The sequence below is a fragment of the Wenzhouxiangella sp. XN24 genome (assembly GCF_011064545.1).
Taxonomy (GTDB): Bacteria; Pseudomonadota; Gammaproteobacteria; order Steroidobacterales; family XN24; genus XN24.
The window spans coordinates 57672-115342 of record NZ_JAAMFG010000026.1; the positions used below are offsets into that span (position 1 = coordinate 57672).

Consider the following 57671-nt stretch of genomic DNA (forward strand, 5'->3'; position numbering starts at 1 on the left):
CTCTAGCCGTCGCCCGCACGATGCGTCAGGAACGGTCGGGGGGTCCGTCGGCGTCGTCCTCATCGTTATCGGCCTCTTCTTGAGCCGGGCCGGAACCGCTTGCGCCTTCACGCCGTGTCTCGATGATCTGCTCGACGGTTTCGTCAGGCACGGGTTCGATATCGGAAGCCGCGTCTTCTTCCTGGCGGGCGGCACGCTGGCGGCCGGCCCGTTCCGCAGCGGCTTCATCGATCTTATCGGTATCCTCCCAATCCTGGTCACGCGTGGGCAAACCGCTGATCCAGGACTCCTGCGGCTTCGCCTCCCCGGCGTCCTCGGCTTCCTCGGCCAGCGCTTCGGGATCTTCGGCAGCCTGTTCCCGCTTCTGGAGTTCTTCCCGCTGCTCCGGGGAAACGGCCTCATGCTGACCGGCCGTTGCGCCCGTCCCGGACATCATGGCGGTCACCCCGATGGCCAGCACCAGCCAGCGTGGAAACGTAGTCGATTGTCTTGGCGTGTTCATATCGTGCTCCGATGTGGCTTGCCGCCGTCACCATGGACGACGCGCGCTGCAGACAGCGCTTAACCGATCGTTGCACGAAGCATGCCAGCAGCCGGCCGCGCAGCACTAGGCTTCGAGGCCTCCCCGGCGTACGCCTCGCGAGCGTACGGAGTGGAAGTTTCTTCTTCTGCCATGGCAAGAATTACTTCAAGCCGGGCGGGACATTCCCATGTCAAAGGCGGTCGTTATCGCGAATGAACTTGGCCAGGTCCGCGCGATATTGTTCCAGGGAGGGCTCCTGCAGGTACATCATGTGGCCGGCCGATGATCTCAATCCGGTTCGAAAATGCTGCCGTTGGCCATTTCTTTAACGGTCCGCAGCGCAAGCAAGCCGATCACCACCGTGGCCAGCAGCAGCGACCCGTAGGCGACCCACAGGAAAAACAGGTTTTCCGTAAGCTGGAAATAGACCTGGCTGGCGATCGAAAAGGCGGCCAGCGGGAAGGAATAGGCCCACCACGACAGGTAGAACCTGGCGCTGAGGAAACGCCGGAACTGGGTCAGGAGCAGGATCACGAGGAAAGCGGCGTTGAAGTACAAAATCCGCGCAACACCGTCGAGCGCGCCGGCGAGTTGAATATATGAGAGAAAACCGACGGCCGGCGGTGCAACGAGGATGAACAGGGTCGGCAGCAGCTTGGCGGGCATCGGGTCATGGAATATCACCCGGTTGAATATCAGCACCTGCAACACGAGCCAGTAGACCAGCCCGATGGAGAAATAGAACCAGGAAGCCTCGACGAAGCCGTGCTGCACCCCGGCGATCGGAACGAGAATATTGCCGACGACCGGGATGAACCAGGCCGGCGTACTGTGCTCAATGGTGAAGTGGGTCTGGTGCATCCACTGCGTGAGCACATAGACCGTCAGGAGCAGGTGCACGGCCGCTCCGCTCACCCAGAGGATCCGTGACACCACGGGGGAGAGATCGAGCATCAGCATCGCGATCAGCAGCAGGCTGATCGAGAAGGCTGGGAAAAAACTCAGCTTGATCGGGTGATGCCATTCCTCGAGGACCTCCGCCCGGTAACGCACGAGCTTGATTCCGTAAAGGATCGACACGGCGATAAACATCATGATGCTGAGCACGGTGAGCGCTTGCCCGGCCAGCGCCGGCATCGCGAGCGCCTCGTGTGCGCGGCGCCAGCTCAGTGCCAGGCCGGCCATGCCCATCACCGTGGCGAAAAACGAAATATGGAAGTAACGCAGCTTTTCCCGGGCCGGCGGCATCGAATCATCTCCGGACTCGTCCCGAAGAGGACGAGGACGCATTCTGCCACTCGCCGCTCCCGCTGCATACGCTGCTCTCCCGCTGACTTGTCTGCAAGGATTTACTCGGCTCATCGCGACGACGCATACTGGGCCGCGATCCGGCGCGCTTCAGCCCTCGAAAACGACCAGGGAAATCCCCGTGAACGACACGCAGAAATGGCAATTACTCGCCCTGACGGCATTGATCGGCGGCCTCTTGTACCTTCTCGCGCCGGTACTCACCCCATTCGCCGTCGCCGCGTTGCTCGCGTATCTCGGCGACCCGATGGCCGATCGCCTGCAGGGTAAACGCGTATCCCGCACCCTGGCCGTGGCGCTGGTCTTTCTGTTCATGACGCTGGGTGTCCTGCTTCTCGTGGTGATGCTGATTCCCATGGTGGAACGCCAGGTCAGTCGCCTGGTCGAGCGGCTGCCTGCTTACCTCGACTGGGTCCGCGAGACGCTTCTGCCCTGGATCGAGACCCGCTTCGGCGTGGCCACGGCTGGGTTCGATGGCTCACGTGCGGTCGAACTGCTGAAGGGTCACTGGCAGCAGGCGGGAGGACTCGCCAGCACCATCGTCGGCCAGGTGTCCCGTTCCGGCATGACCGTCGTCGTGTGGTTCACGAACCTGTTGCTGATTCCCGTCGTCACGTTCTACCTGTTGCGTGACTGGGACACGCTCGTGGAGCGCTTGCGGGCTCTGCTGCCGCGCGCGATCGAGCCCACCGTCAGCCGCCTCGCGAGTGAATCCGACGCCGTGTTGTCGGCGTTCCTGCGCGGCCAGCTGCTGGTCATGCTCTCGCTGGGTGCGATTTATTCCGTGGGCCTGTCCCTGGTGGGCATCGAACTGGCGTTGCTGATCGGCATGACGGCCGGCATCGTGAGCTTCATTCCCTATCTCGGCGCGATCGTAGGGGTTGCCGCCGGCCTGGTCGCGGCGCTGGTCCAGTTCGGCGACTGGTGGCACGTCGCACTCGTGCTTGCGGTATTCGGCACGGGCCAGGCCGTGGAGAGCTTCCTGCTGACGCCGCTGCTCGTCGGGGACCGGATCGGGCTGCACCCGGTCGCCGTGATTTTCGCGATCATGGCCGGCGGCCACCTGTTCGGCTTTCTCGGCGTCCTGATGGCGCTGCCGGTGGCCGCGGTGGTGATGGTGCTGTTGCGTTACGTGCACCAGCGCTATGCCGACAGTACGCTATATGGGCGGGCGAAGACCGCGTCGCCACCACCCGGCACAGGGGCCTCGGGGGCCGATACGTCCTCAAAGCCCCCGTCCTCCGACCTCGAATAGCGTTCTCCCGGCCCGCTCCACTCTGAGCCCGGTGCCGGCGCTCATCATTGGCTAGACTCATAGCGAGATGAGTGAACCTTCCCGTCCAATGCCGCGAGGAACGGCACGGTCGCCGCTGTGGGCGATGGGCGCCGGAATCCTGTTTGTCGCGGCGCTGCTGGCCGTGCTGTTCTACCTGGATGCGGACGACCAGGTGCGACAACTGCTGCAATGGTTCGAGCAGCAGGGTGCCTGGGCGGCGGTGCTGTTCATCGTCGTGATGGTGGGCGTGGTCGTCCTGTTGCTGCCCGGGGTGCTGTTCACGACCGGGGCCGGCTTCGTCTTCGGTGTAGTGGAAGGTTCGCTCTACGTCGTGCTGGGAACGACGCTCGGCGCAATGGTGGCTTTTCTGATTGCGCGCCACGCTTTCGGGCAACGCGCAAGGAACTTCGTGCTGTCCCACGCTCGCTTACACCTGGTGCAGGAAGAACTGCGTTCGGAAGGCTGGAAGATCGTCCTGCTGACGCGCCTCGTGCCTTTCTTCCCGAGCAAGCTGGCAAATTATTTCTTCGGCTTGACGCCGGTGCGGCTGGGCCATTTCACGCTGGGTTCCCTGCTTGGTTTCATCCCCTTCTCGGTCCACAACGTCTATCTCGGCTCGATCGCGTCCGACCTGGCCGCGCTCGGCACGGACGGCATGAACCGCTCACCCTTCCAGTGGCTGGTGTACCTGCTGGGATTCATCGCCACCGTCATTGCCGTCATCTATCTGAACCGGATCGCGCGACGCGCACTGGCGCGATATACCCAGGGCGATACGGACGATTCAATGCAGGAACAGGTGTCACAATGACCTGGATGAAATGGCTCCCGTGGCGCTTCGTGATCCGCCATGTCGCCCGCCGCCAGGGATTCCTCGATCCCATCGCCCTGCTGTCTCGGCTGCACGGCTTCGCACAGCCCTCGGAAGTGGGCGAGCCAATCGAGTTGTTGCGCGCCGGCGTGGTCTTTCATGCCCGGGGCCTGATCAACAGCCGTGTCATTCAACACAACCTCGACTGGGTGTGGCCGTACTGGGTGGAACGGCAGTTCGACCCGCGGGATCCTGCGTTCATCCCGCGGGCCTTTTCCATCACCCACGTCAACCTGACGCATCGCAACTGGACGGCCATCGGTTATCCGGACGTAGACGAACTCCCGATCGTCGATCCGCGCGGCCTGCTTACGCCGCAGCTCGATGGGTTCTCGCTGGATGGCTGGCTGCTGACCGAGGATGGGCGCTGCCTCTTGCCGTCGCGCGCGGCAACGTGCCGTCAATACCAGGACCTCACGCCGCAGCCGACCATCACGACCGAAACCGGGGAGCCGGGGATGGCGTTGACCAGCCGTGCCTGGGTCGAACTCGACGCCGGTTCTCCCGTATGCAAGCTTCGCCTGACCGCCCGCAGCGACAGCGACGGCTGGGTCGTCCTGGCCCTGCGTCCCCAGAACCCGGAGGGCGTGAGCTTCATCAACGAGGTGCGTCTGCTGGCGGATCGAGATGGCTGGCAGGTCGATGACGCACCCGAGGTGCGCTTCAGTCAACCTGCTGAACAGCACCACGTATCCGACTACGGGAACGGGGACGTCCATATTCACCTGCAGGATCGGGAGGAGCAGACGGAGGTACGGTGCGACGTCGGGCTCGCCACGGCCGCAGCTCTTTTCCCGGTCAAGGCCGGCGAAGCCGCCGAGATCACCGCCAGCATGGTGTTGCCGCAGGACCAGGCCACAAGCCTTGATGCCGAGGCATGGCAGCACACCTGTCGGCATCGCTGCCGCCTCGAGTGCCCGGAGCCGCGATACCAGTTCCTGTATGACGCTGCCGTCACGTCGCTGGTGCTGCACTCGCCTGACGACGTCTATCCCGGGCCGTACACCTACAAGCGATTCTGGTTCCGGGACGCGGCATTCATCATCCATGCGCTGCTGTGCGCAGGCCTCACGGATCGCGCCGAACGCGCCTTGAAGCGTTTCCCGGAACGCCAGACCCCGCTGGGATACTTCCGCTCCCAGGAAGGCGAATGGGATGCCAACGGCGAGGTACTGTGGATCCTGCGGCGTTACACGGAACTCACGGGTCGCGACCTGCCGTCGCAGTGGCACGGACCGCTGCAGCGGGGGGCGCGCTGGATCATTCGCAAACGTCTCGACGACTCGCTCGATGCGCCTCATGCCGGCTTGCTGCCCCCCGGATTCAGTGCCGAACATCTCGGCCCGAACGACTATTATTTCTGGGACGATTTCTGGGGCATCGCGGGTCTCGAATCTGCGGCGGCGCTATTTGCCAACTCCGATCCCGGCCAGGCCCTCGAGTTCGGCCAGGCGGCGGAAGCCTTTTCCGCTGCGGTGGATCGAAGCCTGGCCGGTTGCGCCACCCGCCTCAAGCGCCCGGCCATGCCGGCCTCGCCTTACCGTCGCCTGGACGCCGGCGCGATCGGCTCGCTCGCCCTCGGCTATCCGCTGCAACTCGGGCCCGCACGGGATCCACGGCTGCTCGACAGCGCGGAATTCCTCCTCCATCGCTGCTTCGTCAAGGGCGCTTTCTACCAGGACATGATCCATTCCGGGCTGAACGCGTATCTCACCCTGCACGTGGCCCAGGTGCTGCTCCGGGCCGGCGACCCGCGTTACCTGGAACTGATGGATACCGTGGCCGACATCGCTTCCCCGACAGGCCAGTGGCCGGAGGCCATTCACCCGGCCACCGGCGGCGGTTGCATGGGTGACGGACATCATGTGTGGGCCGCCGCTGAATGGGTGCTGATGTTGCGCAACTGTTTCGTGCGCGAGGAAGGCCATTCCCTCGTCCTGGGCGCAGGCATCCCCGCCCGCTGGCTGGCCGCTGGACAGCCGATCCGCTTCGGTCCGGCGCCGACGTCGTTCGGCCCGGTGTCGCTCTCGATACGCCCCCGGCCCGGCGGCGAGACACGCATCGAATGGCGCGCCGAATGGCGCGGCCCGCCACCCCCGCTCGAGATCCGCCTTCCCGGCTTCGAAGCGGTCACGACATCCGGTGAAAGCGGCGACCTGCTGTTGAACCCTACGGAAGCATCGCCATGAACATTCTCATCGCCACCAACACCTTCACGCCCCATGTCGGCGGCGTGGCGCGATCCGTGGAGGCATTCACGGCGGAGTATCGGCGACGCGGACACCGCGTGCTGGTGCTCGCGCCGGAGTTTCCCCATATGCAGGAAGACGAGATCGACGTGATCCGGATCCCGGCGATCCAGAATTTCAATGCCAGCGATTTCTCCGTCGTCCTGCCATTGCATCCGAGCCTGAGTGAACAGGTCGATGATTTCGATCCGGATATCGTGCACTCCCAGCATCCTTTCCTGCTGGGCTCCACCGCGATGCGCCTCGCCCGGCACCGCAGGCTGCCGCTGGTGTTCACCCATCACACGCTCTACGAGCAATACACGCACTACGTGCCGGGCGACTCGCCCGCATTGAAGCGCTTCACCATCGAGCTGGCGACCCGATACGCGAATCTCTGCGACCAGGTTTTCGCGCCGAGCGAGAGCATCCGGGACATACTCCGGGAACGCGGCGTTGGCACGCCGATCGAAGTCGTGCCGACCGGTGTCCAGCCGGAGCGTTTCGCCCACGGGGACCGGTCCGCGTTCCGTGCGGCCCACGATATCCCTGGTGACGCGTTCGTCGTCGGACACCTCGGGCGCCTGGCCCCGGAGAAGAACCTGGAGTTCCTGGCCCGGGCCGTCATCCGGTTCCTCTCGGACCATCACGACGCCATGTTCCTGGTCGTCGGTGCCGGCCCGTCGGAAGCCACCATTCGGGCATTGTTCAGCGAGGCCGGCCTCGCAGACCGGCTCAGCATCGTCGGGGTACTCGAAAAACAGGCGCTCGCAGACGCCTTGCACGCGATGGATGTATTTGCGTTCACCTCGCACAGCGAGACCCAGGGCATGGTGCTCACCGAGGCCATGGCAGCCGGGCTGCCCGTCATCGCGCTCGACGCGTCCGGTGTCAGGGAGGTCGTCCGTGACCGGAACAATGGCCTGCTGCTACGCGACGGGACGCCGGAAGAATTCGCCGCCGCGCTGCACTGGGCGCGGTCATTGTCGGCCGGGCAATTCCAGGAACTCAAGCGAGGTGCCCTCGCCACGGCCAACGATTTCTCGCTCCCCCGCTCGGCGGACAGCGCGTTGGCGTGTTATGAATCGCTGCTCCGGCAGAGGCCTGAGGGAGCAATCCCGGACGAAACCCCCTGGCGGGAAGCCATGGCTGCAATCAAGACGGAATGGGAACTTTTGAAGAACGTGGCGGTGGCGAGCGACGCCGCGCTCGGCACCCGCCTGTTCAGCGAACGCGAATCCTGAGGCGCTTCGTATTGCACGGAGCCGCACACCCATGCTGACCCGGATCGAGGTTTTTTTTCGCCGCCTGAGACGCAACCTGAGCCGCAGCCTGTGGCTATCGCGGTTGTTGCGACTTCCCGCCTCCCGGGGGTCTCCCACCCGACCCGGATTGCTGATGATCCAGATCGACGGCCTCGGGCGGCGGCAACTCGAGCGTGCACTCGAACGCGGGGAGATGCCGTTCCTCAGTCGCCTGCTGGGCCGCGAGCACTACCACCTCCACTCCCATTATTCCGGCCTGCCGTCCGCCACACCCGCCGTGCAGGGCGAGCTGTTCTACGGGGTCAAGACGGCCGTTCCCGCGTTCGCTTTTCGCGATCATGAAACTGGCCGCATGGTGCGCATGTATGACGCCGACGCAGCGGAGCGCGTGGAAGCGAGGCTGGCCGAGACGGGTCATGAGCCGTTGCTCAAAGACGGCAGCGGCTACTCGAACAACTATCGGGGGGGGGCTGCTGAACCACACTTCTGTCCGTCCTCGATGGGCTGGGGCGCAATGCTCCGGGCCGCGAACCCCGTGGTGCTGCTGACGTTCATTCTGAGTCACCTCTACAGTTTCGTGCGCGTCAGCGTGCTCCTGGTCTTCGAGATCGGCCTCGCCCTCTACGATTTCGTGCGCGGTGTCGTCGGCGGCCAGGACCTGATCAAGGAGCTGAAATTCGTGCCGACGCGCGTCGCGATTTCGGTGTTGTTACGCGAGTTCTGTGTCATCGGGGGCAAAATAGATATCAGTCGCGGCCTGCCGGTGGTGCATATCAACCTCCTTGGCTACGACGAGCAGTCGCATCGCCGTGGACCTCGATCGCTTTTCGCCCACTGGACATTGAAAGGCATCGACGATGCCATCGCCCGCCTGTGGCGGGCCACCAACCGGGCCGAGTGGCGCCATTACGATTTGTGGATCTACTCGGACCATGGCCAGTCGGCCGCAGTGCCGTACCATCAAGCGCAAGGATATACGCTCGAGAACGCCGTCTCCCGGGCGTTCTCGAATGCCGGGCTGGCCGACCCGCACAAGCAGGCAGACGACAAGCCCGCCGTGGCCCAACGTGCCCGGCTGCTCGGTGGACATCGCCTGCAACGGATCTTCTCGCGCCTTTCGAATCACGACGACGGCACGGGGGTCGGCCATGAGCTGCTCGTAGCCTGCCTCGGCCCCGTGGGACATGTCTATTTCCCGCCCGACACGGATGCGGCCCAGCGTCTCGCCATCAGTCGCGCGTTGGCCGTCGAGCACCGGGTCCCCGTGGTTATCGAGAAGAGTGGTCCGGACAGTGTCCATGCGATCACGAGCCAAGGGGAGTTCGAATTGCCGCGCGAAGCAGCCCTACTGTTCGGAGAGGACCATCCTTTCATCGATTCGATCGGCCCTGATCTCGTGCAGCTCTGCCATCACGCGGATGCCGGCGACCTGGTTCTTCTCGGTTGGCGCAAGACGCTCAACCCGCTGTCTTTCGCCGAGGAAAGTGGTGCGCATGCGGGCGTGGCACCCGACGAAACCCACGGTTTCGCATTGTTGCCGGACGACGTGCCCGCGGCGGATCACACATCCGGCTACCTGCGACCCCTGGATCTTCGCCAGGCCGCGCTGCGTCATCTCGGCCGCTCGGAAAGCCGGCTTGCCGACGGCCCGGCACAACGCCAGGCGGATGACGGACGCACCCTCCGGCTTATGACCTACAACGTCCATAGCTGCATCGGCATGGACGGCAAGCTCGATGCCCAGCGGATCGCTCGCGTCATCTCGCGCTTCAGCCCGGACATCGTGGCGCTCCAGGAACTCGATGTCGGGCGCAGCCGCACTCGCGGTATCGACCAGGCGCACGAGATCGCCCGCTACCTTGAGATGGACTTTCATTTTCATCCGGCGATGCACCTGGAAGAAGAGCTGTATGGCGATGCCGTACTGAGCCACCTGCCCATGCGACTGGTGAAGGCCGGCGCGCTGCCGGGCCTCGCCGACAAGCCGGGACTGGAACCACGGGGTGCGTTGTGGGTTGCCATAGAGCACTGCGGAACGGAGATCCAGGTGATCAATACGCATCTCGGCCTGTCACGGCGAGAGCGCCTGGCGCAGGTGGATGCGCTATTGGGCGAGGAATGGCTCGGTCACGAAGCGTGCCGGGATCCGGTGATCTTCTGCGGCGACCTGAATGCCATGCCGCGCTCTCGCACTCATCGGCGCCTCGCACGGCGCATGAGGGACGTCCAGGACGAAGCACCAGAGCATCGACCGCGCGGCACGTTCTCCAGCCGCTTCCCAAGCATGAGAATCGATCACGTGTTCATCGGCGCCGGACTCATCGTGGACCGCATAGACGTGCCGGACTCTGAACTGGTGCGTGTCGCCTCCGATCACCTGCCGCTACTGGCCGAACTCCGGCTGGATCGCGACGAGCTGCCGGCCGGCGACAGCTAAAGGGTGTGGATCGTGTCCGCGCCCCGGGCCTGGAGCGCTTCCTCGGCTTTGCTGCGCTGGGCCAGGTCGAATGCGTGGACAACGACCGCAGAGGCCCCGGCCTCCAGACCCGCACGCACGCGGCTGATGTAGGGGTCGTGATCGGGACGCAAAGACACCAACCCACCCAGCAGCATGCCGGCAATGGCGCCGAAAAACACCAGCACGAGTGCCGCAGGCCAGGCGGAGCGCAGCACCAGCGGCAAGCCGAGCGCATACAGCAGGCCGAACACCACGATGCCTGCCACGGCTCCTGCCAGCCCCAGCCAGGCATGTGTGCGCAGGATCGTGCGAAAGATTCCGGCCTCCTCGGGTTCGAGCGCCCTGTTCACCCCTTCGACACCCGGATAGAGAACTTCCAGCTGAGACGCCTGCAACGCCAGCAGGTCACGCAGTTCCTCGGCGGCGCGTCCGGCCGCGTCCCGATCGGAAAATATCCCCGCCACCTTGTGGTCGGAGCGCTCTCCGGTGAGTCCAGGCGCGTGCTTCATTCCGGGCTCCAGTCGCGGCCGCTGCCGATCGGGCTCGTTGCGGCGGCCTGCCGTCAGGTAAAGACAGCTCTATCGAACGAGACGTCTGTACAAAACGTAGCAAAGGAACAGCCCTGCCGCCATGCGCGACACGCCGGATTGCAGCGTGACTCCCGCCTGCCGGGCTGCCACGGGCCCGGCCGTCTCGAGCCGCAGCGGCCCGGGAGCCCTGCTGATTCTGTGCTACTTTTTTTTAGAAGACTTGAAATTGCCGTGAGCCGCGGCAGAGGAAACCGACGATGCGAAAATCCGCCGTGACGTGGCGCAATATTCTCCTCCTGGTCGCATGCCTGCTGGTCTTCTACTTTGTCGTACTGACGATTGCACGCAGCCTGGCACAGTGATGAAGAAAAGACTCTGTTTCGTCTCTCCCGACGTCGAGCATGCGGTTGCCGTGGTGCAGCACCTCGAAGCAGACGGCCTCCCGCGCAAGAATATCTATGCCCTGGGGCCACCGGATCTCCCGATGGAGCGATTACCCGGGCCCGGGCCGGAGAGAGACGATTTCATGCCGGCATTTATTCGCGGTGTCACCTTCGGCGCCGTCGGCGGACTGCTCATAGGCCTTGTCGTGCTGGCCTTCGCGCCGTCCCGGATCGAAGTCGGCGCCGGGGGCGTGTTGTTGCTGGGTTTGCTGGGCGCCAGCGTGGGGGGCCTCGGCACGGGAATCTCCGGCCTCGCGTTTCCGAGTTCCCGGCTCGCGCCCTTCGCAAACGACATCGAAGCCGGCCGTATCGTCGTCATGGTGGACGTGCCCAAGGATCGCGTCGAGCGCGTCAATGCACTCATCCGCCGGCTCGATCCCGACGTGAATGTCGAAGGTGTGGAGCCGCCCCCGCCTGTCATCCCGCCCTAGGCGGTCGCGCGCATCGTACCGATTTCCGGCCGGACGAACCGCGCCATCTGGGTCGTACTTCCGCGCGCGGGATCTGCCGGCCCGATGTCGAAAAAGCACACCCGATAGCCGTTCCGCGCAGCAACGCCGCCGGCCCACTGGCGGAACTTCGCGCGCGGCCATTCGAAACGATGGCCCGGGTGCCGGAATTCTCCCGGCCCGAGGTCGTGGAGGATGTTGTATTCCTGGTTGGGCGTGGTTACCAGCACGGTGTTCGGGCGCATGGTAGCGAACACGGCCCGTTCGACGCATGCCAGCCGCCGGGGATCGACATGCTCGATGACTTCGAGGAGTACCCCGGCATCGAAGCCACACAAATCCCGGTCGCCGCTCTCGAACGAGCCGCGCCGCACCTGCGTGCGATCGTCCTGCAGGGGCACCCTCGCCAGGCCCAGCGCCCGTCGCGCCGCTTCCAGGGCGCGGTCGTCGATATCGATGCCGACGAGGCGTTCGAAGCATGCATGTGCTGTGAGTTGCTGCAGCAACTCGCCTTCGCCGCAGCCCAGGTCGAGCACGCTGCGTGCTCCACTCGACACGAGGTGCTCGACCACCGTGGCGAGCCGCTGCCGATGCAATGCGCTGGCCATCGTCAGCCCGGCCGTCCGGACGCCGAGTGCGGCGACCTCGGGTTCAGCATCGGTCCAGCCAGTCGAGCAACTTCTGGTAAAGCATCTCCGGCTTGAACGGCTTCGCGATGAAGTCGTTCATTCCGGCCTGCTCGCACGCGCGACGGTCCTCGGCAAATACGTTGGCCGTCATCGCAAGAATCGGGATCTCCGCCCACCCTTCACGCTGGCGAAGCGTCCGGGTCGCTTCGAGTCCGTCCATCACGGGCATCTGCATATCCATCAGCACGAGATCGTAATGGCGGGACTGCGCCCTGGCCAGCGCCTCGGCCCCGTTGCTCACTGTGTCCACCGACAAGCCGACACCCTCCAGCAGGTACACCGCAAGCTGGCGGTTCACTTCGTTGTCCTCGGCGAGCATGACACGCGCGCCCGCATGACGCGCCCGGAGCAGCGCCTCGGGATCGGATGCGGCTCCGGGCTGCGTCGCAGTCGCGTCGGCGCCCTGGCGTGGCGCCAGCCGGACCGTGAACCAGAACCGGCTGCCGATGCCCGGCTGGCTCTCCACGCCGACCTCTCCGCCCATCACTCGCGCCAGGTGGCGGGTGATGGCGAGCCCGAGACCCGTGCCACCGAAACGGCGCGAGATCGTCGCGTCGGCCTGCTCGAAGGAATTGAACAGGCGTTTCGCCGTTTCGTCATCGAGCCCGATCCCCGAATCCTCGACCTCGAAACGAATCAAAGGCGTGGGACCGCCGGTCTCGAGCCACCGGGCCCGGAGCACGATGGTGCCTTCGGCGGTAAACTTCACCGCATTCGAGGCATAATTGAGCAACGCCTGGCGCAGCCGCGCGGGGTCGCCGCGCACCCAGCGAGGCCCCTCCCCGATTTCGGTGCGCACCTCCAGCCCCTTGGCGCCGGCGGAGTCCCCGATGATCGAGGCCACGCCGTCGATCACGGTGGACAACTCGAAATCTTCCTGCGCGAGCTCAAGTCGCCCTGCCTCGATCTTCGAGAGATCGAGGATGTCGTCGATGATCGCCAGCAGGTGGCGCCCGGCGGCGTCGATCCTGTCGAGATGCAAGCGCTGTTGGTCATCCACGCCGGAACGCCGGACGAGGTGGGTCAGGCCGATGATGGCGTTCATGGGCGTGCGGATCTCGTGGCTCATGTTGGCAACGAAAGCGCTTTTGGCCAGGTTGGCCGACTCCGCGGCACGGCGCGCTTCGGATAGCTCGTGCGTGCGTTGTTCCACCAGCTCCTCGAGATGGTTGCGATAACCCTCGAGCTCATGAATCAGCTGCTTGTTCTCGGTGACATCGACTTTCACGCCGACATAGTGGGTGATCGTGCCGTCGCGGCGGCGCAGGGGCGTGATGACCGCCGATTCATAGTACTCCCGGCCCGTCCGGCTCCGGTTGCAGAGCTCGCCGCGCCAGCTCTCGCCGCGGGTGAGCGTGGCCCACATCTGCTCGTAGGTTTCCGGCGGCGTCTTGCCCGATTTGAGGATGCGCGGGTTCCGGCCGACCAGGTCCTCGCGGCGATAACCCGAGGCATGCACGAACGCATCGTTGACATATTCGATCCGGCCCTCCAGGTCCGTGATGACGATGCTCTCTGCACTCTGCTCCACCGCCTGGGACAGGTTTCGCAAGCGTTCCTCGTCGCCCTTGCGGGAGGTGATGTCCTGCAGCACGCCGGTCAGCCGCCGCGCCCTGCCGTCTTCGCTTTCCTGCGGACTGGTCGAAGCCCATAACCAGCGCACCGCGCCGTCGACGCGCCGGATCCGGAACTCCCGTTCCCAGTCGCTGCCGTCGAGTAGCGCAGCGCCGAAACTCTCCTCCACGTCCGGGCGGTCTTCCTCCAGCACGTGTGACAGGAACACGGCGCGCGTCCATTCCTTGCAGGGCTCCGGATAGCCGAAAATCCGGTCGTGCTCGGCCGAGCGAATGACGCTCCTTGTTTCGAGGTCGATTTCGAACCCGGCGATCCGGCTCTTGCGCAACGTGAATTCGAGCTGGCGCTGGGTTCGCTCGAGTTCCCGAAGCGCCGCCTCGGCGCGGTCCCGGGATGCGATCGCCTGCTCCATCAACTCCAGGGCCCTGGCCTGGGCCTCGCGTTGCACCTCCAGCACGACGAGGTGTTCCTTGGCACGTTGTTCCTGGATGGACGTCACGCGCGCTTCAGCGACCTTGCGATCGCTCACGTCGTGAACGATCCAGCACAGCAGCTTCCTGTCACCGAGATCGATCGGTCCCGTGTAGACCTCGACATCCCTGATTTCCTGGCCGGCCGTTCTTTGCCGGCACTCGAAACTCCGCTTCGCGTGCGGATCCGGGCCGAGCAACTCCTGCCTGATCTCGGTCCAGCGCTCCGTATTGATTTCATCGACGGAGGCTTTTTCGAGTTCTTCCTGGCGGCGCCCGTAGAATCTTGCCGCCGCCGGGTTGGCCTCGACGATGGCGCCACCCTCGGGCTCGACGATCAACATTACGGCGTGGTTGTCGTCGAACAGGCTGCGATAGCGGTCTTCGCTCTCGCGCAGCGCGCGGCGTGATATGGCAACACCGAGGCGCCGGGACAACAACAACCCGAGCAGCATCGTGGCCAACGGATAAACGAAGACCAGCGCAGGCGCTATTTTCTTGACCACTTCGGTCGCCATCTCGGGTGGCAGTGTCCCAAGCAGGACGAACAGCATTGCCGCGTGGACGGCCAGCCCGAAGACCAACAGATCCCACCAGTTCATGACCACGGTATCGGGAGGTTTCCACCGTCTCCAGGCGAGCCCGACCGCTGTCGTCGCCACGATCACGGCGATGCCCGCGAGCATGCCGGCCCCGCCCTGGATCGATCGGAATACGGCGGTCATGGCCATCGCGATGAGCGCTGGCACGGCACCGAAGAACAGGCCGGCGATCCCCAGGAGGACCGAGCGCATATCGAAAATAACGCCGGGCGCCACCGGCACCGAGAAGATCATCACGGCGATGCCGACCATCCCGAGCAGCAGTCCGGCCACGAGTTTCCAGTATCGTGGCGCAACGCGCATGCCGGACGAGGTCGCCAGATCGAGGATCTGCGCAACCGCAAGCAGCAGGGCGGCATTCAACAGCAGGGGCTGGATGGCGTCGGACATCGGGGGGGGGGGTACCCGGGAATTACTCAAAGTCGCCGGCGACTGCAGTTCGCGCGGCCCGCATCCGACACAGGCTACGGCCACGGGACAGAAGCTGCAATCCGGGATTATGCCGTGCCCGGCCGGGATCGGTCACGCCCATCGCCGCTTTCGCTGCATCGCGGTAAACTACGGGCTTACATGGGCGCTCCTGGTGGCGTCTGCAACGCATGCTGATGACTGGCGGGTGATGACAATGACGAAGCTGGACAAGAGCGAGGCCGTGGCCCGGTCGATCCTCGGGGCGGAACTCGAGCCCGAGGAATGTACTGCACTGGCTGAGAAGATCGGCCTGCAGGAGATACGCAAGGGCGAGCTGGTGGTGCGCGAGGGTGAAGCCCGCAGGACGCTGTTCGTGCTGGCCGACGGCAAGATGAGTGTCTGCAAAGCCGATGGCAAAAGCGAAACCTGTCTTTACCAGCTCCGCAACGGCGAATGCGCAGGTACACGGGCTTTTCTCGACGGATCCGAGCGCAAGGCGATGCTTCGGGCCGACACGGACGGCGTCGTCCTGACCCTCGAACCGGAGGATTTCGAGCAGCTGATCGAGAGCCATCCCCGCCTGGTGTACAAGGTCATGAAAGCCCTGTTTCGCGTCACGCACACCAATCTCATGCGCATGAATCTCGAATCCGCCGAGCTGCGCAACTACATGATGAAGACGGGCGGTCGCTACTGAGTCCGGGTGCGCCAGCGTGGCTGATGCGCCCCACATCTACGTAGACGCCGATGCCTGCCCGGTGAAGGCCGAGACAGCGAAGGTCGCGATCCGGCACGGCCTGGCCGTCACCTTCGTCGCCAATTCCGGCATGCCGCTGCCGCGCGGCCCCCGGCTGCGCATGCAGGTCGTCTCCGGGGCCTTCGACGCTGCGGACGACTGGATCGTCGCCCAGCTGAAAGCCGACGATATCGTCATCACCGCGGATATCCCCCTGGCCTCCCTCGCGCTGAAAAAAGGCGCCCGGGTCCTCGGGCCGAGCGGCAAGCCCTTCACCGACGACAATATCGGCAACGCGCTCGCCACCCGGGAACTCATGGCCGATCTGCGCGCGTACGGCGTCGGGGGCGGGCCACCGCCCTTTACGCCGCGAGATCGCTCCCGCTTCCTGCAATCCCTGGAAATGCTGGTACGACAGTCCGCGACGCGGCCCTGAACAGCGTGACCAGTTGATGCACCCCACTCACCCGCAGCGCTTCGAGCGCATCCGCTGGACGATCTACGCCGTGTTGATCGTCGCCTACATGCTGGCTTTCTTTCATCGCTTCGCCCCCGCGATGGTGGCCGCGGAGCTGACCCAGGCATTCGGCATCACTGCGGCCGCACTCGGCTCGCTCGCCGCCATGTACTTTTACGTCTATACGGCGATGCAGCTTCCGGCCGGCGTGCTGGCAGATACGCTCGGCGCGCGCTTCGCCGTCACGCTCGGTAACATGATTGCGGGCGCCGGCGCGATCCTGTTCGGCCTCGCAGACAGTTTCGCCACCGCCAGCGGCGGACGCCTGCTCGTCGGACTGGGCGTGTCGGTGGTCTTCGTCGGCCTGATGAAGAGCAACACCGCCTGGTTCAGCGAGCGGCGTTACGGCACCATCAGCGGCCTGACGCTGCTCCTCGGCAACATCGGCGCGATCGCCGCGACCGGCCCCCTGGCACTGATACTCATGAAGGTCGAGTGGCGCACGCTGTTCATCGCCCTCGGCGTGTTCGCCATTGCGCTGGGCGCAGTGTCCTGGTGGCTCGTGCGCGACAAGCCCGAAGATCTCGGTTTCCCGTCACTGCGCGAAATGGAAGGCCTCCCGGCCCATGCGCCTCGTCACCGGCACTGGATCCACGACCTGCGGAACGTGCTGGCGAACCGCCGCCTCTGGCCCGGCTTCATCTACGATTTCGGCATGACGGGCAGCCTTTTCGGCATGCTGGGACTGTGGGCGGTACCGCTGCTGCGGGATGTACACGGACTGACCCGCCCAGAAGCCTCTGTTTACACGACCGTGGCCACGGCTGCGTTCGCGATCGGCTGCCTCGCGGCGGGGAGCCTCTCCGACCGCCTTGGCCGCCGGGTACCGCTGCTGCGCGCGGGTGCGGTCATCTACCTGTCGGCAGCCCTCGGCCTCCTCTTCCTGCCGTGGACACCCGGCTTGCCGGCTTTGCTTCTATTTGCCCTTCTCGGCCTGAGTGCAGGCAGTTTCGTCATCGCTTACGCCCATGCCAGGGAAGTCACGTCGCCTGCCTTGTCGGGCATGGCCATCGCGCTGGTCAACACCGGACTTTTTCTTGGTACCGCGGTTTTCCAGCCGCTGTTCGGCTGGGCCATGGACCTGGGCTGGGACGGTCGTCTTTCCATGGGCGTACCCGTGTATGCCGCGGCGGACTATGACCGCGGCCTCTGGCTGCTGGTGTGCTTCGCCGCCCTGGCGGCTATCGCGTCGCGGTTCCTCGTCGAAACGGGTTGCGCCAACATCAGCGCAAAGAGAGCATCGGACCCGATTCCCTGAACTCGAATTTCAACATGCACGGTTGCTGCTCGAGCCGCTCGAGCGAGATCGGCTGAGGTTCAGGTGACTTCCCAGCCGCCGCCCAGTGCCTTGAAAAGCGTGGCGGTGGCCACGTACCGATCCGCCAGTGCGCGAGCCTGTGCCAGTTCCGCCGCCAGTAGCGCGCGTTGCGCATCGAGCAGCTCGATGATGCTGATATAGCCAGCCTCGTACCGGATTTCGGCAAGCTCTTCCGTGCGGCGCAACGCCCTGATCTGCGCCTCGACGGCTTCGAGGCGCTGCCCGCTGCTCTCGTAGAACGCCAGCGCGTCCCGCACTTCCGCCAGGGCAACGGCCACCGTCGCCCGGTAACGCAGGTCCGCCGCCTCCAGCCTTGCCTCGGCCGATTCGAAACGGGCACGCGCCCGGCCGAAATCGAACAACGGCCCGTCGAGCCCCGCGCCCACGCGCCAGGCCTCGGCCTCGGAACTGAAAAGCCCAGCGCTGTCTGCGGCTGCCGTGCCGATCAACCCGGAAAGTGCGAGCCTGGGGAGACGCGCAGCTGCCGCGACGCCGACGGCGGCCGTCGCCATCTTGAGTTCGCTTTCCGCGGCGCGCAGATCAGGACGACGACGCAGGAGGTCCGCGGGCAGGTTTACGGGAATCGTCTCCGGGACGGCGCCTTTCTCCAGCCCTCCCTCCGGAAGATCGAACGCCGTGAACAGTACCGCCGGCGGCATCCCCAGCAAGATACCGAGCGCGCTTTCGCGCCCCCGGAGCTCTTCGATGCGCGCAGGCAGCTCCGCGCGTGCGCTGGCGAGCGACGACTCGGCCTGGCGCAACTCGAGCTCTCCGATCGCTCCGGCCTCGTAACGCAATCGTCGCACCCGGACGCTCTCCTGCCGGGCCGCCACCGTGCGCTCGGTCACGCGCAGCTGCCGCTGTGCACTACGCAGGCCGGCATAAGTCACGACCACGTCGGCGATAAGTCCCAGGCGCACCGCCTCCCCGGCGTAGACACTGGCCTCGAGGTCTGCCGCCGCCGCTTCGCGCTCGCGGGCCAGCCGTCCCCAGAGGTCGATCTCGTAGCCCAGCAAGCCGGAGACGGAGAACAGGGTGCGTGGCGCGGCATCGAATCCTTCGATGCCGAATGCCGCGGCAGGTTGACGCTCCCGTGACGCTTCGGCCTGCAGGTCGACCGTAGGCAGCTGTTCCGCACGGGCCAGTCCCAGCCGGGCGCGCGCTTCCTCGACGCGCGCCACCTGTATGCGCAGCTCGAGGTTGTCCCCGAGCGCACGCTCGACCAACTCGTCGAGCACAGGATCGCCAAACACGCGCCACCATTGTTGCAGTTCCGCGTCCGCCACCGGTTCCAGCACAGCCTGGTCCGGCCAGGCCTCCGGCATCTCCAGCTCGGGGCGTTCGTAATCGGGTCCGACTGCGCAAGCCGTCAACAGGCCGGCCGCCGCCAGGCCAGTCAGCCTGTCAAGACGCATCCGCCCCCTCCTCCCCACTGCCGCGCCGTGCCGCGCGCCAGCTGACGAAATCCTCCAGCAGCTTGTAGAACAGGGGCACGAAGAGCAGCGCCAGCGTGCTCGCCGCCAGCATGCCGCCCACCACGACCGTGCCGATTTCCCGCCGGCTCGCGGCCCCTGCGCCGCCGGCGAACACCAGGGGCAAAGTGCCGATGATGAAAGTCAACGCAGTCATCATGATCGCGCGGAAACGCTGGCGGGCTGCGGCGAGTGCGGATTCCATGGAACTCATGCCCTCGGCACGGTTCTGGGCCGCAAACTCCACGATCAGGATGGCGTTCTTCGCCGCCAGGCCGATCAGGACCAGCAATCCCACCTGGAAATAGATGTCGTTGGGGTACCCGCGCAGCATCATCGCCAGGGCAGCGCCCAGCACGGCAAACGGTACCGCGGTCGCGACCGCCAGCGGCAGCGACCAGCGCTCGTATTGCGCCGCCAGGATGAGGAAAACCATTACCAGGCCCATGGCGAACGCCGCCGTTCCCGCGCCGCCCGCCGCCTCGATCTGGTAGGCCTCACCGATCCAGCCCAGCTCCGTGTCCGCGCCCAGCTCCTCGCTGACGATGCTCTCCATGGCGGCCTTAACGGCCCCACTCGTATAGCCGGGCGCCGGCTCGGCGAGGAATTTCACGGCAGCAAACAGGTTGTAGCGGTCGACCGCATCCGCACCGCCCTTGCGCTCCAGCCTCACGAGGGAGCTCAGGGGGACCATCGTGCCGTCCCGGGACCGCACGTGAACGCGCCTCAGGTCGTCCGGCTGATCGCGGAACTCGCCTTCCGCCTGCAGATTGACCTGCCAGGTCCTGCCGGCCAGCGTGAAATCGTTGACATAAAGCGCACCGAAAGTGCTTTGCATTGCGTCGAATACCGCATCGATCGGCACGCCCCGCGCACGCACCTGTTCCCGGTCGATCTCCGCCCGGTAACCGGGCACCTGCGCGCTGAAAGTAATCTGCAGGCTGCCCACCTCGGGGCGCTCTTCGACCGCCGTCCGGAAACGGTTCGTGAGCGTTTCCAGCGCCGACGCGCTCGCAGCGCCGCGCGCTTGCAGATAGCCTTCCACCCCGCCGGTCAGTGACAGCCCCTGGATCGGCGGCGGCATGAACGCGAACACATTGGCTTCCTTGACACCCTGGCCAAGGCCCATGATCTTGCCGACGACGGATGCCGCGTCCTGTCCCGGCCCGGTTCTTTCGTCCCAGTCCGCGAGCCGGGCGAAGCCGACCAGTGCATTACTCTTCTGTGTGCGACCGAGGATGTCGAAGCCGGCGAAGGACGTGAACTCTTCGATCTCCTCGAACTCGAGCAGCCCTCCGGTGATCCGGTCCCGCACTTCTTCCGTCCTCTGCAAGGCCGCGGCGGGGGCCAGCTGGCCGACGACCAGTGCCAGGCCCTGGTCCTCCTGCGGAACCAGGCCGCTTGGCAAGCGCAGGATCAGCGCGACGGCGAGCACGATCACGCCGATGAACAGGGCGACCCCCAGGAGGGCGTGACTGAGCAGGAACCCGACGCCACCGACGAAACCCCGGGTGGTCGCATCGAAACCGCGATTGAACAGCTGGAACGGCCTCGTCACCGCGACACCGGCTTTGTCCAGCAACAAGGCGCACAAGGCCGGCGTCAGGGTCAGGGCGACGAGCGCGGAAATCACCACGGAGATCGCGATAGTGACCGCGAACTGGCGATACAACTCGCCCGAAAGCCCCCCGAGGAAGGTCACGGGCACGAACACGGCGACCAGCACCAGGGTCGATGAGACCACGGCGCCGGCGACCTGTCCCATCGTCTTGATGGAGGCCTCGCGAGCGCGCAGGTCTTCCTCCTGCATGAGCCGCTCGACGTTCTCCATGACGATGATGGCGTTGTCCACCACGATGCCGATGGACAGCACCAGGCCGAACAGCGTCAACAGGTTGATCGAGAATCCGAAGGCCTGCATGCCGAGGAACGTACCGATCAGTGACACGGGAATCGCCGCCACCGGAATCAACGTGGCGCGCAGATGCTGGAGAAAGACGAAAGTCACGAACACGACCAGCACGACCGCGATAAGCAAGGTGATGTAGACCTCGCGGATCGAGAACTCGACGAATTCACTGGTGTCGTAAGGAATCCGGTACTCGATTCCCTCCGGGAAGCGCATGGAGATCTCTTCCAGGAGCGCGCGCGCGGCGTTAGCCGTTTCCAGTGCGTTTGCGCCGGGTTGCAGAAAAATCCCCATGGGCACCGCGGGCTGGCCGTTGTAGGTGGCCGAAAAGGCGTAGTCCTGGGCACCGAGTTCGGCACGGCCCACGTCCTCCAGGCGCAATACGCCGCCGTTCTCGTCGTTGCGCAGGATGATCTGCTCGAACTCGTCGGCGGTCTCCAGCTGGCCGCGCGTGGAGATTGCGAACGTGAAAGCCTGGTCGTCCGGCACGGGCTCGGCGCCGATCCGCCCCGCGGCAAACTGTGCACTCTGTTCGCGTATGGCGGCGGCCACGTCGCTCGGCGTCAATCCGTACCGCGCGAGGCGATCCGGACGCAACCAGATACGCATGGAATAGTCCTGCCGACCGAAAAGCGAGACGTCGCCCACACCGGGCAGGCGCACCAGTTCGTCGATCACGTTGAGCAGCGTGTAGTTGCTGATGAACAGGGTGTCGTAACGGCCGTCCGGCGAGATCATCACCGGCACCATCAGCATGCTGGTCGAGCGCGCCTCGACTCGCACGCCCTGCACGCGCACTCGCTCCGGCAGACGGGGCAAGGCCGCCTGGACGCGATTGTTGACGTTTATCTGGGCCTGCTCGGGATCGGTGCCGATGGCGAAGGAGACGGTGACCTGGAGGAAACCTGCATCGGTGCTCAACGACTCCATGTAAATCATGTCGTCCACGCCGTTGATCTCCTGCTCGAGGGGCGCGGCCACGGACTCTGCGATCACTTGCGCGCTGGCACCGGGAAACGCGGTCGAAACCACGACCTGCGGCGGCACCACGTTGGGGTATTGCTGCACGGGTAATGCCCGCAGTGCCGCGACGCCGCCGAGAATCACGAGGATGGAAATGACCGAGGAGAAAATCGGCCGGTCGATGAAGAAATGCAGCATCATCCGCCCTGCGAATCGATCTGCTCGGCCTCGACCGCCATCCCGTCGCGCAGGCCCACCTGTCCCTCCACCACTACGCGGTCGCCATCCTCGAGTCCTTCCAGGACGAGCCGACCGTCCTCGACTTCGGGACCCAGGCGGACGTCACGGCTGCGCGCTTGATCCTGTGCATCGATGACGAAAATCACGGCACCGGCCATGCCCTGGGACACCGCTTCCGGCGGCACGACATACGCGTCCCGGAATCGTTTCACCGCGAGGCGGACACGTGCCAGCGCCCCGGGTTTCAATGCCAGCTCCGGGTTCGGAAAGATCGCGCGCATCATCACGCTGCCGCTGGCCTCATCCACCTTGCTGGAAACGAAATCGATGCGGCCGGCCTGCGGATGGCGCCCGCCCTCCTCCAGCAACAACCGGACTTCCAGGTTCGTGTCTCCCGGATCGGACGCCAGGCTGCGCCGGCCCACCGCATCCTCCGCCGGCATGGCGAAACGCGCCTGGACCGGATCGAGCTGCGTCACGGTCGTCAGGAGCCCGCCCCGCGATATGAGGTTGCCCTCTGTCACCGCCTCGAGCCCGGTCACGCCCGCCACCGGCGCGCTCACGGTCGCGTATTCGAGATCCAGCCCGGCCTGGGCGACGCCCGCTTCAGCAAGCGCGACGCGCGCCTCGGCCAGCTCCCGGGTAGACAGGGCCTGGTCACGTTCCCGCTCGCTCACTGCCGCCTGCTCGAACAGCCCCGAAACCCTGCGCCACTCGCGTTCCGCCTGGTTCAGCGCCGCACGGGCATTGGCCAGCTCGGCTTCCGATCGCTGCAGGGCGATGCGATAAGGCGCCCTGTCGAGACGAAACAATGATGTTCCCTTTGCGACGGACGAGCCTTCGTCATAGAGGCGTGCTTCGAGGATGCCGCCCACGCGCGCCCGAACTTCCGCTTCGCGAGCGCCATGCAGGCGCGCGACATAATCCCGGTGAATGACCGCTTCCTGGCGCTCTACGACGACGAAACTGACAGGCGCGGCCGGGCCACCGGCGCCTTCACCTTCGGCCTGGCCTCCCGGACCGTCTCCGCACGCGGCCAGGACCGCGAAAGACAAAAGAACGGCCGCGTACCAGGAGGGTGCGCGCGCGTGTTCCGCCTTGTCGCGGTCAGTCCTCGGCGCCGGTGCCCCTCCGGGTTGTATCAGGGTCACCGGCGGTCCAGCGATCCAGCCAGGCTTCGACGGTCCGATGCCATTGCACCGAGTTCGCCGGCTTGAGGATCCAGTGATTCTCATCAGGGAAGTATAGGAAACGGCTCGGGATCCCGCGCCGCTGCAGCGCCGTGAACGCCGCAAGGCCCTGCTCGAGCGGCACGCGGAAGTCTTTCGCACCGTGGATCACCAGCATCGGCGTCCGCCACCGGTCAACGAAGTTCACCGGGTTGAAGCGCTCGTAACCGGCCGGGTTTTCGTACTGTGGACCGCCCATTTCCCACTCCGGGAACCACAGCTCCTCGGTCGTGTAGTACATGCTGCGGGTATCGAACACTCCACTGTGATTCACGAGGCAGTCGAATCCTTCCGGCCATGCGCCTGCGATCCAGTTGATCATGTAACCGCCGTAACTCGCGCCGAGGGCACAGGCCCGCTGGCCGTCCAGCAAAGGGAACTGCGCCTGCGCCGCGGCCCAGCCGAGGCGCAAGTCTTCCAGCGGCTTACCGCCCCAGTCCCGGCTGATGCTGTCGGTGAAGGACTGGCCGTAGCCGGTGGAGCCATGGAAATCGATGAACACCACGGCGTACCCCTTGCCCGCGTAGGTCTGGGGATTCCAGCGATAGTGAAAACTGTTGCCCATGCTGCCCTGCGGACCGCCATGGATGATGAACGCGACGGGGTAGCGGCGGCCAGGCTCGTAGCCCACGGGTCGAACCAGCCAGCCGAAAACTTCCCGGCCGCCGGCGCCGGCAAAACTGAACTGTTCGAACGCGCCGAACTCGACGTCTTCGAGCCGCTCCGCATTGTGGTCCGTCAGCCGACCCAGCGCCCCGCCGGAGGCATCGGTGCGGAACAACTGGGCGGGGCTCGCGAGATCGTCGCGGGTGAAGACGACGACCCCGGAGCCTGCGTCGAATTCGCCGACCGCACCGTCGCCGCTGATCGCCTGTGTGCGCCCGGAGGCCACGTCGATCGAAAACAGCCGCCGGTGCCCCTGGTCGTCGGCCCGCGTGTAGAGGGTGCGACCGTCGGTCGAGAAAGCGAGTCCATAAGGCGAGCGATCCCAGTCCGGCGCGACCTCGCGGGTCTTTCCAGAGCGCAGATCGCGCAACAGTATCCGCCGGCGGTCGGCCTCGAAACCCGGCCGGGCCATGGCCAGCCACGCGAGGTAGCGGCCGTCGGGGGAAAATACCGGCGCGGTGTCCGTCGCAGGGTTGTCCGACGTGAGATTACGGGGAGACGCCTCACCGCGAAGCGCCACGCGCCAGAGATCGGTGTTCGTGGACCACGGCTCCTCGCCGGGCGCCACACGGGCGACGAACACCAGTTGCTCGCCATCCGGACTGAACGTCATGTCACTGCGGCCGCCGAACGGACGCGTCGGCACGTCGCCGTCGAAATCCGGCGTCAACAGGCGTGGTGTTCCCGCCTGGTGGTTTTCATCCAGGTCGACCGCGAACAGCTGCGAGCGGCGGCCATCCTTCCACGTATCCCAGTGGCGCAGGAACAGCCGATCGTGGAGCACCCCGGTCGCGGGACCGGCGGTGCGTTCGTCGAGACGTTCACGAGTGCACTCGAGATTGTCGCAATCGAGGAACACCTCGAGACTCACGACCAGCTTGCGGCCGTCGGGCGCGACCACGAAGCTGCGCACGGCGAGCGGATAGTCCGTCACCTGCGCCGCTTCCCCGCCGTCGAGCGGCAGGCGCCAGACCTGCTGCGAGCCCGAGCGGTCCGAGAGAAAATAGAGGCTTCGCCCATCGTTACCCCACTGCGGCCCCGAGGCACTCGATGTCGGCGTCGTGACGCGCACGGGTCCCGTCGAACCTGCGGTCGGCACCAGCCACAGCGTACTCACGCCGCGATCGTTATCGCGATCCGTTTCCCGCAATGCATAAGCGACGAACAGGCCGTCGGGTGACAGCCGGGGATCGGAGACCCGCGCCAGGCTCACGAGGTCCTCCACGTCGAACGGCCGGGACTCCGCAACAGCCCAGGGAAACAACAGCAGGACGACCAGGCCAATAATGATATTCTTCATCAAGAATTCTCCCTATGCCATTGTTATTATTATTTTTGAAATTGTTTTCTCCCGGAGGCAAAGCCAAGCGAACAGGGCCCCGTGCCATGCGGGCGCAATCGCTCCGAGCACCGCTCATCCCCCGGCTTCGTCGCCCCAGATCTCTTCCAAACGGCTGTCGCGACCGCAGCTGAACCGGTAATAGCGATAACGCAGGGGGTTCTCCAGGTAATAATCCTGGTGATAGGCCTCGGCGGGATGGAACGTACCACCCTCGGCTTCGATCTCCGTCTCGACCGCCCGATCGAATCGGGCGACGACCTCGGCGAGAGAAGCCTCGGCGGCCACACGTTGCGCATCGTCATGATAGAAGATCGCGGTCCGGTACTGCGCTCCGCGGTCGCAGAACTGGCGATCGACGACGAACGGATCGATGTTTCGCCAGAACACGCGCAGAAGTTCGTCGTAGCTGATCCGCGCGGGGTCGAAAGTCACCTGGACGACCTCGGCGTGGCCCGTGCGCCCCGCGACCACATCGCGATAGGTCGGATCGGGCTCGGGCCCGCCCGCATAGCCGGAAGTCGTCGCGATCACCCCGTCGAGCTTGTCGAAGGGTGGTTCCATGCACCAGAAACACCCGCCCGCAAAAGTCGCCCGAGCATGATCTCCTGCGTCAGCCTCCTCGGCTTGCGACGTGACGACACCCGCCGAAACGGCCAGGAGCATGCCCAACAGCAGCCGGCCGAAGAGCGTGCGATCCGTCCGTCCCCGGTAGAGCGGCCCCCTCATCACGGCGTGCGCAACGGCGGCAGCTCCTGGCCAGCCGGGACGAACTCCAGCGCCAGGCCGTTGTTGCACCAGCGCTGCCCCGTGGGCGGCGGTCCGTCATTGAACACATGGCCCTGGTGCCCGCCGCAATTACTGCAGTGGTATTCGGTACGTGGCCAGATGAGGCGGAAGTCGCGCTTCGTGTCCATCGCGCCATCGAGCGGCCGGGTGAAGCTCGGCCAGCCGGTGCCGCTGTCGAACTTGTCCGCACTGGAAAACAGTGGCTGGTAACACGCAGCGCAGATGTAAGTGCCTTCGCCGTACTCCTTGTCGAGCGGACTGCTGCCGCCCGGCTCGGTCCCTTCCTCGAACAGGATGTGGTACCGGTCCTCGGGGAGGAGATCCCGCCAGGCCTCGCGACTCACCTGCTGAGCGTCCGAGGGCGCCGGCGGAGAGGCGTCGTCACCCATGGCGCGCACAGGCAGGGGGAGCATCGGTAACAGCAGCGCTGCGGTCATATGTCTGAGCATGGTTCGTCTTCGCATTTTGTCTTCGCATGTGGGGGAATTATTACAACACGGACTTTGAGTACGTGTTTCGCCCGGAGTTCAAGTTCGGAGTCTCGCCCCGGCCGTGGGCGAGGTTCCCTCCGCCCTCCGGACCGGCTAACCTGCGCACTCGTATGCCACCCGCCCCGGGGAGTTGCCATGTTCCTGCGCGCATTCGTTGCCGGCTTCGTTTCCACGCTGGTGTTTCACCAGGGCCTTTACTGGCTGCTCTACCAGACCGGATCACTCCCCCAACCGCCATGGAACATGAGCCCGGTGCCGCCGTTGGGCGTGCCGGCCGTGATCTCGCTGGCCTTCTGGGGCGGCGTCTGGGGTATCGCGTTGTGGCTGCTGGTGCGGCGTTTCTTCGGCGCGCGGCAATGGCTGATGGCGGTGGCCCTCGGCGCGCTCCTGCCGAGCCTGGTGGCGCTGGCGATCGTCTTCCCGCTGAAGGGCGGCGCATTCATGGCCGACTGGGACCCCCGGATCCTCGTCGGCGCCTTGCTGCTGAACGGCGCATGGGGCCTCGGCGTGGCCTTGTTGATGAAGCTCATGCGAGGCCGCTGAAACACCCCTCGGCGCCGCGGCTGCCTGGCGCCCGCCTCACAGCGTCTTGAGGTACTCGATCAACGCCCGGCGCTCGGCGTCGCTGAGGACATCGCCGAAGGTATGGCCCTGGTTGCCGTAGCCGTGCCGGGTGGTGTCATAAATCGTTCGCGCGTCTGCGGCGTTCCGTGCGCCCTCCTTGCCGTGGTCCAGCACCTCGTGACGCCAGCCCAGCGTGGCCTGGTCGTACTCCGGGCGCTCGCCGGCGTGACGCCAGTAGGTGGGTCGGGCGCGGCTGTCCAGCAAGGCGGCGATGCTGGGCACCGAGTCGTTATGCAGGTACGGGGCCGTCGCCCACACGCCGTCCAGCGGCGGGGCCACGTAGCCCGGCGCCGGGCGCGCCACGGCGCCCTCACCGTAGAACGAACTGTTGAACCAGCGGATGAAACGCTCCGCCTCGACCGCCTGCAATGCATAGGCCGGGTCGGTGCCGACCTGTTCGAGCGATACCAGCAGGTTGGGATAGGTCCATTCCGCACCATAGGTCCCGTGGCACGCCGCACAATGGGCAGTGAATACCGTCTCGCCCTCCGCCGCGAGCTCCGCATCGATCGCGTGGGGCCACTCGGGCGCCTCCAGCGAGACGATGTAAGCGCGCACATGCGCGAACCACTCGTCGATGGCCTGCGCTTCCTCGATGCGATCCGTGCACACCAGCGACTTGAGCATCATGTAGTGCACCTGGTCGCCCTGGCCGCCACCGTGATAGAACATCGCGTGCTTTTTCTGCATCCGCCACCAGGGCGGGACTGCCGTCGGCAGGGGCGAGTTCGGCGGCGGCGCGAGCAGCGGTTCCTCCAGCCACTCGAGCGTGCGCGGGTCACGATGCGCCATCAGCGCCATCGTCAGGTTCGGCGCCGGGTTCACCCCGACCGTATCCGTCTGCATGTAGGGGGCGATCGCGCCGATCCGGTCGGCCCAGCGACGCCAGGCCGCGGCCGCAGGACCGTCCTCCACCAGCAATCCGAAACTCTCCACCGCCGGCATCGGATCCACGCTGAAATCCGCGAAAGCGTTGCCCAGGCCGACGATGACCTCGCCGTCGAAACTTCCCCCGTGACACGCCAGGCAGTTGCTCACGACGAGTTCGACCCCATTGTCGTCCACCGTCGCGTTCAGGTCGTAAGGCAACTCGGCGTTTCGCCCCAGCCGCCCCGGCAGCGAGGGCCCGGTATCCCCACCGGGTCGCGCCGCCTCGTATGCGTCCAGCGGCACGCCGCAACTGACGTAGCCGCGGTTGACCAGGATCTCGTAGCCCAGCGCCGCATCCCCGCTCCGCTGCGGCGTCTGCGGCAATACTCCCGGCTCGCCCAGCGTGACCGGCGCATCGTCCGGCCGGCCGCAGCCGCCCGCGAAAGCTACGCACAGCACCAACACCGAATTCCTGATCCATCTGTTCACTCGTTTCACCTCGTGATTCCGCCGCCGCCCCGGAACGATGGCCGACACCCTTCAGCGCGACGGAAAATTGCTCAGTTCCAGCATGCCCCAGTTCGACTCACCTGCGGCGACCGGCTCCTCGCCGACTGCGACCAGGCCGAACCAGCCGCCGTCGGCTTGCGGAGGCGGATCGCCGAGCGGCGCAATGCGTCGCTGTTCAAGCGACGGCGCGTCCAGTGTCCAGGCCAGCGGATAGCGGGTCCCGCCGAAGTCGCGCCAGCCGTCATCCGCGGGCGCGAGCACGATGTCCTCGGCCAGCGAGGACGGACGCGAAATGCATTCGGTCAACGGCGTGCCGCCGCCGGCCCGGCGACGCAACTGCGCACAACGCAACATGCCCTTCTCGCCGAGATCGAGCCAGGCGCGCGCCAGCGCCAGCTGCCCTCGGCCCACCGGCAGCGCCTGGCCCCACAAGCGATCCAGCATGGCGTCGCCCCGAACGGGGACAGACTCGCCGCCGATCTCCAGCATGCCCTCGACCTGCCATCCCGGCCACCAGTAACCGCGGTACAGTTCGCTCTCGATCGGCAGCGGGCCTTCTACGGGACGCCCCAGGCGCAGCTTCATACCCGCGTCCGACGCAGCACTCTCGAGCAACAGCGTGGCGCCGTCGTCGAGGATCGTGAAACGCCAGTCCTCCAGCCACACCGCCGGCCCGCTCGACGCACCCGCCAGTCCTAGCGCATCGCGGCTCAGGCGTTCCTCGCCCTGCGCGGATGCACCGACCGGCTCCACGCTGAAGCGTGCCCGGTAGATATTCCGCGTGGCCCATGCCGAATCCCGCTCGACCGGTTTCTCGGCCACCGCGAGCCGATAGAAGGCGAGGTGAAAACCATACACCGCGCCTGCGCCGTCGGTGACCCGGCCGCCGAACAACCAGTATTCGGCAAACTGCCCGGGTTTCGCGCGGTGATCCTCCGGCATGCGCAGGGGCACGTCGTCCGGCCGCGGAAAGCGGGCCGCGAGGCGGTCGATACCCTCCAGGGACAGCTGCGGCGCGCCGGCGCCGACATCGTCCGCAGGATCGTAAAGCATGCGCATCGAGAGGACCGCGACGCCCACGGCCAGGAGGGCCAGCAGCAGGCCGCGTTTCGACATCGATGAAATTCCGCCCTGCAGTGATTACGTCCTGATTCTATATCGCCCCGCCGGGGCGCGCCGATTCAGGCGGGCCGCTTGCGGCGCACATAGAGGGTCTTGGCGACGCGCGCCACGACGTCGCCCGCCTCGTCAACGACCTCGACCGGCCATGTCGGCTCGTGTTTCCCGCCGCCGGCCGTCGCTGCGATCACCGCGTCGATCATGGCCGGGGAGAGCTCGAAGGAGGCCGTCACGCGACCGCGCCCCGGCCGGAGAAAATCCACATGCGCCGCGCGGTCCCAGACCACGTAATCCGGACCGATGTTGCGCGCCAGCATGATGACGTAGAAAGGATCGGTCATGGCATACAGGCTGGCACCGAAGTGCGTGCCGAAATAATTGCGGTTGTACCAGTGGAGCCCCATCCGCACGACCACCCGGCGCCAGTCCGGCGCAATCTCGCGCACCGTGATTCCCGTCATCAGGTAGGGGGGATAGCAATTGAAGAGCAGCCGCAGCGCCCGCGGAGACTGCATGGCGCGCACGAGCCTGTTCATGGGCCGTAAGCCCCCCCTTCGAAGCCGCCCGTCACCAGCTGCCCTTCACCAGGCGACGTGCGATCTCCGGGTAGCGCGACACGTCGAACACCGGTTCCACGTGGTAGCCGAGCTGCGCGTTGTAGTCGCGCATGACCTTGATCACCAGGCCGGACAACGCCAGCACGGCCACGAGGTTGACGATGGTCATGAAAGCCATCGCCAGGTCCGCCATCGCCCACACGAGCGGCAGGTTGAGCTGCGACCCGGTGTAGATGCCGACCAGCACCACCCAGCGGTAAGCCGTCAACAACCGCTTGTCCGGGTGAATGAATGCAATGCTCGTCTCGCCGTAATACGTGTTGGCCATGATCGAGGTGAAAGCGAAAAACAACAATGCGATGGCCATGAATGCCGCGCCCCAGTCGCCGACCAGTGCGCTCATCGCCGCCTGGGTGAGCGCCATGCCGGTGACGCCGCCTCCCGCCTCGAACTGTCCGGAAATGAGAATGATGGCCGCCGTGCAGGAACAGATCACGATGGTATCGGTGAACACGCCGAGCATCTGGACGTAGCCCTGGCTCGCAGGATGGCGAACGTCCGCCGTGGCCGCGGCAATGGGCGCGCTGCCGGATCCCGCCTCGTTGGAGAACAGGCCGCGGCGCACGCCGTTGATCAGCGCCTGGGCGATGCCGTAACCCAACACGCCCCCGGCCGCCTGGCCGATGCCGAAAGCGCTGTCGATCACGAGGCGAATGATCCGCGGCAGCTGCTCCATGTGGCTGAACACCAGCCACAGGGCGGTGCCGAGATAAGCCACCGCCATGAAGGGCACGATGATCTCGGCCACCCGTGCGATACGCCGGATACCGCCGAAGATCACCAGCCCCGCCAGGAACGCCGTCAACAATCCCGTCCAGGCCGTGTCGATGCCCGTGACTTCCTGGACGGCCGCGGACATCGAGTTCGACTGGACGCCGTTGAAGGCCAGCGGATAGGAAACGATGAGGAATATGGAGAACAGGATGCCCATCCATCGCTTGCCGAGGCCGTACTGCATGTAGAAAGCCGGTCCGCCACGGTAGCTGCCGTCGCCATTGGGGACCTTGAACAGCTGCGCGAGCGTGGATTCGAAAAAGCTGGTCGCCATGCCCAGCATGGCGGTCACCCACATCCAGAAAATGGCCCCCGGGCCGCCGAGTTCCAGGGCGACGGCGACACCGGCGAGATTGCCGGTGCCGACCCGCGCGCCGAGGCTCGTGCAATAGGCCTCGAAGGACGAAATCCCACCGTGCTCCCGCCGGAAGCTGCGCTTCATGACGCCGAAGGTGTGGGGGAAATGGCGCAGCTGGATGAAACCCGACAGCACCGTGAAGAGCACCCCGGCGCCCAGCAGGAGCCAGATCAGCAGGGAACCCCACATGAGCTGGTTCGCGGCATCGATGAATTCTTTCAAGGAACTGCCTCGCGCCTCGCCATCGGTCGGCCTGACAGTCTACGCGATCGGTCGCAGGTGCAAAGACTCAGTCGCCACTGTCGGGCGCCGGATACGCGAAACGCAGGAAAGTGTGCCGCTGGAAAGGCCGCCAGTCTTCCTCGGCCTGCGCCAGGCGGTCCGCGATCGCCCACAGCGCCATGGGGTTGTGGCCGAGCCCGCAATGGCTGCCATACACGCGGATGTTCTCCGTCCGCGGAGTCGGATGCTCCAGCGAGCAACGCCAGTGGACGACGCCGTCCGTGCGCGTATAGATCGAGGTCGACGGAACCGGTGGCGGGCGCGACAGGCGCGTCAGCAAGGCGGGATCCATATGCGCCTCGCGTTGCCCGCTCACGTCCTCGTAGAGCAGCGTGACCGCGGTGCCCTTGTGGCTGCGGAACGGTGTGCCGAGCGTGATCACCAGGCGCACATCGTCCGGCGCCAGCCAGGCGAGTTCTCGCGCATAAAGCCCGCCGAGGCTCCAGCCGATCACGCTCACCTTGCGGCCGTAGCGCAAGCGCAGTTCCCGCAGCCTCGCCAGGAGCCGCTCCTCCTTCTCGCCCACGCCGCCCAGGTTACGTCCGAGCTTCCAGCGATGCGCCGCGTAGCCCAGTGACTTGAGGAACTGTCGCAAGGGGAACGTCGAACTTCCGTTGGCGAGGAATCCCGGCAGCACCAGCACCGGGTGTCCATCGCCCATCGGGGCCTGGCGCAACAAGGGATAGAGCCAGGCCATCGCGCCCAGCTCGAGTACGGCCCGCCCCTCGAGCAGCTGCCAGATCAGCGCCGGGGGGCCGGACTCGGGTTCAGCCTGCGCCATTGGCTCGCTTCGCCGGCGCCTTGCGGCTGCGCGTGCGGATCGTCTTTTTCGCCCCCTCGGCCGCACAGGCCTCGCGCAACTCCTCGAAGCTCGCACGAATATCGCCCGCCAGACGCTCCACGTCGGGCGCCGCCTCGTGCGCGGAAGTGATGCTGATGGACAGGTCATCCATGTAACTGGTCACCACGATGATCAGGCCGAGCCCGTCCAGCACCGGTGCCGTGCCGAAACCCTCGAGCAGGCGCGCCGTACCCAGGTAAAGGGGAACGCGCGGACCGGGGACGTTGGTGATGACGAGGTTGAACGGCGGACGATGGTAACGCGCCAGGTGCAATCCGGAGTACAGGCCGGCGGCCGCCGTGGCCAGTGAATACGGTACGAAACGCGAGGTATCCGCAAGCGTCGCTGCGCCGATGGCATGCGTGTAGGCCTTGCTGTCGACCGCATGGCTATGGATCCGGCGCAGGCGCTCGACGGGCTTGCGCGTGCCGACTTCCAGCGGGATGAGCATGGCGGAGACCCTGTTGCCCCCCTCGTTTACCTGGTGGCGGATCGAGATCGGCGCCATGGCGACCAGGTCCTTGTCCGGCAGCCGGCCAAAGGCCTGCAGGTAACGGCGCAGTCCGCCGCTGCATACCGCGAGGACGATGTCGTTCACCGTGGTGCCTTCCACGGCCCCCCTGATCATGCGGATCTCGTCGAGCGGCAGCTTCACCGCGTCGAAACAGCGCCGAGAACTGATCGGCACGTTGAACGGGCTGCGGGGCGCCTGGAACAACATGGGCGGAGCGTGGTGATCCCGGGCCATGAATTCGCGCCCGGCACCCAGCCCGCCGCGCAGCAGGTTGGCCGCCCAGTGGAGCGTCTCGCCGGGTTCACGGAAGGCTCCGCCGAAACTGCGTTTCAGAAGACCGAGCGCCCCGGGCACCGGCCGAGGCTGTGCCGGACGTTTGGCAGCTGCCTTGCGCTTGCGGCGGCGCGGCTCGCTGCTCCAGACCGCGTTGAACATGTCGAGTGTCCCGAGACCATCCGCTGCGGCATGGTGAATACGGGAAATGACCGCAAAGCTGCCCGGCGGGAAGTCACCGGAAGCATCCAGGCCAGAGACGAAAGTGAGGTGCCAGAGTGGGCGCTCCGGGTCCAGGGGACGGGAAAACATCCGGGCGGCCAGCTCGCGCAGCCGTTCCCAGTCGCCCGGTCTCGGCAGCGCAGAGTGCTGCAGGTGCAGATCGAGATCGAAATGCGGATCCTCGATCCAGAACGGCCGTCCCAGATGCAGCGGCACTTCGACGAGCCGGCGGCGAAACAGCGGTGAGCCGTCGAGACACGCGTCGATATGCGCGCGGAACTCAGCGAAGCCGAATGCTCCGGCGACCGGCTCATAGACATGCAGGCCCCCGACATGCATCGGGGCGTTACGTGAATCGAGGTACACGAATGCGGCATCGAGGCCGGAGAGTTGCTCCATGTCTTGCTTTCCTGAAGATCAGATCACGATTATGCGCGGACAGCGCAGCGTAGCAAAGCAAGCCGCAGCGTGGCCTGCCGCGGACGGTCTCCCTCGCTATCTCGATGCGCGGGCCCGCAGCCCCGCCACGATCATTTCGTCGCGCTCGGCGAAACCGCGGCGGAAATGGGCCTTGCCGTCCTGGTCGATCCAGGCCGTCCATGGGGCATAAACCACGGGAATAGGCACCGCCAGCTGGAGTGTTTGCGGTGTGCCGCCGGCGAGCGCCTGGCCGAGTACCTCCTGCGACCAGGTGGCCGGCGCCCCCGCCAGCGCACGCGCGAAAGCGATGGGATCCTCGATGCGGATGGCGCCAGGCAGGGCTTCGCCTTCATCAGGGCCCCCATGCAGGAACAGGCCCTGCGGGTTCGGCATGGCGAAGCGGATCACCCCCAGGAAACTCGGCGGTCCCGGGATCTGGCGCACGATGAGCGCTTCGGGACGCGACCAGTCGGCCCGCGTCGCGTCGATGGGCTCACCGTCGGCAGAGAACACCTGCAGACCCCGCGCTTCCAGCGCCGCCGGTCTCCGGCGTGCAAGGGGCGCCACCTGCGTGCGGACCAGGTCGGCCGACAGGATCCAGTCGGGATGGACCACGCAATAGCGCAAGTCGCTGCGAAACTCGGCCGCCATGCGGGTTCCCGGCGCGAACGCGGCGGTTTGCGAGAGTACGGCCTGGCCGCCACTCAACAGCGAGACCTGTGCGCTGGCGGGATCCACCGCCAGGAAACGGCCGCGGACATCCGCCAGCACCCAGCGCGCCCGCTCGAGGTTCGCCCGGAGCACCTCGATCACCTCACCGACGGAGCGGTTGGCCGCCCGCATGCTCGCGGGGCCGAACAATCCATCCGGCTCCAGGCCATGGCGCGCCTGGAATCGCCGCAACGCCGTCTCCAGGCCCGGATCGAAAACTGTCGAGTCGTCATCGGTTGCCGGATGATCGCCGCTCCACACCAGCCGGCGCCGCAGCAACCTCACCCGCGGATCATCCATGCCCGCCTGCAGCACGCGGCCGGCCGGCACCGGCTGCCATCCTCCCTCGCGCTCGATCAGTCGATAACGCGCGAGCGCCCCTTTCAGGCGCCCGTACAGCGGTTGTGACGGACGCAACTCGGCCAGCTGCGCAGCGAGATTGGACCCCGAGGCCATCGCAGCGACCTGCAAAGCCCCGGCCTCGCCCCGGATGTTTCCCTCGAGGTCCCACCGTGGCCGGCCGGTAGCGGCATCCACTTTGCCGAAGTAGAAGTGCGTCGCCAGCCGCAACAGCGCATCGGTCATGAGCATGTCGACCGCTGCCGCGATCGCCGGATCATCGGGTGCCGCGACCCGGCGCTCGACGGCAGCGCGAATGGCGGCGAAATGATAATCGGCGGGTGCCAGTCCCTCCCCGGCGCTGGCCGCGATTTCTCCGAGCAACGCCGCTTCGCTGGCCGGATCGGTCCACAGCAGGGAGAAACCCCGGGACTCGTAGATCTCGGGCAGGGCCTGCATCGAGCGCAGGCGCTGTCCGGCGATGGTGACCTGGCCCGTGCTCCGGAGCTGTTCCACGGCACGCCGGATCGTTTCCGCGACCGCCGCCGGGTCCGGCACCGCCCAGGCGGGCGCGGCATACGACAGAACCAGCAGCACTGCCAGCAGAACGGGCCGCAAGGGGCGAACGACAGGCAGCCAAACGCAGTCAGCCCTCACGACGTCTCACCTGCAGGTAAAACCATGCCGCAAACGCCATGAATGCAGTGAATCCCGCCAGCATCGCCGCAGTCTCTCCGCCCAGCCAGCCGGTGCCCAGGCCGAGGGGGCGGCGTCCGAGCACGAACGCCGCTCCGGCAATGCCGACACCCAACAGGCCTTCACCACCCACGAAACCGCTCCCCAGCAGAATCCCCCGCTCGCGCCGGTCGCCCGCCTCGTCGGGGCTACGGGCGCTGCGTTCCGCCCACCAGCGCAACAAGCCGCCCAGAAACACCGGCGTCATGGTCGACACCGGAAGATAGACGCCGACCGCGAACGGCAGCGACGGAATTTTAAGTAGTTCACACCCGACGGCAATACCCACCCCGGCGGCCACCAACCCCCAGGGCAGCGACTGGTCAAGCACGCCGTCGATGACCAGCTTCATGAGCGTCGCCTGCGGAGCGGGCAACTCGGTGCTGCCGAAACCGAACGTCTCTGCGAGCAGCAGCACGGCAAGGCACACGAACACGGCGGAGGTCAGCACACCCACCAGCTCGCCCACCTGCTGCCGGCGCGGCGTGGCGCCGAGGAGATAGCCCGTCTTGAGATCCTGCGACGTGTCGCCGGAAATGGAGGCTGCGATGGCCACGACGCAGCCGACGGTGATCGCCGCGGCCTTGCCCGTGATATCGGTCCAGCCCATCGCCAGGAAAATGCCTGCCGTGCCGAGCAGCGCCGCGATCGTCATGCCGCTGGTCGGGTTGCTGGTAACCCCGACGAGGCCGACGATCCGGGACGCGACAGTGACGAAGAAGAACGCGAAAACGGCCACGAGAATCGCCGCGACCAACCGGTGGCCCACCCCGCCCACGTCACCGAAAGGTATGGGCACGAAGGCCAGGACGCCGATCACCAGCGCGACCCCCAGGCCGACGAACTTCAGCGGCAGATCACGATCGGTGCGCGCCACGACCACCGCGTTGGCGCCACGCTGACTCTTGAGCTGGGCGAAACCGATGCGAAAACTGTCCACCATGACCGGCAGGCTGCGCACCAGCGTGATGATCCCCGCCGCTGCGACCGCGCCGGCGCCGATGTAGCGGACGTAGCGTGTCCACAGTTGCGCGGGCGTCATATCGATCATCAACAGGGCCGTCTCGGGATAGAGCGGCAGCGTGCGCGTCGCGCCCCACCAGTCGAGCAACGGAATGACCACCAGCCAGGACAGCAGGCCGCCGCCGACCATGACGGCCGCAATGCGCGGTCCGAGGATGAAGCCGACGCCGAACAGCGCGGGCGCAAGATCCATGCCGATCTCGGCCTTGCGCGGCCAGGGCAGGCGAATATGGACCGCGTCCGGGATCGCCCTCGCCCAGGACGTCAATGCCTTGAACGCCGCGCCGCCCGCCAGCCCGATGAAGACGAAGCGCGCATTTCCGCCGCCGACCTCGTTCGCCACGAGCACTTCTGCGCAGGCCGTACCTTCGGGATAAGGCAGGCGACCGTGTTCGCGATCGATGAGAAAACGTCGCAAGGGCACCATGAACAGGATCCCGAGCACCCCGCCGCACATGGCGAGCATGGTCATCTGCAGGAGATCCGGCGACAGGCCCCACAGGAACAATGCCGGGAGCGTGAAGATGATGCCGCTCGCGAGAGAGCTGGATGCCGAACCGACGGTCTGGGCGAGATTCGCCTCGAGTATGGTGCCGCGGCGCCCCGCCGCCTCGAGGGCCCGAAAGACCGCAACCGTCATGACTGCGACGGGGATCGACGTGCTGATCGTGAGTCCCGCACGCAGGCCAAGATAAGCATTCGCGGCGCCGAACACGATGCCGAAGAGGATTCCGAGTCCGATCGCCTTGAGCGTGAACTCCTGCAGGTTCGCGCCGTGCGCAATGTAAGGCTCGTAACGTCCGCCCGGCGGGGGCGGCTCGAATGCGCCCGGACCGAGGCCCTGCCTGGCGCTCAAGATGCCGTGTCCCGCGGCGTACCGGTCGGATCCCCGAGATCGACGCGCAACGGCTCCGCGCTGCGCAGGTGCAGGTCGCGCTGCGGGTAGGGAATCTCGATACCCTCGTCGTGGAAGGCCTTCCAGATCTTGCGCAGGACGTCGCTGCGCACGTTGTTGATGCCCTGCATGGCGTCGCCGATCCAGATACGCAGCTCCAGTTCCACCGCGCTGTCACCGAAGGCGCGCAGCTGGCAGATGGGCGCGGGACTCTCCAGGACGCGCGGGACCTCTCTGGCGCACTCGACGCAAATCTCGAGCGCCCGCTCGACGTCCGTGTTGTAGTGAACGCCGATGGGGATCTTGAGCCGCATGTTGTTGTGGGAATGCGTCCAGTTCTCCACGCGGGTCGTGATGAAATCCTCGTTCGGGATGAGATGCTCGATGCCGTCCCGGGTGATCACGGACACGTAGCGTCCCCCGAGCGTGTTGACCCACCCGTAAGTACCGGCCACGGCAACCACGTCCCCGGGCTTGATCGACTTGTCCACCAGCAGGATCACGCCCGAGAACAGGTTGGCGATCACCTTCTGCAGGCCCAGGCCGATCCCCACGCCGAGCGCGCCGCCGAACACCGCCAGCGCCGTCAGGTCGATCCCCGTAGTCGACAGCGCGGCGAGCACGGCGAGAACTATCAGGGTGAATTTCAGCAATTTGCCGAACAGGACCTGCACCGACGGGGTCAGGTTCGGGCTGTGCTTGAGGCGCGACTCCAGGATGGCGGACACCGTGGTCGCCAGCCACAGGAGCATCGCAAGGGCGAAAACCGATTTCGTGACCGTCAGGAGGGAGATGCGCACGGCGCCGAACTGGACGGCAAAGGAGTCCAGCAACGCGACGGTCGGATCGAGCAGGCGGAGAATGTTGAGCGCAGCGACGGTCCACGCCGTGATGGCCACGGCCTGCGCCCAGACGGGATTGCGGATCAGGCGCGAGGCGATCTTGATGATCACCCAGGCCATCAGCAGGCTGGCCACGATCTCCAGGATGCGCGCGGGCCAGCCCTGCATCACGGCCGCCTGCCACGCCACGCCCATCATCAGGAGCCAGGTGAGCGGAAAAAGCAGGGTGGCTAGGGCTGCGATGAACTGCTGTCGCCATCCCCCCGGGGAGAATCGCCCGAGCCAGCGACGGATCCGGGGCGCGAGCAAAGCGGCGAAGACCAGCGCCGCGGAAACCGCGAGCAGCTGCAGCAAATTGGGCAGAACCAATACCTGTTCGTTGACCCATTGCCAGGCCAACGAAGTGTACTCGCCCAGCCTGGCCGGATTGAGCCACTCGTCCATCGCCGGCTCCTCACCTGCCTATCGAGTTCCTGACGAGCATATCATCGTCTGTAAAGCAGGAAGCCCGGCACGGGCCGGGCTTCCTTCGTCTTCACAGCAGGTCCGATGACTCGGACCGATATTTACAGCGCCTTCACCTGCACCAGTTCCTTGCCATCCGGATCGGTGACGTGCACGGCGCAGGCCAGGCACGGATCGAAGCTGTGGATGGTGCGCAGGATCTCGACCGGCTGCTCGGGATCGTACAACTGATGATTGTCCTCCAGCGCCGCCTCGTAGGCCCCCGGTACACCCTTGCTGTCCCGCGGACCTGCGTTCCAGGTGCTCGGGACGACGGCCTGGTAGTTGTCGATGAGCCCGTTCTTGATGACGATCCAGTGCGACAGCCCGCCGCGGGGCGCCTCATGAATACCGACTCCCCGGGCCTCGCTCGGCCAGGAGGACGGATCCCACTGGATCTCGTTGAAGGTCTTGGTGTCGCCGCTCTTGATGTTGGTCATGAGCTGGTCCATCCAGCCCTGCATCGCGTCGGCCACGATCTTGGTCTCGAGCGTGCGGGCCGCTGTACGACCCAGCGTCGAGAACAGGGCTTCGACCGGCGCGTCCATGGTCCGGAGCGTGTAATTGACGAGTTCCTGGGTCTGCTCATGGCCGCGCGCATACAACAGCAGCACCCGGGCCAGCGGTCCCACCTCCATCGACTGGCCGTGCCAGCGTGGCGACTTCAACCAGCTGTAGCCGTCATCGACATTCAGCTGCTTGTACGGCGCTGCGGGTCCTCCCCGGTTCTCGTAGTCCAGCTTCGTCTCGCCATCCCAGGGGTGCAGGCCCTGGTCCTTGCCGCCCGAATAGTCGTACCAGGAATGCGAGGCGAACTCCTGGATGCCCTCGGGATCCTTGAAATCGACTTCCTGGATGTCGTTGAGGTTCTTGCCGATGATGGCCCCGCGCGGGAACAGGAAGCTGTCGACGTCATTCATGGTCTTCATGGGGAAATCCCCGAAGCACAGGAAATTGCCGAGCCCCTCGCCACGACCGAACCAGTCCTTGTAGAACCCGGCGATCGCCAGCGTATCCGGGACATACACCTGGTCGACGAAGGTCTTCATCGAGGTGATGACGTCCTGGACGATGCCGAGCCGCTCGGCATTGATCGCCGAGTCGGAGTTCAGGTCGATCGGGCAAGGCACGCCGCCCACCACGAAATTCGGGTGCGGGTTCTTGCCGCCGAACACGGCGTGCAGCTTGACGAAATCGCGCTGCCAGGCAAGCGCCTCGAGATAATGCGCCACCGCCATCAGGTTGGCTTCCGGAGGCAGCTTGTAGGCCGGATGTCCCCAGTAAGCGTTCGCGAAGATGCCCAGCTGGCCTCCCTCGACGAAGCCCTGCAGCTTCTTCTTCATGTCGCGGAAGTAGCCCACGGAAGACTTGGGCCAGCTCGGCGACACCGTTTGCGCCAGCTCGGAGGTCGCAGCCGGGTCGGCACTGAGCGCCGAGACGACATCGACCCAGTCGAGCGCATGCAGGTGATAGAAATGCATGACGTGATCGTGCACGTACTGTGCGCCGATCATCAGGTTGCGAATCATCTGTGCATTCGGCGGGATGTCGTATTTGAGCGCATCCTCCACGGAGCGGATGGCGGCCATGCCGTGCACCAGGGTGCAGACGCCACAGATGCGCTGGACGAAGGCCCAGGCATCACGCGGGTCACGGCCGCGCATGATGATTTCCAGCCCGCGCACGCTCGTGCCCGAGGAGTACGCCTGCTGGATGCGGTCACCTTGCATCTGCACCTCCACGCGGAGGTGGCCTTCGATGCGGGTGATCGGGTCGACGACGACTCGATTGCTCATAGTTTAATTACCCCGATCCTTGTAAGTCGTTCGCTGCCGGCGTGCCGGGCTCAGTCCAGGTTCTCGCTGACCAGCTGGACGAGATTTACGATGTCCTTGTCCCAGTTCAGCCATTCCTTGCCCTTTTCGAGCGTCTGCATGCAGGTGTTGCAGGCGGTCACCACCGTCGGTGCACCGGTCCGCTCGACCTCCTCGCGCTTGAGCTCGAAAGCCGCGTTGCGGAGTTTCTGGGCGCTTTGCAGCATGGAGACGCCGCCGCCACCGCCGCAGCACAGGTTCGTCCGGCCATGGGACTCCATTTCCGTGAGCTTCACGCCGAGCGCCGCGAGCAACTCGCGAGCCTCGTCGAAGGAGCCGCCCATGCGACCCAGCTTGCATGGGTCATGGAAGGTCACGTGCGCAGCCTCGCCACTGGGCTTCTTCAGCTTCAGGCGACCGGCCTTGGCTTCCTGGCCGAAATACTCGGCAACCGAGAAGAACTCGAACGGCAATTCCTTGCCGTACAGCGTCGCCGCTTCCCAGCGCAGCACCGGATAAGCGTGACCACACTCGGCGACGATCACTTTCTTCGCGCCCGTGGCGACGGCCGCGTCGATGACCCGCTTGCTGATCCGCTTCTGGGCCTGCTTGTCACCCGACAAGGCGCCGAAATTCGCAGACTCGAAGCCGTCGCTGCGAATCGTCCAGTTGGCACCGATCTTGTTCATGATGCGGGCGGTCGAGGCCAGCAGCTTCTCGTCCTTGAGGAAATCCAGCGCGGAGGACAGCACCATGACGTCGGCCTTGTCCTTGTCCAGGGGGACGTCGATTCCCTGTGCCCGGACCCGCTCGACGGTTTCGCGCAGCTTGTCCGGCCCGGCGCCGAGAATCGTCGCCTTGTCGCGCTGCTCGTCGGACACGGCCTGCAACTCGGCCGGGGCCATGCCGGCCGCCGCGAGGCCGTTCCGTACCACCTGGATCATGCTCTGGATATGGATGCCCATCGGGCACAGCAGGCTGCAACGGCCGCACTGGGTGCAGGAGTCGTAAGCCAGCTCTTTCCAGTCTTCCAGGTCGGCGATCGTGAGATCGCGCGTCGTCAGCCGGTTGAACAGGCGCATGGGCGCGACTTCGCGACGGTAGACTTTTTTCAGCGGCTCGGTCTTGAAGATCGGCGTGTACTTGGCTTCATGCGTGCCCAGGTAGAAATGGCAGGCTTCCGCACACATGCCGCAGTGAATGCAGGACTCGAGATACGTCGCCATGTCGGCGTCGATGCCTGCGATGAAGGCTTGTTTCGCCCGGGCGATCTTCTGCTCGTCGGACAGCCCCTTCGGTTTCAGGCCGGCTGCGGCGCGTTGGCCGAGCGTGCCGTAATCGGGAATCGTTGTCGCGCTCATGCCCGTACTCCTCTCCGTGCGAATGCAGCTCCCACCTTGTAGCGTGATGGCCAGATGACCAGGGCGTGCATCAGTTTGCCGAACGGGAACCAGATCAGCAGCGCGCAGACGCTCAGGATGTGCAGACCGAGCATGGTCTCGTAATCCATGAAGGGCGTGATGTGCGCGACGGAAAAGAAGCCCGTCAGGAACGGAACAAACGCGATCACCCAGCTGATGTAGTCGTCCCAGGTCGAGATCTGGCGCAGCACCGGGTTCATCAGCCGACGTGCCAGGAGCACGAGCAGGATACCCATCGTCACGACCGTGAAGAAGGTGATGATCCAGCCGGGCAGGGTCGGCCAGGTGAAGCCGACGATATCCGCGAAAAACAGCATGTGCGGCGCGCCGAGGAACAGGATGATGAACATGCTGATATGCCAGGCGTAGCCCGAGTAATGCTGGAAGACGATGTTCTTCTCCAGCTCGTGCGCCGGGGCGGAGCGGGTGAGGAGCGTTGTCAGCCCGCCGTAGAATTCACCCGGCGGCGTCGAACGGGTCGCCACCGCCTTCGCACCGCCTGCGGCGGGCGCGCCCTTCGGCGGTTCCAGCCGCTTGCGCGACGCGAGGATCAGTACCGTGAGGCGCCAGACCACGCCGACGATGAAGATGGCTACCGACCAGCGGAAGGCCGGGCCCCGGGCGAAGTCGAGCAGGGTCATGCCCTGCCAGTACAGGCCCTCATTCAAATACAGAGGCTCGTTCATGCTTGTTCCTCCTGCTGCTGCGCCTTCTTCTGCTTGCCGCGAGCCAGGGCAGCCGCGGCGAGACCGGCGGCGGCCCCTGCGGCGGCACTGGCACCCACGGTCTTCGCATCGCCCCAGTAAGCCGCGGACAGCGGCCGATAGAAGCTGCCCTTGTCCCAGAAATCCGGTTCCGAGCATCCCAGGCAGCCGTGTCCCGACTGGACCGGCCAGCTGACCCCGTCATTCCATTTCAGCGTGGCGCAGGCGTTGTAGGTCACCGGGCCCTTGCAGCCCAGCTTGAACAGGCAATAGCCCTTCTTGGCCCCTTCGTCGTCGAAGGTCTCGGCAAACAGGCCCCGATCATAGAAGGTCCGGCGGTAGCAACGGTCGTGGATGTTCTGACCGAAGAACGCCATCGGGCGGCCGAACTCGTCGAGCTCGGGGATCGTGCCGAAGGTCAGGTAATGGGCCAGCACGCCGGTCATCACCGTCGGCACGGGCGGGCAGCCCGGCACGTTGATGATGGGCTTGTCCTTGATGAGGTCCTGGACGCCGACCGCCTGGGTCGGATTCGGGTTCGCTTTCGGGATGCCGCCGTAGGCCGCGCAGGTCCCGATCGAGACGATCGCCGCGGCGCCCTTCGCCGCATGCAACAGCATGGACAGATGCGTATGGCCGTTGGTGCAGGAATACGCCTCGTAGTCCCCGGTCGGTATGGAACCGTCCACGAGCAACAGGTAGTTGCCGTAGTTCGCCTCCATCTCCTTGTACATCGCCTCTTCGGCGCGGTCGCCGGAAGCGGCCATCAGGGTGTGGTGGTAATCGAGCGAAAGTGCATCGAAGATCAGGTTCTCGACGGTCGGGCTGTGCGAGCGCGTCAACGCCTCGGTGCAGCCTGTGCACTCCTGGAACGGAAGCCAGAACACCGACGGCCGCTTGGCCGTTTCGATCGCTGCCGCAACGGCGCTGACCATGCTCGGCGGCAACGCCATCATGGAGGCCGTAGCCGCGCAGAATTTCATGAACCCGCGACGGCTGACTCCGTTCGCCCGAAGGACATCGCCTACGGTATTGCTTACTGCCATGCTGTGCTCCTCCGCACGGCCCCGCCTGAATTCCTCGGGGGGCCTTCGGTTGGCTTCAATTACCGGCCGACGCAAGCGCGTCGACAAGTTCCGTGAGACCTTTCTGGACATCCTCCGCCTGCGCCTGCAGGAGGTCGGGGACCCAGCTGATCTCGATGAAACGGCTGGCGACGCCGCCACTGCCGTTCATATGCTCAATGATCCAGACACCGGAATAACGACTCTCGCGAATCACCGTGGTACCGAGCGCCTCCAGTTCCGCACGGACCTCGCCATCACCGAGGGCTCCCATCAGGCGATCCATATCGCCGGGGCCCATCGGCAGGCTCTGGACGTCGATCACGGTCGGCTCGCCCGACTCGACCAGCCGTCCGAGGGCATGTCGGATTTCATGCAGCAGTGGAAGCGTATTGCCGCGGAGTTCGGGCTCACTTGGCCCCTCAGACTCCACTTTCACCCCGATTTCCGAGAGACCGCTCATCGCGCCTCCGCCGACTTGGCGCACGCATCCGCCATGGGCGACGTGCGAATCGGTTTTTGTTGTCTGTTGTTCAATGTCTTACAGCAATTTAGGCCGCAAGCCCGTTGTCAGCAATACGCAATTTACACAACGCTAATGCGTCATTCGGCACGAATCGGGACTCCTGTCCACGCCGTGATGAGCTCAGCCACGGCCCGCGCCGCCTCCGGCATGGCGGCGGCCACCGCCGGCGTCGGTTCCGTGCCCCAGTCCACCGCGCCCGGCTGGATGCCGACGAGCGCGCGGCGGGTCGGCAGACGCTCCGTCAGGCGCGCGATATTCATCAGGTCCATGAGCCCGACTTCGTGAATACTGCGGCCGTGGCCGCCGAGCATTTCGTCCATCTTCTCGTCGACGAAGACCTTCACCGTGCCGGGCGCCGCGCGCAGCTCGGTGGCATCGACCACGATGACGTGCTCCGCATTCTCGACGTCGGTCGCGAGGGAGAAACTCAGGGTGCCGCCGTCCATCCACTCGACTCCCGGCACATCGGGATTCAGTGCCCGCAGCCGTTCGACCACCCAGGGGCCGACACCCTCGTCCGTGAGGATCGTGTTACCGACACCCAGCACCAGCAGGCCCTGCTTTTCGTGTTCTGCTTCGTTCATCTGCGACTCCATGCGACGCGACCCGGCGCTGGACGCAGGATACCGGGCTGTCCGGCGGCTGCATCAGGACATCTACCAGCTTGCATCGAAGGGCCCTGGATGGCAGCGTAGTGACACTCAGATCCCCGCGCCGGAGTCCTTGTTATGTGTCTTGGCATCCCGATGAAAGTCGTCTCGATCGATGGGTTCCTGGCCCGCTGCGAAGCCAAGGGCGTCCATCGCGACGTCAGCCTGTTCATGATGCAGGACGAGCCCGTGGACGTCGGCGAGTTCGTCATGGTCCATGTCGGCTACGCCATCCAGAAAATGACCGAGCAGGAAGCCCGCTCCGCATGGGAAGTCTATGACCAGATGCTGGGCAACGAGGCGAGCGTCTGAGTAATGCACGAGCTGTCCGTCTGCCAGGCACTCGTCCAGCAGCTGGAGGCGGTGTCCGCGTCTAACGGCGGCGGTGCCGTAGAACTCGTGCGCCTGCGGATCGGCCCGCTGTCGGGCGTCGAGGCTCCGCTGCTGCAACGCGCCTTCCCTCTGGCGGCGGCCGGCACCGTGGCCGACGGCGCCGAACTCGTCATCGGCGTCGCCGATCTCGTGGTGCATTGCAATGACTGTGGCGCGCGCAGCGATGCCCTGCCGAACCGCATGCTTTGCGGCGCCTGCAACAGCTTCCGCGTGCGCATGGTCTCGGGCGACGAGATGCTGCTGGAATCCGTCGAACTGGCGACGCCGGCGGCGGCTCCCGCCGAAATGTTATAGAGTTCCGTCCCTGGATTCCTCAAAACTACGGAGTTCGCCATGTGCGATACCTGCGGCTGCAACATCACCGACGGCAATCGCCACCTGGTCTCCCCCGGCGGGCGACTTTCACAGACCGACGACGGCCGGGCCGCGGTCACCGTACTGAAGAGCCTGCTCGACGAGAACGACCACCAGGCGCTGCATAATCGCGGCCATTTCGACGCCCGCGGCATCCTGGCCGTGAACCTGATGTCCTCGCCCGGGGCCGGCAAGACGGCCCTGCTCGAAGCCACCATCGATGCGCTGGGCGATCCGGCCCGCATGGTGGTGATCGAGGGCGACCTGGAAACCGAGAACGATGCCGCGCGCATTCGTGCGAAGGGTGTCCAGGCCGTGCAGATCGCCACCGGCAGCGCCTGCCACCTGGATGCCCACATGGTCCATGACGCCCTGCATCGGCTGGATCTGGAGGGCGTCGACCTGGTGTTCATCGAGAACGTGGGCAACCTCGTATGCCCCGCGAGTTTCGACCTCGGCCAGCACCTCAACGTGACGCTGCTTTCCGTGACCGAAGGGGACGACAAGCCGGCCAAATACCCGGTCATGTTCCGCGCCGCCGACCTGATGCTGTTGACCAAGACCGACCTGCTGGCCGTGCTCGACGATTTTGACCCGCTCAAGGCGGAGCAGGCCCTGCGCCTGGTCGGCTCGGCAGCGCCCGTGCTGCATGCCGCGGCACGCAAGGGCACCGGCATCGACCAGTGGATCGCGTGGATCGAGGGTGAACTGGAGGCGCAGCGGGCCCGGATCGGCGCCGGCACGACCCGTCGCCCTGCAGTGCAGTCCGACGGTGCCCGGCTGCACGCGCCGCAAACCGTCGGCGTGTCTCATGACCATTCGCACGACCACTCGCATGGCCACTCGCATGGCCACTCGCATGGCCACTCGCACGACCACTCCCACGACCACGCGGCGGGCGCGAAGCGATGAGCGCCACGGCGCGCGAATGGCTGGACCGCATCCGCGCCCTGCCGCTGCCCGAGCGCGTCCGCGTGATGAACGTCTGCGGCGGCCACGAGCGGTCCATCTCCATGGCAGGCCTGCGCGGCGCCCTGCCCCCGCAGGTCGAACTGATACCGGGGCCGGGCTGCCCCGTCTGCGTCTGTCCCGAGGAAGATGTCTACCACGCCATGCAGATCGCCCTGCACGAGCCGGATGTCATCGTGGTCAGCTTCGGCGACATGCTGCGCGTGCCCGTCAACCTGCCGCTGAAGGAAACCCGCAGCCTCGAGCAGGCCAAGGCCGCCGGCGGCGACGTCCGCCCGGTCGCCTCGCCGCTGGAGGCCGTCGAGATCGCGGCGCAAAACCCGGATCGGCGCGTGGTGTTCTTCGCCGCCGGATTCGAGACCACCACGGCCCCCGTGGCGGCCATGCTGGCCGCCGACGCCCCGCCCAACCTCATGGTGCTGTTGTCGGGGCGCCGGACCTGGCCGGCGGTGGCGTTACTGCTCGAATCAGAGGACCCGGGCTTCGATGCCCTGATCGCGCCGGGACATGTCTCCACCATCATGGGTCCGGAGGAATGGGAATTCGTCGTCAAGGATCACGGCCTGCCCGCTGCAGTCGCCGGCTTCCATCCGGAGAGCCTGCTGGCGGCGACCTACTCGGTCCTGCGCCAGGTGGTCGAGGGCAAGTGTTTTCTCGATAACTGCTACCCGGAGGTGGCGCGCTCGCAGGGGAATGCCACTGCGCGCCAGTTCCTGGAAGAGACGATGGACATCGTGGACGCATCCTGGCGCGGCATCGGTGTCATTCCGGCGTCCGGTTACGGACTGAAGCCACATCTGGCAGCGCGCGACGCGCGCCTGCATTTTCCCGATTATGGCGCCCACGACCGGCAGCGGGCAGGCCTCATGCCGAAGGGCTGCGATTGCGCGCGCGTCGTCATGGGCAAGATCTATCCGAACCAGTGCCGCATCTATGGCTCGGCCTGCACGCCCCGCACGCCGATCGGGCCGTGCATGGTCTCCGACGAAGGCGCATGCCGCATCTGGTGGTCGAACGGGGTCCGCACCCGGGAGGTCGCCTGAGTCCCGGTCGCCGGCTCTGGATCACGGGCCATGTCCAGGGGGTCGGTTTTCGCCCCTTTCTCTATCGCCTCGCGGATCAGCACGGCCTCACGGGCTGGGCCCGGAACACCGTCGGCGAGGTCGAGGTCCTGGTCTGCGGCCAGCCCGCCGCGGTCGATGATTTCACTCGCGACGTCATCAGCGCGGCCCCGGCCATCGCCGCGCCGCGACTGCGTCGCGTCGAGGACTGGCAGGGCCCGCCACCGCAGCGTTTCGAGATCCTCGCCAGCGAAGCAGGCGCCACACCGCGCATCTTCGTCCCGCCGGACTATTTCACCTGCAACGACTGCCTGCGCGAGCTTGCGGACCCTGCGGACCGGCGCTATCGCTATCCCTTCATCAATTGCACACAGTGCGGTCCGCGCTATACGTTGATCGAGGCGCTGCCGTATGACCGCGCCAATACGTCCATGGCCGGCTTTGCGCTGTGCCTCGCCTGCAGGCGGGAATACACGGACCCCGCCGACCGGCGTTTCCACGCCGAACCCATCGCCTGTCCCGACTGCGGTCCAAAGCTGCACTGGACGGCCATGGACGGCGGCGCGCCGCAGGACGGTGCGGCGGCCCTCGACGCATGCATCGCCGCGCTGAAAGCCGGACGACTGGTCGCCGTCAAGGGCGTCGGCGGTTACCACCTGGTCTGCGACGCGGCCGACACCGCAGCGATCGCGCGCCTGCGCCGCCTGAAACCGCGCCCCACCAAGCCGCTTGCGGTGATGGCACCGCTGGCCGGCGAGGACGGCCTTGCCGCCGTGCGGCGGATCGCGCGTCCCACGGAGGACGAAGCCCGGCTGCTGTTGTCGCCGCAACGGCCCATCGTGCTGTTGGGCAAACGGGCGGGGGCACTGCCGGACGCGTTGGCCCCGGGACTCGCGGAGCTCGGTGTCATGCTGCCCTACAGCCCGTTGCATGCGCTGTTGCTGGACGCGCTCGACCGGCCGCTGGTCGCCACCTCCGCGAACATCAGCGGCGAGCCGGTTCTTACCGCGGGCGAGGAGGTGGAAGACCGCCTCGCCCACCTGGCCGAAGGCTGTCTGCACCATGACCGCCCCATCGTGCGTCCCGCCGACGACCCGGTCTGGCGCCGGACCGCGGGACGCGTTCGTCCGCTGCGGACCGGCCGCGGCGGCGCCCCGGTCGAGTTGACGCTGACCACGCCCGTGGCCCGACCGGTGCTGGCGACGGGCGCCCACATGAAGAATACGATCGCCCTCGCCTGGGGGGATCGTTGCGTCGTATCCCCGCATATCGGCGACATGGGCGCCGAGCGCAGCATGGAAGTCTTCGAGCAGGTCGGCACTGATCTGCAGGCGCTTTACGGCGTCCGGGCCGAAGCGCTGGTGTGCGACGCCCACCCGGCTTACGCGACGACCCGTTGGGCACGGCGCGCCGGCCTGCCCGTATCGTCCGTGCTCCATCACCATGCCCACGCAGCCGCGCTCGCGGCCGAGATGGCGACGGACGATCCCGTCCTGATTTTTGCCTGGGACGGTGTGGGGTACGGCGGCAACGGCGAATTGTGGGGTGGCGAGGCTTTTCTCGGCCGCCCCGGGGCCTGGCGCCGGGTAGCGAGCTTCCGTCCCTTCCATCTGCCGGGCGGTGAGCGCGCCGGGCGCGAGCCCTGGCGGAGCGCGGCCGCGCTGTGCTGGGAAAGCGGCCGGGACTGGCCGGAGTGCCCGGACCGGGACGGCCTGGCGCGGGGCGCGTGGGAACGCCGCCTGAATACCCCGGCCACCAGCGCCGTCGGCCGACTGTTCGACGCCGCAGCGGCGCTCAGCGGAGTCTGTCTGCACGCAGACTACGAGGGCGAGGGCCCGATGCGACTGGAAGCCGCAGCGAACGAGGTGCTTGCGGCGGATGGGGCGCCGACCCGCGGTGCCGCCCTGCCCCTGGCACCCGATACGGATGGCGTGCTGCGTGCCGACTGGGCGCCGCTGGTCGAGCCGTTGCTGGACGCCTCTTGCAGCGTGGGCGAGCGCGCCGCCGGCTTCCACGAGTCGCTGGCCCGGACCGCGGTCGCCATCGCGACGACACTGGGGCGCGAGCAAGCCCTGTCGATGGTCGGCGCGACCGGAGGTGTGTTGCAGAACCGGCGGCTTGCCGATCGCATGCAGGCCTTGTTCGGCGCTGCAGGCATCGAGCTGGCCCTGCCGGAACGACTCCCCGCCAACGATGCGTGCATATCCTTCGGCCAGGTGGTCGAACAGGCCGCAGCGGATGCGCAACGCGGTTAGAATAAAGAGCTGTCACTCCGCACCGCCGGTCAGAAGGAGAATCCCGCATGGCGCTTGACGAGGCACGGATCGGCCTGGCCCACGGCAACGGCGGCCGCTACATGCGCGAGCTCATCCAGGAGGTCTTTGCACGGCATCTCGGCGGGGGCGTCCTCGACACGAACCTGGATGCCTGTCCCCTGCCGGCCCTGCCGGAAGGCGAGGTGGTGTTCACGACCGACGGTTTCACCGTCCAGCCGCTGGAATTCCCCGGGGGCGACATCGGCTCACTGGCCGTGCACGGCACCACGAACGACCTGGCGGTCGCCGGCGCCAAGCCCCTGTATCTTTCCCTGAACGTATTCATCGAGGAAGGCCTCGAGGTCGAGGTGCTGGACCGGATCGTGAGCAGCCTGGCTCGTGCGGCACGCGAAGCCGGCGTGCAGGTCGCCGCCGGAGATACCAAGGTCGTCCGGCGCGGGGAAGGTGGCGGGCTGTACCTGGCCACCACGGGCATCGGCGTGCGCCGGCACGGCCTCCGGCTCGGCATGGAACTCATCCAGCCCGGCGACCAGCTGCTGGTGAGCGGCAGCGTCGGGGACCACGGCATCTGCGTGATGCTCGCCCGCGAGCAGTTCGGACTCAGTGGTGAACTCCTTTCCGACGCGGCCAGCGTGTTCCCGTTCACCAGTGCCCTGCTCGATTATCCCGGCTTGCGTTTCATGCGCGATCCGACACGCGGCGGCCTCGCGACCGTGGCTCACGAGATCGCGCGTGCCTCCGGGCTCTCGGTGCGCCTCGACGAAACCCGGATTCCCGTCCGCGACACGGTGCGCAGCGTGTGCGAGATGCTGGGTTACGATCCGTTCTACCTGGCCTGCGAGGGCCGGGTCGTGGCGGTGCTCGCCCCGGAGGCGGCGCAGCGCGCGCTCGCCGCGTGGCAGGCGCTGCCCGGCGGAGACGACGCAGCGATCATCGGCCAGGTCGACGCCGAGGGCCGACCGGTCGTGATCGAGACCGAACTGGGTGGCCGGCGGATGCTCGAGGAACTCGAGGACGACCCGCTGCCACGGATCTGCTGACTGACGGACCTGACTCATGCCTTTCGCCCCGTCCGGACTGATTACGCTCATGACCGACTTCGGTACAGCGGATCCTTTTGCCGGCATTGTCAGCGGCCGCATCCTGAGTCGTTCTCCCGCGTCCCGCATCATCGACCTGGGGCATGGCATGCCGATGGGCCGCCCCGACCTGGCAGGCTTCTGGCTGGGACGTGCCTGGCGTGATTTCCCGGTCGGCACCGTGCATCTCGCAGTGGTCGATCCGGGAGTCGGGACGGCCCGCCGTGTCCTCCTGGCGCTCGCGGAGGACCGGCTCCTGCTCGCGCCGGACAACGGCCTGCTCGCTGAGGCGTTGCGTGACTGCCGGACGGCACGCTATTTCGCCATGGCGGCGGACCTGCCCGGGCGGCTCGGGCTCACGCAGATCTCGCAGACATTCCATGGCCGGGACCTGTTCGCGCCGCTGGCCGCCGCGCTGGCCACGGGCACGCTGGCGCCGGAGGATTTCGGCCCCCCCACCACGCCGGCCGACCCGGCGCCGCTTCCGGCCCCGACCCGCGACGCCGAGGGCATCAGCGGCGAAATCCTGCTGGCGGACCACTTCGGCAATCTTTTCACCAATATCGGCGCTTCACTGGTCGCCTCGTGCCGGCAACCCTGGGCGATCGTCGGCACGCAGTCCCTGGCGGTCCGGAACACCTATGCCGACGTGCCGCCGGGCGCGCCGCTCGCACTGGTCAACGCCTTCGGCGTGCTGGAACTGGCGGTCAATGGCGCCAGTGCTGCGACAGAGCTCGGGCTCGCCCCCGGAACGCCGCTCCGACTCGTGGACGGCCTCGGCGCCTGAGGCCGGAGAGACGCCATCCAACAATCACTGCAGACACGGAAAGGTCCAACAATGAATAACGACAGAACTGACGCCATCCGGAACCTGGCCCTCATCGGACCGGCCGGCACCGGCAAGACCACGCTCGCGGAAACCCTGCTGCACACCGCCGGGGCGATTCCGCAACGCGGCCGGGTGGATCGCGGCGATACCGTATGCGATTTCGAGGCGCGCGAAATTTCCATGGCGCATTCGCTGGATACAGCGGTCTGTCATTGCGAGTGGCAACAGACTGAAATCAACATCATCGACACACCCGGTTTCACCGACTTCTTGCCGCGCGCGATCGCGACATTGCCCGCCGTGGAATGCGCAGCCCTCGTGCTCTCCGCTTCGGGTGGGCTCGAGACCGGCGTGCGACGAATGATGAAGGCGGCCGGCGACGCGCAACTGTCCCGCATCATCATCGTCAACAAGATGGACACCGATCCCGACAAGCTCGACGAGCTGCTTGCCGAAATCCAGGAGGCATTCGGGGCACGGTGCCTGCCGGTCAACCTGCCGAGCGACCATGGCCGTAAGGTGGTGGACTGCTTTTTTCACGAGAGCGGCGACGCCACGGACTTCTCCAGCATCGAGGAAGCGCATACGCGGATCATCGACCAGGTGGTCGAGGTGGACGAGGCGCTCATGGAAGCCTATCTCGAGTCGGGCCAGAACCTGGATCCGCAGCAACTCCACGCCGCATTCGAACAGGCCCTGCGGGAACGGCATCTCATCCCGGTGATTTTCGTTTCGGCGGAAACCGGTGCCGGGGTCGAGGCCCTGCTCGACTACATCGTCAAGCTCCTTCCCAGTCCGCGGGAAGCCAACCCACCACCTTTCATGCGTGGGGAAGGCGCCGGGGCAGAGCCGGTCGTGGTGGAATCGGAACCCGATCGACACGTCGTGGCCCATGTCTTCAAGGTCGTCGTGGATCCCTACGTCGGGCGCATGGCGGTCATCCGGGTCCACCAGGGGACGATCCGCGCCGGGGCGCAGGTATTCGTGGGCGAGTCGCGCAAACCGGTCAAGCTGAGTCATCTCTACAAGCTGCAAGGGAAGAAGACGTCCGAGGTTGCCGCCGCGGGACCGGGAGACATCATCGCCGTCACCCGTATCGAGAGTCTCGGCTTCAACGACGTGTTGCACGACTCCCACGACGAAGATCACTTCCATGTGCGGCTCCCGGAAGCCGCACCGCCGATGATGGGCATCGCGATCGAGCCGGCGCAACGCGGCAACGAGCAGAAACTCTCCGATGCGCTGCAGAAGCTGTGCGCCGAAGACCCGGCGCTGCGCGTGGAACACCGCCCGGGAACCAATGAAACGGTGGTCATGTGCAGCGGCGAGCTCCACCTGAGGCTGGTCGTCGAAGCGATGAAGGAGCGGTTCAACGTCGAGGTCCGGACCCACCCGCCGACCATCCCGTATCGCGAGACGATCACGCGGCCGGCCGAGGGCCACCACCGCCACAAGAAACAGACCGGCGGTGCCGGGCAGTTCGGCGAGGTTTACCTGCGCATCGCGCCCCTGCCCCGCGGCTCGGGTTTCGAATTCGCCAGCGAAGTCGTCGGCGGCTCCATCCCGCAGCAGTTCATCCCCGCCGTGGAGAAGGGCGTTCGCCAGGCACTGGCGTCAGGCGCGATCGGCGGATTTCCGCTGCAGGACATCCGGGTCGCCGTGTACGACGGGAAAACCCACCCGGTGGACTCCAAGGAAGTCGCTTTCATCAGCGCCGGACGCCGTGCGTTCATCGAGGCCATCCGAAGCGCCGCGCCGATCATTCTCGAGCCGATCGTGCAGCTCCAGGTGACCGTCCCCGTGGACTCGCTGGGCGCCGTCACCGGTCATTTGTCGGCGCGACGCGGGCGCGTGCTGGGCTCGACCTCCCTGTCCGGCCAGCGCATCCAGGTCGATGCCGAGGCCCCGCTGGCGGAACTGCAGGATTACGCCAACCAGCTGAAGTCGCTGACCGGCGGCTCCGGCGCCTGGTCGATGCAGCTCGATCGCTATGAGCCGGTCCCGCCGAAAGTCCAGCAGGATCTCACGCGAGACCTGCACGAGGAAGAAAACGATTAGAATGGCGCCATGTGGTCGCGGTCTTGACGTACGTCAATGCGCCGCGCCGCTGGCGCGCCAACATACTTTCATATGCGACGGACAATTCGATGCTCGATATCAGTGAACTCATGACGCCGCGACGCAGCCTCGTGATCATCAGCCCGGAAGCCACCGTGGACGAGGCGCGGCGCACCATGGCGGCCCACGCCATCCGGCATCTCCCGGTGCTGGACGAGAGCGGCAGGATGATCGGCCTGGTGTCGCAGACGGACGTGCTGGTCGCCGGGAACGGCGGCGATCGCCCGGTCCGCGAAATCATGGTGCGCGACCTCGACGTCGTCGATGAACGCAGCAACGTCCGGCACGCGGCGATGATCATGTTCAGGCAGAAGAGAAGCTGCCTCCCCGTGACTCGGGACGGCCAGTTGCAGGGCATCGTCACGGATTCCGATTTCCTGGGGGTAGCCATCACCCTCATGGAACAGCTCGAGGCCGCCGAACCCGAACCCGAGCCGGAAGCGGACATCGACTCCGAGAACATGGAGATGCAGGACGACGTGATCTCCTGAGGCCGGGGCGTACGACACCCGGAAGGAGCGCGCCCGGCGCTCAGCCCGGCAGGATCGTCGTCGCGCTGACGTCGTCCTCGACCGCCTCGAGGCTGCGCGTCGGCGCGATCCCCTCCCCGAGCACCAGGCGGAACTGGCCGACCTGCACGACATCGCCGTGGTTGAGGCGGCGCTGGCGAACGACGTGGTCGTTGACCCGGATGCCATTCGTACTGTTGAGGTCGACGACCGTCCACCGGCCGCCCTCACGCACCAGCATGGCGTGGTGCCGGCTGACCGAATCATGGTCGAGCCGCACATCGTTCCAGGGATGCCGCCCGATCAGCAGCCGCGAGGCATTCAGGCTGATCCGCGCCGTCGGCTGTCCGTCCAGCAGGATGTCCAGCGCCGCCACTCGCCGCGGGGGCGGCGCATCTTTCGCGGTGTCTCCGTCTTCCGGTGGCCTGACGCAATGCCCGCCGACGGTATCCTCGTTCGCCTCCAGGGCGATATTCAGCGCGCGCGCGGCCACCTGGTCGATGCGCCCGGGCAGGCCGCCGGAAAGCTCGTGGATGCGCGCCGAAGCCTCGGGACTGAAAAGCTTGTCCGGCCGGTCGGACCCGGCGGCTTCGGCATGGAATTCGAGGTAATCGCGAGTCTCCGCGATCCCGAGCGCCTCGAGCCGGTGCTGCCAGCGGATCATCTGGCGCAATGCATGCATGCGCGGTGCAGCGAGCTGGCGTTCCACCCCGTCGCCTCCCAGGAGGACGAGCTTCAGGCGTCCGTGGCGCACCGAGTTGAGGAGCGAAAGCCATCCCAGTTCCTTGATGACGGCCCCGGAGACCGTGCTCGGCACCTCTGCGACGATGATGGTCGTGGTGTTCTTCTGCAATTGCTGCCCGAGGAACACTTCGATCAAGCCACGCATCTCGTCGCGGCTGGCATTGAGCCCGTCGAAACCGAATCCGGCGAGCAGTCCGGCAAAAAAATCGTCCGGGCCGGTCGGCAAAGAGCCCAGCGGGGCCACCAGCGCGCCGGGAAGCGACTGCCGGAGCGTGAAATCGAGGGTGGTTTGCTTGCCGGCACCCTGCTCGCCCGTCAGCACCACCAGCAGGTCGACCGACTGTAATGCGCTTTCGAGGAAACCGGCCGCCTCGCGGTGCTGCGGACCGGCATAGAACACGGCGCCGGGATCGGTTCCGAACGGGAAACGAGCGAGTCCCAGCCGGTTCAGGATGTCGCGATTCGTCACGATCGGGCCGTCATCACCACTCGCCGACGTTCGGCATGCTCGCCCACGGTTCCCGCGGCGGCAGGGCCGTCCCTTTCTGGAGCAGCTCGATGGATATGAGGTCGGGGGAGCGGACGAACGCCATGCGCCCGTCGCGTGGCGGCCGGTTGATCACCACGCCGCCATCCAGCAGGCGCTGGCACGCGGCGTAGATATCATCGACCGCGTAGGCGATGTGCCCGAAATTGCGTCCCCCGCCATAATTTTCGGGATCCCAGTTCCAGGTCAACTCGATCTGCGCGCTCTCGTCGCCGGGTGCCGCCAGGAAAACAAGGGTGAAGCGGCCCGACTCGCTGTCGTGTCGGCGTTGTTCGACCAGGCCGAGGTGATCGCAATAGAAGGCGAGCGAGGCTTCGAGGTCCGTGACACGAACCATGGTGTGCAGGTATTTCATCCGCCGGCCGCCTCCGATTCCGCTTTCACGATCCCGCCGTCACGCGGCCAGGCCCTGAGTATGGCCTGGATGACGGTAGCGAGTGGAATCGCAAAGAATACGCCCCACAGCCCCCACAGGCCGCCGAAAAACAGGATGGCCGCGATGATGGCCACCGGGTGGAGATCCACCACTTCGCTGAACAGGACGGGCACCAGCACGTTGCCGTCGAGGAACTGGATGATGCCGTAAGCGATCAGCACATAATAGAAATCCGCGGAGAGGTCGAACTGGAAGTAAGCTACCAGCGCGACAGGCAACGTGACCACCGTGGCGCCGATGTAGGGAATCAGCACGGAGATCCCTGTCAGCGCCGCCAGCAACACGGTGTATTGCAGGCCGAGGAAGCTGAACGCGATCCAGGCCACGGTACCGACGATGAGGATTTCGACCAGCTTGCCTTGCACGTAGTTGCCGATCTGGCGGTCGACCTCGTGCCAGACCTCCCGAGTCAGGTGCCGATCCTGCGGCAGGAAGCCCGACACCCAGCCCATCAGCAGGTCCTTGTCCTTGAGCAGGAAGAATACGAGGATCGGCACCAGCACCAGGTAGACGAGGACCGTGATCAACGTCATCAGCGAAGCCAGGGAAAAACTCAGCAGGCCCTGGCCGAAACGCAGGAGTTCCCCGTTGAAGCCCGCGAAAACATCGCGGATCTGTTGTTCCGAGACGAGAGCCGGGTAGCGCTCCGGGAGCTGGAGCAGCGCCTTCTGGACCTCCGCGATCATGAAAGGCACCTGCTGGAACAACTGCCCCATCTGCCGCGTCAGCAGGGGCACCAGCCATAAGAAGCAGAGCCACAGGACCGCCAGGAACAGCGTGAATACGACCAGCACGGCCACAGGGTGCGGCAGGCCGCGGACACGAAGCTCCGCGGCGATATTGTTCAACAAATAGGCGATCACGAGCGCCGCGAGCAGCGGCGCGAGCATTTGCCCGAAGGCCCAGATGGATATCGCCAGCACCAGGACGATCAAGG

At 66.0% G+C, this 57671-nt stretch carries 49 protein-coding genes (2 of these 49 cut by a window edge); 20 read left to right on the forward strand and 29 right to left on the reverse strand.

The genetic code is table 11. The features are described 5' to 3' along the window. Positions 1–6, forward strand: partial view of a class GN sortase gene (locus tag G6032_RS03120; protein WP_165280680.1) — the 3' end only. Its footprint begins 579 nt before the window's first position; only the last 6 of its 585 coding nucleotides appear in the window; its start codon lies off the left edge, out of view; the stop codon is at positions 4–6. A 19-nt stretch (positions 7–25) separates the two neighbouring features. On the opposite strand, the gene G6032_RS03125 is transcribed toward G6032_RS03120, so the two are convergent. Beyond that, positions 26–502 (reverse strand): hypothetical protein, encoded by a 477-nt coding sequence (locus G6032_RS03125; protein WP_165280681.1) that lies wholly within the window; start codon positions 500–502, stop codon positions 26–28. A gap of 309 nt (positions 503–811) precedes the next feature. Further along, positions 812–1771, reverse strand: a complete 960-nt coding sequence (locus tag G6032_RS03130) for an SLAC1 anion channel family protein (RefSeq protein WP_165280682.1) — start codon at positions 1769–1771, stop codon at positions 812–814. Between the two features lie 181 nt (positions 1772–1952). On the opposite strand from G6032_RS03130, the gene G6032_RS03135 reads away from it, so the two are divergent. The 5 genes from G6032_RS03135 (at position 1953) to G6032_RS03155 (ending at position 9908) form a co-directional block, all read left to right on the forward strand. Then, positions 1953–3086: an AI-2E family transporter gene (locus G6032_RS03135; RefSeq protein WP_165280683.1), complete on the forward strand. Its 1134-nt coding sequence runs from the start codon at positions 1953–1955 to the stop codon at positions 3084–3086. A 124-nt stretch (positions 3087–3210) separates the two neighbouring features. Beyond that, entirely contained in the window at positions 3211–3918 is a 708-nt protein-coding gene (locus G6032_RS03140; RefSeq protein WP_240901938.1) for a TVP38/TMEM64 family protein, read from the forward strand. Beyond that, positions 3915–6167 carry a hypothetical protein gene (locus G6032_RS03145; RefSeq protein WP_165280685.1) on the forward strand — a complete coding sequence of 751 codons (2253 nt, stop codon included), beginning with the start codon at positions 3915–3917 and terminating at the stop codon, positions 6165–6167. Before G6032_RS03140 ends, G6032_RS03145 begins: the two co-directional genes overlap by 4 nt. Next, positions 6164–7450: a glycosyltransferase gene (locus G6032_RS03150; protein ID WP_165280686.1), complete on the forward strand. Its 1287-nt coding sequence runs from the start codon at positions 6164–6166 to the stop codon at positions 7448–7450. The genes G6032_RS03145 and G6032_RS03150 overlap by 4 nt, the downstream gene beginning before the upstream one ends. Positions 7451–7604: 154 nt before the next feature. Further along, complete coding sequence (locus G6032_RS03155; RefSeq protein ID WP_206211778.1) at positions 7605–9908, forward strand: endonuclease/exonuclease/phosphatase family protein; 2304 nt, start codon at positions 7605–7607, stop codon at positions 9906–9908. On the opposite strand, the gene G6032_RS03160 is transcribed toward G6032_RS03155, so the two are convergent. Beyond that, positions 9905–10438, reverse strand: coding sequence for a hypothetical protein (locus G6032_RS03160; RefSeq protein WP_165280688.1), 534 nt, complete (start codon positions 10436–10438; stop codon positions 9905–9907). The two genes, G6032_RS03155 and G6032_RS03160, sit on opposite strands and share 4 nt — an antisense overlap. Before the next feature lie 382 nt (positions 10439–10820). Between G6032_RS03160 and G6032_RS03165 the strand changes: the two genes are divergently transcribed. Further along, entirely contained in the window at positions 10821–11333 is a 513-nt protein-coding gene (locus tag G6032_RS03165; protein WP_165280689.1) for a DUF1269 domain-containing protein, read from the forward strand. Here G6032_RS03165 and G6032_RS03170 read toward each other — a convergent pair. Both G6032_RS03170 and G6032_RS03175 read right to left on the reverse strand, forming a co-directional pair. After that, positions 11330–11959: a methyltransferase gene (locus G6032_RS03170; RefSeq protein WP_165280690.1), complete on the reverse strand. Its 630-nt coding sequence runs from the start codon at positions 11957–11959 to the stop codon at positions 11330–11332. The two genes, G6032_RS03165 and G6032_RS03170, sit on opposite strands and share 4 nt — an antisense overlap. Positions 11960–12002: 43 nt before the next feature. Further along, the gene (locus G6032_RS03175) at positions 12003–15077 is read right to left on the reverse strand and encodes a PAS domain S-box protein (protein ID WP_165280691.1); all 3075 of its coding nucleotides are present in this window, start codon (positions 15075–15077) and stop codon (positions 12003–12005) included. Between the two features lie 235 nt (positions 15078–15312). Here G6032_RS03175 and G6032_RS03180 point away from each other — a divergent pair, with 235 nt between their 5' ends. From G6032_RS03180 to G6032_RS03190, 3 genes are read left to right on the forward strand one after another with little or no spacing between them, the layout of a single operon-like run. Next, positions 15313–15795 carry a cyclic nucleotide-binding domain-containing protein gene (locus G6032_RS03180; RefSeq protein ID WP_165280692.1) on the forward strand — a complete coding sequence of 161 codons (483 nt, stop codon included), beginning with the start codon at positions 15313–15315 and terminating at the stop codon, positions 15793–15795. A gap of 16 nt (positions 15796–15811) precedes the next feature. Then, a complete protein-coding gene (locus tag G6032_RS03185; protein ID WP_165280693.1) occupies positions 15812–16270 on the forward strand; it encodes a YaiI/YqxD family protein in 459 nt (152 codons plus the stop codon). Between the two features lie 16 nt (positions 16271–16286). Next, positions 16287–17609, forward strand: coding sequence for an MFS transporter (locus G6032_RS03190; protein WP_165280694.1), 1323 nt, complete (start codon positions 16287–16289; stop codon positions 17607–17609). 59 nt (positions 17610–17668) lie between these two features. Here the strand turns inward: G6032_RS03190 and G6032_RS03195 are convergent, their stop codons facing one another. From G6032_RS03195 to msrB, 6 genes are all read right to left on the reverse strand, one after another. After that, on the reverse strand, positions 17669–19084 hold the full coding sequence (locus tag G6032_RS03195) for an efflux transporter outer membrane subunit (protein WP_165280695.1): 1416 nt from the start codon (positions 19082–19084) through the stop codon (positions 17669–17671). Then, complete coding sequence (locus G6032_RS03200) at positions 19074–22211, reverse strand: multidrug efflux RND transporter permease subunit (RefSeq protein WP_165280904.1); 3138 nt, start codon at positions 22209–22211, stop codon at positions 19074–19076. The genes G6032_RS03195 and G6032_RS03200 overlap by 11 nt, the downstream gene beginning before the upstream one ends. After that, positions 22211–23404 (reverse strand): efflux RND transporter periplasmic adaptor subunit, encoded by a 1194-nt coding sequence (locus G6032_RS03205; RefSeq protein ID WP_206211779.1) that lies wholly within the window; start codon positions 23402–23404, stop codon positions 22211–22213. Before G6032_RS03205 ends, G6032_RS03200 begins: the two co-directional genes overlap by 1 nt. Then, positions 23361–25448, reverse strand: a complete 2088-nt coding sequence (locus tag G6032_RS03210) for a S9 family peptidase (RefSeq protein WP_165280697.1) — start codon at positions 25446–25448, stop codon at positions 23361–23363. Before G6032_RS03210 ends, G6032_RS03205 begins: the two co-directional genes overlap by 44 nt. Before the next feature lie 114 nt (positions 25449–25562). Then, positions 25563–26216 carry a peptide-methionine (S)-S-oxide reductase MsrA gene (msrA, locus tag G6032_RS03215; RefSeq protein WP_165280698.1) on the reverse strand — a complete coding sequence of 218 codons (654 nt, stop codon included), beginning with the start codon at positions 26214–26216 and terminating at the stop codon, positions 25563–25565. Continuing rightward, positions 26216–26725: a peptide-methionine (R)-S-oxide reductase MsrB gene (gene msrB, locus G6032_RS03220; RefSeq protein ID WP_240901940.1), complete on the reverse strand. Its 510-nt coding sequence runs from the start codon at positions 26723–26725 to the stop codon at positions 26216–26218. The genes msrA and msrB overlap by 1 nt, the downstream gene beginning before the upstream one ends. Before the next feature lie 177 nt (positions 26726–26902). Here msrB and G6032_RS03225 point away from each other — a divergent pair, with 177 nt between their 5' ends. Continuing rightward, the gene (locus G6032_RS03225) at positions 26903–27310 is read left to right on the forward strand and encodes a hypothetical protein (protein WP_165280700.1); all 408 of its coding nucleotides are present in this window, start codon (positions 26903–26905) and stop codon (positions 27308–27310) included. A 36-nt stretch (positions 27311–27346) separates the two neighbouring features. Here the strand turns inward: G6032_RS03225 and G6032_RS03230 are convergent, their stop codons facing one another. The 15 genes from G6032_RS03230 to G6032_RS03300 form a co-directional block, all read right to left on the reverse strand. Further along, a complete protein-coding gene (locus G6032_RS03230; protein WP_346763745.1) occupies positions 27347–28750 on the reverse strand; it encodes a hypothetical protein in 1404 nt (467 codons plus the stop codon). A gap of 51 nt (positions 28751–28801) precedes the next feature. Further along, positions 28802–29887 carry a carotenoid 1,2-hydratase gene (locus G6032_RS03235; RefSeq protein ID WP_165280701.1) on the reverse strand — a complete coding sequence of 362 codons (1086 nt, stop codon included), beginning with the start codon at positions 29885–29887 and terminating at the stop codon, positions 28802–28804. Positions 29888–29952: 65 nt separating this feature from the next. Then, positions 29953–30426 carry a DUF4442 domain-containing protein gene (locus tag G6032_RS03240; protein ID WP_165280702.1) on the reverse strand — a complete coding sequence of 158 codons (474 nt, stop codon included), beginning with the start codon at positions 30424–30426 and terminating at the stop codon, positions 29953–29955. 31 nt (positions 30427–30457) lie between these two features. Further along, positions 30458–31861: a sodium:alanine symporter family protein gene (locus G6032_RS03245; protein ID WP_165280703.1), complete on the reverse strand. Its 1404-nt coding sequence runs from the start codon at positions 31859–31861 to the stop codon at positions 30458–30460. A 67-nt stretch (positions 31862–31928) separates the two neighbouring features. After that, positions 31929–32702 carry an alpha/beta hydrolase gene (locus G6032_RS03250; protein WP_165280704.1) on the reverse strand — a complete coding sequence of 258 codons (774 nt, stop codon included), beginning with the start codon at positions 32700–32702 and terminating at the stop codon, positions 31929–31931. Then, entirely contained in the window at positions 32689–34170 is a 1482-nt protein-coding gene (locus G6032_RS03255; RefSeq protein ID WP_165280705.1) for a wax ester/triacylglycerol synthase family O-acyltransferase, read from the reverse strand. Before G6032_RS03255 ends, G6032_RS03250 begins: the two co-directional genes overlap by 14 nt. A 96-nt stretch (positions 34171–34266) precedes the next feature. Beyond that, entirely contained in the window at positions 34267–35859 is a 1593-nt protein-coding gene (locus tag G6032_RS03260) for a peptidoglycan-binding protein (RefSeq protein WP_165280706.1), read from the reverse strand. A 28-nt stretch (positions 35860–35887) separates the two neighbouring features. Further along, on the reverse strand, positions 35888–37855 hold the full coding sequence (locus G6032_RS03265; RefSeq protein ID WP_165280707.1) for an oligopeptide transporter, OPT family: 1968 nt from the start codon (positions 37853–37855) through the stop codon (positions 35888–35890). Further along, positions 37852–39180, reverse strand: a complete 1329-nt coding sequence (locus tag G6032_RS03270; protein WP_165280708.1) for a mechanosensitive ion channel domain-containing protein — start codon at positions 39178–39180, stop codon at positions 37852–37854. The genes G6032_RS03265 and G6032_RS03270 overlap by 4 nt, the downstream gene beginning before the upstream one ends. A gap of 122 nt (positions 39181–39302) precedes the next feature. Further along, positions 39303–41036, reverse strand: a complete 1734-nt coding sequence (locus G6032_RS03275) for a nickel-dependent hydrogenase large subunit (RefSeq protein WP_165280709.1) — start codon at positions 41034–41036, stop codon at positions 39303–39305. A gap of 50 nt (positions 41037–41086) precedes the next feature. Then, complete coding sequence (locus tag G6032_RS03280) at positions 41087–42415, reverse strand: (Fe-S)-binding protein (protein ID WP_165280710.1); 1329 nt, start codon at positions 42413–42415, stop codon at positions 41087–41089. Then, on the reverse strand, positions 42412–43161 hold the full coding sequence (locus tag G6032_RS03285; RefSeq protein ID WP_165280711.1) for a nitrate reductase: 750 nt from the start codon (positions 43159–43161) through the stop codon (positions 42412–42414). The genes G6032_RS03280 and G6032_RS03285 overlap by 4 nt, the downstream gene beginning before the upstream one ends. After that, positions 43158–44225 carry a hydrogenase small subunit gene (locus G6032_RS03290; RefSeq protein ID WP_165280712.1) on the reverse strand — a complete coding sequence of 356 codons (1068 nt, stop codon included), beginning with the start codon at positions 44223–44225 and terminating at the stop codon, positions 43158–43160. Before G6032_RS03290 ends, G6032_RS03285 begins: the two co-directional genes overlap by 4 nt. Before the next feature lie 55 nt (positions 44226–44280). After that, complete coding sequence (locus G6032_RS03295; RefSeq protein ID WP_165280713.1) at positions 44281–44706, reverse strand: hydrogenase expression/formation protein; 426 nt, start codon at positions 44704–44706, stop codon at positions 44281–44283. Between the two features lie 140 nt (positions 44707–44846). Then, on the reverse strand, positions 44847–45353 hold the full coding sequence (locus G6032_RS03300) for a hydrogenase maturation protease (RefSeq protein WP_165280714.1): 507 nt from the start codon (positions 45351–45353) through the stop codon (positions 44847–44849). Between the two features lie 144 nt (positions 45354–45497). Here G6032_RS03300 and G6032_RS03305 point away from each other — a divergent pair, with 144 nt between their 5' ends. From G6032_RS03305 to G6032_RS03345, 9 genes are all read left to right on the forward strand, one after another. Continuing rightward, on the forward strand, positions 45498–45731 hold the full coding sequence (locus G6032_RS03305; protein WP_165280715.1) for a HypC/HybG/HupF family hydrogenase formation chaperone: 234 nt from the start codon (positions 45498–45500) through the stop codon (positions 45729–45731). Between the two features lie 3 nt (positions 45732–45734). Continuing rightward, entirely contained in the window at positions 45735–46106 is a 372-nt protein-coding gene (locus G6032_RS03310; RefSeq protein WP_165280716.1) for a hydrogenase maturation nickel metallochaperone HypA, read from the forward strand. A 39-nt stretch (positions 46107–46145) separates the two neighbouring features. Then, positions 46146–47078, forward strand: coding sequence for a hydrogenase nickel incorporation protein HypB (gene hypB, locus G6032_RS03315; RefSeq protein WP_165280717.1), 933 nt, complete (start codon positions 46146–46148; stop codon positions 47076–47078). Then, positions 47075–48178, forward strand: a complete 1104-nt coding sequence (gene hypD / locus G6032_RS03320) for a hydrogenase formation protein HypD (protein WP_165280718.1) — start codon at positions 47075–47077, stop codon at positions 48176–48178. The genes hypB and hypD overlap by 4 nt, the downstream gene beginning before the upstream one ends. Then, complete coding sequence (gene hypF, locus G6032_RS03325; RefSeq protein WP_165280719.1) at positions 48130–50451, forward strand: carbamoyltransferase HypF; 2322 nt, start codon at positions 48130–48132, stop codon at positions 50449–50451. The genes hypD and hypF overlap by 49 nt, the downstream gene beginning before the upstream one ends. Positions 50452–50498: 47 nt before the next feature. Next, positions 50499–51512: a hydrogenase expression/formation protein HypE gene (hypE, locus tag G6032_RS03330; protein WP_165280720.1), complete on the forward strand. Its 1014-nt coding sequence runs from the start codon at positions 50499–50501 to the stop codon at positions 51510–51512. 16 nt (positions 51513–51528) lie between these two features. Then, entirely contained in the window at positions 51529–52338 is an 810-nt protein-coding gene (locus G6032_RS03335) for an SAM-dependent chlorinase/fluorinase (RefSeq protein WP_165280721.1), read from the forward strand. A 51-nt stretch (positions 52339–52389) separates the two neighbouring features. After that, entirely contained in the window at positions 52390–54438 is a 2049-nt protein-coding gene (fusA, locus tag G6032_RS03340) for an elongation factor G (RefSeq protein WP_165280722.1), read from the forward strand. A gap of 89 nt (positions 54439–54527) precedes the next feature. Then, positions 54528–54989, forward strand: a complete 462-nt coding sequence (locus G6032_RS03345; RefSeq protein WP_165280723.1) for a CBS domain-containing protein — start codon at positions 54528–54530, stop codon at positions 54987–54989. Between the two features lie 40 nt (positions 54990–55029). Here G6032_RS03345 and G6032_RS15885 read toward each other — a convergent pair whose 3' ends face one another. The 3 genes in view from G6032_RS15885 to G6032_RS03360 are tightly spaced (at most 13 nt apart) and all read right to left on the reverse strand, a layout consistent with a single transcriptional unit that may run on beyond the window. After that, positions 55030–56220, reverse strand: coding sequence for an FHA domain-containing protein (locus G6032_RS15885; RefSeq protein WP_165280724.1), 1191 nt, complete (start codon positions 56218–56220; stop codon positions 55030–55032). 13 nt (positions 56221–56233) lie between these two features. After that, positions 56234–56653: a VOC family protein gene (locus G6032_RS03355; RefSeq protein ID WP_165280725.1), complete on the reverse strand. Its 420-nt coding sequence runs from the start codon at positions 56651–56653 to the stop codon at positions 56234–56236. Further along, positions 56650–57671, reverse strand: the 3' portion of a protein-coding gene (locus tag G6032_RS03360) for an AI-2E family transporter (protein WP_165280726.1). Its footprint extends 61 nt past the window's final position; the window shows 1022 of its 1083 coding nt (coding positions 62–1083); its start codon lies off the right edge, out of view — the gene reads right to left on this strand; its stop codon occupies positions 56650–56652. The genes G6032_RS03355 and G6032_RS03360 overlap by 4 nt, the downstream gene beginning before the upstream one ends.

What these genes read in the sequence shown, in the direction of transcription:
- G6032_RS03250 (WP_165280704.1), bottom strand. Translation starts at nt 32,702, where the DNA reads ATGGCGCAGGCTGAACCCGAGTCCGGCCCCCCGGCGCTGATCTGGCAG.
- G6032_RS03225 (WP_165280700.1), top strand. Translation starts at nt 26,903, where the DNA reads ATGTTCCTGCGCGCATTCGTTGCCGGCTTCGTTTCCACGCTGGTGTTT.
- G6032_RS03195 (WP_165280695.1), bottom strand. Translation starts at nt 19,084, where the DNA reads ATGCGTCTTGACAGGCTGACTGGCCTGGCGGCGGCCGGCCTGTTGACG.
- hypB (WP_165280717.1), top strand. Translation starts at nt 46,146, where the DNA reads ATGTGCGATACCTGCGGCTGCAACATCACCGACGGCAATCGCCACCTG.
- G6032_RS03180 (WP_165280692.1), top strand. Translation starts at nt 15,313, where the DNA reads ATGACGAAGCTGGACAAGAGCGAGGCCGTGGCCCGGTCGATCCTCGGG.
- msrB (WP_240901940.1), bottom strand. Translation starts at nt 26,725, where the DNA reads ATGCTCAGACATATGACCGCAGCGCTGCTGTTACCGATGCTCCCCCTG.
- G6032_RS03170 (WP_165280690.1), bottom strand. Translation starts at nt 11,959, where the DNA reads ATGGCCAGCGCATTGCATCGGCAGCGGCTCGCCACGGTGGTCGAGCAC.
- G6032_RS03310 (WP_165280716.1), top strand. Translation starts at nt 45,735, where the DNA reads ATGCACGAGCTGTCCGTCTGCCAGGCACTCGTCCAGCAGCTGGAGGCG.
- G6032_RS03305 (WP_165280715.1), top strand. Translation starts at nt 45,498, where the DNA reads ATGTGTCTTGGCATCCCGATGAAAGTCGTCTCGATCGATGGGTTCCTG.
- G6032_RS03355 (WP_165280725.1), bottom strand. Translation starts at nt 56,653, where the DNA reads ATGAAATACCTGCACACCATGGTTCGTGTCACGGACCTCGAAGCCTCG.
- G6032_RS03275 (WP_165280709.1), bottom strand. Translation starts at nt 41,036, where the DNA reads ATGAGCAATCGAGTCGTCGTCGACCCGATCACCCGCATCGAAGGCCAC.
- G6032_RS03210 (WP_165280697.1), bottom strand. Translation starts at nt 25,448, where the DNA reads ATGAAGAATATCATTATTGGCCTGGTCGTCCTGCTGTTGTTTCCCTGG.
- hypD (WP_165280718.1), top strand. Translation starts at nt 47,075, where the DNA reads ATGAGCGCCACGGCGCGCGAATGGCTGGACCGCATCCGCGCCCTGCCG.
- G6032_RS03155 (WP_206211778.1), top strand. Translation starts at nt 7,605, where the DNA reads ATGATCCAGATCGACGGCCTCGGGCGGCGGCAACTCGAGCGTGCACTC.
- G6032_RS03165 (WP_165280689.1), top strand. Translation starts at nt 10,821, where the DNA reads ATGAAGAAAAGACTCTGTTTCGTCTCTCCCGACGTCGAGCATGCGGTT.
- G6032_RS03125 (WP_165280681.1), bottom strand. Translation starts at nt 502, where the DNA reads ATGAACACGCCAAGACAATCGACTACGTTTCCACGCTGGCTGGTGCTG.
- G6032_RS03150 (WP_165280686.1), top strand. Translation starts at nt 6,164, where the DNA reads ATGAACATTCTCATCGCCACCAACACCTTCACGCCCCATGTCGGCGGC.
- G6032_RS03255 (WP_165280705.1), bottom strand. Translation starts at nt 34,170, where the DNA reads ATGGAGCAACTCTCCGGCCTCGATGCCGCATTCGTGTACCTCGATTCA.
- G6032_RS03200 (WP_165280904.1), bottom strand. Translation starts at nt 22,211, where the DNA reads ATGCTGCATTTCTTCATCGACCGGCCGATTTTCTCCTCGGTCATTTCC.
- G6032_RS03285 (WP_165280711.1), bottom strand. Translation starts at nt 43,161, where the DNA reads ATGAACGAGCCTCTGTATTTGAATGAGGGCCTGTACTGGCAGGGCATG.
- G6032_RS03270 (WP_165280708.1), bottom strand. Translation starts at nt 39,180, where the DNA reads ATGGACGAGTGGCTCAATCCGGCCAGGCTGGGCGAGTACACTTCGTTG.
- G6032_RS03300 (WP_165280714.1), bottom strand. Translation starts at nt 45,353, where the DNA reads ATGAACGAAGCAGAACACGAAAAGCAGGGCCTGCTGGTGCTGGGTGTC.
- G6032_RS03240 (WP_165280702.1), bottom strand. Translation starts at nt 30,426, where the DNA reads ATGAACAGGCTCGTGCGCGCCATGCAGTCTCCGCGGGCGCTGCGGCTG.
- fusA (WP_165280722.1), top strand. Translation starts at nt 52,390, where the DNA reads ATGAATAACGACAGAACTGACGCCATCCGGAACCTGGCCCTCATCGGA.
- G6032_RS03145 (WP_165280685.1), top strand. Translation starts at nt 3,915, where the DNA reads ATGACCTGGATGAAATGGCTCCCGTGGCGCTTCGTGATCCGCCATGTC.
- G6032_RS03345 (WP_165280723.1), top strand. Translation starts at nt 54,528, where the DNA reads ATGCTCGATATCAGTGAACTCATGACGCCGCGACGCAGCCTCGTGATC.
- G6032_RS03335 (WP_165280721.1), top strand. Translation starts at nt 51,529, where the DNA reads ATGCCTTTCGCCCCGTCCGGACTGATTACGCTCATGACCGACTTCGGT.
- G6032_RS03235 (WP_165280701.1), bottom strand. Translation starts at nt 29,887, where the DNA reads ATGTCGAAACGCGGCCTGCTGCTGGCCCTCCTGGCCGTGGGCGTCGCG.
- hypF (WP_165280719.1), top strand. Translation starts at nt 48,130, where the DNA reads ATGCCGCATCTGGTGGTCGAACGGGGTCCGCACCCGGGAGGTCGCCTG.
- hypE (WP_165280720.1), top strand. Translation starts at nt 50,499, where the DNA reads ATGGCGCTTGACGAGGCACGGATCGGCCTGGCCCACGGCAACGGCGGC.
- msrA (WP_165280698.1), bottom strand. Translation starts at nt 26,216, where the DNA reads ATGAGGGGGCCGCTCTACCGGGGACGGACGGATCGCACGCTCTTCGGC.
- G6032_RS03160 (WP_165280688.1), bottom strand. Translation starts at nt 10,438, where the DNA reads ATGAAGCACGCGCCTGGACTCACCGGAGAGCGCTCCGACCACAAGGTG.
- G6032_RS03290 (WP_165280712.1), bottom strand. Translation starts at nt 44,225, where the DNA reads ATGGCAGTAAGCAATACCGTAGGCGATGTCCTTCGGGCGAACGGAGTC.
- G6032_RS03140 (WP_240901938.1), top strand. Translation starts at nt 3,211, where the DNA reads ATGGGCGCCGGAATCCTGTTTGTCGCGGCGCTGCTGGCCGTGCTGTTC.
- G6032_RS03280 (WP_165280710.1), bottom strand. Translation starts at nt 42,415, where the DNA reads ATGAGCGCGACAACGATTCCCGATTACGGCACGCTCGGCCAACGCGCC.
- G6032_RS03175 (WP_165280691.1), bottom strand. Translation starts at nt 15,077, where the DNA reads ATGTCCGACGCCATCCAGCCCCTGCTGTTGAATGCCGCCCTGCTGCTT.
- G6032_RS03190 (WP_165280694.1), top strand. Translation starts at nt 16,287, where the DNA reads ATGCACCCCACTCACCCGCAGCGCTTCGAGCGCATCCGCTGGACGATC.
- G6032_RS03130 (WP_165280682.1), bottom strand. Translation starts at nt 1,771, where the DNA reads ATGCCGCCGGCCCGGGAAAAGCTGCGTTACTTCCATATTTCGTTTTTC.
- G6032_RS03295 (WP_165280713.1), bottom strand. Translation starts at nt 44,706, where the DNA reads ATGAGCGGTCTCTCGGAAATCGGGGTGAAAGTGGAGTCTGAGGGGCCA.